The organism is Enterococcus sp. DIV1208, assembly GCF_050530455.1.
GTDB classification, from domain to species: domain Bacteria; phylum Bacillota; class Bacilli; order Lactobacillales; family Enterococcaceae; genus Enterococcus_B; species Enterococcus_B hirae.
Genome location: NZ_CP172887.1, coordinates 2,708,528 through 2,760,000, shown reverse-complemented (window position 1 = coordinate 2,760,000; position 51,473 = coordinate 2,708,528). Strand labels below are relative to the sequence as shown.

The following is a 51,473-nucleotide window of genomic DNA, read 5'->3' as shown; positions in this document are numbered from 1 at the left end:
GAAGTGAAGATGAATGGAAGAACTTTTTACGCAAAGAGCACAATTAGTATTAGAAATTGCACAAGATGAAGCAAAAAAGTTTAAGCATCAGTCTGTTAGTTCTGAGCATATTTTGTTGTCATTGGTTATTGAACCGAATGGAATTGCTGGGAAAGTACTACGTGAAGTTGGATTAACTGAAACAGACATCTACGAAGAGATTGAGCATTTGATTGGCTACGGTACAATGACTTCATATCCTCAAGGAACCTTTTTACCTTATTCGCCACGCATGAAACAAATTTTTGCATTGGCAAATAGTGAAGTAAGAAAAATGGGTGCTCAAAAAGTGGGAACGGAACATATCTTGTTGAGTATGCTAAGAGATGAAAGTATCATGGCTACTCGGATGATGATCAATTTGGGAATCAGTTTAACGAAAGTCCGACAATCTTTGAAACAAAAAATGGGCATAAAAAATGATAGCCGTAATAATAGTATCCGTCGTAAAAACCCACAAGAAAAGCGTCAAATGGTAAAAGGTACTCCAACGTTAGATTCTTTAGCAAGAGATTTGACGAAGTTAGCGAGAGACGGAAAACTTGACCCAGTTGTTGGGCGTTCAAGAGAAGTAAAACGCTTGATTCAAATACTTAGTCGCCGAACTAAAAACAATCCTGTATTAGTAGGGGAACCTGGTGTTGGTAAGACAGCGATTGCTGAAGGTTTAGCCCAAAAAATCGTGATGGGTGAAGTTCCTGAAGAGATGCAAGAAAAACGCTTGATGATGTTAGACATGGGGTCTTTAGTAGCGGGAACAAAATACCGTGGAGAATTTGAAGACCGTATGAAAAAGGTGATTGACGAAATCTATAACGACGGTCAAGTCATTTTATTTATTGATGAGTTGCATACCTTGATTGGTGCCGGTGGTGCAGAAGGGGCAATTGATGCATCTAATATTTTGAAACCTGCTTTAGCTCGTGGAGAATTACAGACGATTGGTGCTACAACGTTAGATGAATATCAAAAGTACATTGAAAAAGATTCTGCCCTTGAACGACGCTTTGCTCGAATTCAAGTAGATGAACCGACACCTGAAGAAGCAGAAGAGATTTTACGTGGTCTTCGTTCAAGATATGAAGAGCATCATGGTGTAGAAATCACTGATGATGCGATAAGAGCTGCGGTTCATCTTTCTGTACGCTATATCACTTCTCGTCAATTACCTGACAAAGCAATCGATTTGATTGATGAGTCAGCTGCTAAGGTACGCTTAGATAAAACAGATGATCTTTCGGAATCTACAGTAATTAAGTTGGAAATCGAACAATTAGTCAAAGAAAAAGAACGAGCAATCCAAAAACAAGACTTTGAAATAGCAGCACAATTGCGAAGACAAGAAAAAGCATTACACAAAAAATTAGTAAAACTATTGATACTAGAAGAAAAGCAGGAAAATGGTTATGCTGATCGTGTGACTGAAGAAGATGTAGCCACAGTCGTTTCTGAATGGACAGGTGTTCCATTACAACAACTGGAAAAGAAAGAAAGTCAGCGTTTATTGGAATTAGAAGCACTTTTACATGAACGTGTTGTTGGACAAGATGAAGCAGTCAAAGCAGTATCAAGAGCAATTCGTCGGGCTCGTAGTGGGTTAAAAGATCCAAATCGACCAATTGGCTCCTTTATGTTCTTAGGACCTACAGGAGTTGGTAAAACGGAACTTGCCAAAGCTTTATCGGAAGTGATGTTTGGGGACGAGAATTCCTTGATTCGGGTTGATATGTCTGAATTTATGGAAAAATACAGCACGAGTCGGTTGATTGGGTCACCTCCGGGCTATGTTGGGTATGATGAAGGTGGACAATTAACAGAAAAAATTCGACAAAAGCCCTACTCTGTCATCTTATTAGATGAAGTAGAAAAAGCCCATCCAGATGTATTTAATCTGTTATTACAAGTACTAGACGATGGCCATTTAACAGACTCTAAAGGTCGGAAAGTTGATTTTAGAAATACGATTATGATTATGACTTCCAATATTGGTGCAACCCAAATTCGAGAAGAAAAAAACGTTGGCTTCAATGTCCAAGACATTACCAAAGATCATAAAGCCATGCAAAAGCGTATTTTAGAAGAATTAAAGAAAACATTCCGTCCAGAGTTCTTGAACCGGATAGATGAAACAGTTGTCTTCCATTCATTAAGCAAGGATGAAATCCATTCCATTGTTCAAATTATGAGTCGAGCAATCGTCAAACGTTTGAAAGAACAGGATATCCAAGTGAAGATCACTCCGGCAGCAATAGATGTGATCGGAAAAGCTGGTTTTGATCCTGAATATGGCGCTCGTCCAATACGAAGAGCGTTGCAAAAAGAAATAGAAGATCGTTTAAGTGAAGCATTATTAGGTGGAGAAATCCATTTAGGCGATCAAGTGACAGTGGGAGCCTCCAAAGGAAAAATCACTTTGAATGTACGTCTTCCAAAAAAGTATGTAGTTGAATCATAGGAGTTAAAAAAGAAGTGAGAGAATTTTGTTCCACATAACGATTGAAGGTTATGGGCAAAAGGCTCTCACTTTTTTATTTTTTTTACTTTTTTTCTTGTGAATTTAAATTCAAAAATCCACCAATAAATGTAAGAAGTGTTGGCAACTTTTTTAAGCTATGCTACTATTATGGAGTTGTAGGAGGAGGAAATGATGATCGAAATCATAACTACGGTAGAAACTTTTGAACAAGCAAAAGAATTACTTGAAGCAGGAACAGATACTTTGTATTTTGGCGAGGAACTATTTGGTTTGCGATTACCTGCGTCGTTTACAAGAGAAGAACAACGTCAATTAGTTGAATTGGCGCACACATATGGTAAAAAAGTAAATATTGCGATGAATGGGATTATTCATCCTGAAAAAATGAAAAAAGTACCTGAATATCTACAATTCCTGAAAGAAATTGGGGTAGATCAACTGATAGTAGGTGATACAGGTATCATATATACCATGAAGAAACATCCAGAATGGCGTATTCCCTACATTTTTGATGCAGAAACGTTAGTTACTAGTGCTAGACAAATCAATTTTTGGGCGAAAAGAGGAGCTGTTGGAGCTGTTTTAGCTAGAGAAGTTCCTTTTGAAGAAATGAAAGCCATGGAAGAAAAACTAAATGTTCCGGTAGAAATTCTAGTGTATGGTGCTACTTGCATTCATCAATCAAAACGTCCTTTATTGCAAAATTATTATCATTTTACCAAACAAGAAGAGCGAGTAGATCGTGATCGGGGATTGTTTATTTCAGAACCTAAGAAAGACGACACACATTATTCCATCTATGAAGACACTCATGGGACCCATATTTTTGCCAGCAATGACATCAACCTGTCAAAAGAATTAGGGTTATTGTATCAACATCAGTTCCGTACATGGAAACTTGATGGTTTATTTACCCCAGGAGAAAATTTTGTAAAAATTACCAAAGCATTTGTGGAAGCGAAAGAACAAATCCTTGCAGGTACTTGGAATGAGGAAAGTGCTGAAATATTAAGCAAAAAGATAAGTGAATTACATCCTCAAAATCGTGAATTAGATACTGGCTTCTTCTATATTGATCCTGAAGCCATCAAGTAAGGAGTATGACGAGAAAAAATGACAACAAAAAGAAAATTGAAACGACCCGAAGTCTTAGCTCCAGCTGGGACACTTGAAAAATTAAAGACAGCGATTCATTATGGCGCAGATGCAGTCTATATTGGCGGAAATGCTTATGGACTAAGAAGTCGCGCAGGTAACTTTACCTATGAAGAGATGGCTGAAGGCGTAGCTTTTGCAAAAGCACATAACGCAAAAGTATATGTTGCTGCAAATATGGTGACACATGAAGGAAATGAAGAAGGTGCTGGAGAATTTTTCCGTCAATTACGTGATGTCGGAATTTCTGCCGTAATTGTTTCAGATCCAGCGCTGATTGAAATATGTGCGACAGAAGCACCGGGCTTACCGATCCATTTATCGACACAAGCATCTGCCACTAACTTTGAAACTCTTGAATTTTGGAAAGAAGAAGGATTAGAGCGTGTCGTTTTAGCTCGTGAAGTTTCTATGGAAGAAGTGGCTGAGATTCGTAAAAATACGGATGTGGAAATTGAAGCCTTTATCCATGGTGCGATGTGTATTTCTTATTCTGGCCGTTGTACCTTATCTAATCACATGTCAATGCGTGATGCTAATCGTGGGGGCTGTTCACAATCTTGTCGTTGGAAATATGGATTATTTGATATGCCTTTTGGCCAAGAAAGAAATCATCTGACAGAAAACGGCGAAATAGAAGAAGAATTTTCAATGAGTGCAGTAGATATGTCGATGATCGAGCATATCCCGGAATTGATTGAAAATGGGGTAGATAGCTTTAAGATTGAAGGAAGAATGAAATCAATCCACTATGTCTCTACAGTTTCTAATGTTTATAAAGCTGCGGTCGACAGTTATATGGAAGACCCTGAAAATTATGTCTGCAAGCAAGAGTGGATTGATGAGTTATGGAAAGTGGCACAACGGGAACTTGCTACAGGATTTTATTACAATACACCAACAGAAAATGAACAATTATTTGGGGAACGTCGTAAGATCCCTGTTTATAAATTTGTAGGTGAAGTAATGTCTTATGATGAAAAAACCAAAATTGCAACGATCCGTCAACGAAATCTATTTTCTGTGGGAGATGAGATCGAATTTTATGGTCCAGGATTCACTCATTTTAGCCAAACGGTTGAGGTAATGTACAATGAAGAAGATGAATCCATTGACCGGGCACCAAATCCGATGATGATTTTAACTATGCCAGTGACACAACCTGTAAAACCAGGAGATATGATTCGGAAAAGAAAATAAAAGCATACGCTAATCAATCCAATAAAAATAAAGCATCAAAGTTATATTATCTGTTTAAACGTGTTAAACTTATTTTTTGTAAGGATAAAAACAGTAGAGAAGAAATTTTTCTTGAAAATTTATCCAAAGTAAGAAGAAAAGCAAGCATCTTCTTAAATTAGGAGGCATAGCATGAAAACGTATGATTATATAGTTATCGGTGGTGGTTCTGGAGGGATCGCCTCTGCGAATCGTGCCGGAATGCACGGTGCAAAAGTTTTATTAATTGAAGGAAATGAACTTGGTGGGACTTGTGTGAATGTTGGTTGTGTACCCAAAAAGGTAATGTGGCAAGCCAGCACGATCCTAGAAACAATGGAACGAGATGCTTCAAGTTATGGGATCCAAGCAGATGTAAAAAAAGTAGATTTTAGAGAGTTAGTTGAAAAGCGTGAGAAATATATTGACTTTTTACATGGTGCGTATCAACGTGGCTTGGATAGTAATCAAGTGGATGCAATTAAAGGATATGCTACCTTTATAGACAGTCAAACCGTGGAAGTAAATGGGGAAACCTATCAAGCAACAAAAATTCTGATTGCAACTGGTGGTAAGCCTAGCAAAATGACGATCCCTGGTGGCGAATATGCAATTGATTCAAATGGCTTCTTTGAGATGACAGAATTGCCAAAACGGACAATTGTTTTAGGAGCAGGTTATATTGCCGCAGAACTTTCTGGTGTTTTACACGGGCTAGGTAGTGAGGTAATGTGGGCGTATCGAAAAGAACGTCCATTACGAACTTTTGATAAAATGCTATCTGATAACTTAGTTGAGATGTATCAAGAAGCTGGGATCAAAACTTACGCTGGACATATAGCTAAAGAAATCATCAAAAACGACAATGAGTATACAGTTGTATTTGAAAATGGTGAACGACTCTCTGGTGATTGTGTATTGTTCGCAGGTGGTCGAGTGCCTAATACCGATCAATTAGGATTAGAAAATACCCAAGTAAAATTAGATGAACGTGGTTTTATAAAAGTTGATAAATATCAAAATACCACAGATCCACATATTTTTGCGGTGGGAGATGTGATCGGTAAAATTGATTTGACACCAGTGGCAATTGCTGCAGGTCGACGTTTATCTGAACGGCTATTCAATGGGAAAGAAAATTCTTATCTAGACTATCACTTAGTACCAACAGTTGTATTTACCCATCCACCGATTGCAACGATCGGTGTAACAGAAGATGAAGCATTGGCTACCTATGGAAGTGATCAGATCAAAGTTTATCGTTCACGATTTACACCTATGTATTTTGCATTGAATGACTATCGACAAAAATGTGAGATGAAATTGATTTGCGTAGGAGAAGAAGAAAAAATCATTGGCTTACATGCAATTGGTATTGGTGTCGATGAAATGTTACAAGGCTTTGCTGTTGCAATTAAAATGGGCGCGACAAAAGCAGATTTTGATGATACGGTCGCTATCCATCCAACTGGTGCAGAAGAGTTTGTTACTATGCGATAGAAAGTATAACTATAGTGCGAGTCCAAAGTTAGTTTTTAGACTAACTTTGGACTCGCACTATATTTTTATGCTGTGATACCGATGTTAAACGAGCAATGATGTAACTCCCTTATGCATAAAGAAGTTCTTTTAGGTTGCTCCAAAAAGCAGAAGTGGGAATTTTTGATATTTTTAACATATTAGTCGAGATCTTTGTTTGATTTAGCTCGATATCAGTTAAAATTAGGTCATATTGATTGATTTTCACATAATCAACAGAGAAAATATTTTCTTGATACATATCAATTTTATATAACGACGGAAATTTTTTTAACAGCAGTTGTTTATAGAAAGACAAAATCCGTTCTTCCTGATAAGAAACAATGACGATGGATAAATGTTTTTTATAAGGAAGGAGTGTTGATAATAATTGTGGAGATAATGTAATCAGTTCTAAAAATAATTCTTCATAAAGTAATTGGTTTTCTTTGATTTCAGTCAAACCGGCTTGTTCGATTGAATTTTCATAAGCTGATAATAGTTTTTCTGATTCTTTGATAAATGTTTGTGATAAAAGATCTATGTATGTCGTCTTAAAGGATTGCAATCGTTCATTAAAATGGATAAAGTCATTTAGTCTTTGTATGTCGTTAGGAGATAAGGTAATATCTATGCCCATATAACGATAAAAACTATGAACTAAATTTTGTAATTTCTTTTGCTCCATTAATTCATCATTTTTTGAATTAAAAAAATATAAATGACTATATGAACTTAATAGGTTATGGACATTTGACTTTGTAATACTAAAATTATATTTCTTTTCAATGATCGAACAAAGAACGGTACTTTTTGTCAATAAGTCAAAAAATAATCGTTCACTTTCGGTTTCTTTTTTTAAAGGGTAATCAATTATGTGTCGTTGTCCGATACGAATAATGGACGTATAAAAATAGTAACTATTTAAAATTAACTTATATGTACTTACTGAAGAAAACGTATGGTTTTTATTATGATAACGTTGTAACAAGTCAAATATATAGTCAAAATGTGGTAGTTGCTGCGGGGTATAAATTTCACGAAACATGCTACAAAAAAAATGCCGTATAAAACTTTCGTCACCTGTAATTTGTAACTGAGAAGCAACTTTGATCATGATTGGCCAGTTTCTTTCAGAAAAATATTCATTGATTTTAAAAATAATTCGCCGAATACTGGTTTCACTTAAAAATAATGTTTCAGCGAGTTTTGACAAAACAGGTTCATTAATAAAAATCGTTTTTAAGATTTGAACGTTCGTAGAATGATTTAGTATTTTTTTGATTAAGTCTTCCAGATTCATATCATTAGGCATTTTTAATGTTATGATTTGATACTGATCAATTTTAACGACAACAGGTGAATAGGTGTGGTTAAAAAAAACAATGTCACTTAATAATGTTTTTTTTGTCACATTTAATTGCTTTGTTAGCGTGTTGCACTCAATTGATGACATACCCAGAAGTAATGCTAACTTGACTTGTCTTTCTGAAGTTTTTTCCAGTATATTAAGTTCTTTCATCATCATTTTGGATTTCAAAATCTTAGAAATCGCTTCCTCCCACCTTTCTCTTATGGTATATAAATTATTTTATCATATATTTTTGTTATGTTAGTGTTTTTTTTATAAATTTCTATACTTGTTTTTTATTAACTTTATAGTAAATCGTTAATGGTTATTTGTTACATTGGTTATTATTGTATTTAGTTATTGTTATTTAAAAAATGGAATAGATATATTCTATATGATTGGATTTTTAAATTTTATATTTTAACACAATTCAAATATTTTTGAGAACTTAAATTTCTAAAACTAGAAAAAAACATACGGGAAATTAAAGGAATTGACTGTACGATACTCTTACATGATGTTTAATAGAAGGGAGTTTTGTACTTATGGGGTTACTTGAAAAGCAATTAGAAAGGCAAGTTACCTTACTTTATTTGTTAAATACTAGGTCTTCCAATCTTAACAAACTAGCAAGGAAGCTGACAATTACCGATAAAACACTAATTGCTGATATTGAACACTTCAATGATTCCTATTTTCCTGTTCATATTGAGGTAAATAATCACAAAGAAGTGAGTTTGACGATACCGAACAATGTCAATTTAGATGATATTTTTGTAAAAATACTGAATAATTCAATTAATGTCAAAATACTAAAATACATAGTCATATACGAACCAACACTAACTGAAATTTCTCAATCTTTATTTTTGAGTAAAACAAGTATTCGCAGGATTGTGTCAAAAATAAACAATTATTTTTATACAGAGACCATAAATATTCAGATCGATTTACAAGCAAAATTAATGGTAGTTGGCAATGAAACGGAAATTAGACGTTTATTTGCATGCATGTTTAAAGAGATGTATCGAATACAAGAGTTTGCTTATTTTGATTCTATCTATCAATTAATACGTAGGTGTCTCAAAGCACAAAATAAAACGGCTAGTGCTCCTAAAATTATTTATTCGGTGTATTACATTTTTCTTTCGATCATTCGTATAGGTCACAAACACTTTGTACCGGAAGATGAGTTGGAGAATAAAGAAATGGTTGTCACTGAGCTTTTAACAGTAATTCAAAAAGATACGGTCTTTACAACGTTGATGAGTCAAAAATATAAGTTTAATGTAACTAGAAATAATGTAGCAAATGTCTTAAGTTCCTATTTCGGCTTGCTCTTTACAACAGATACTAATCGCCAGACAATCATGCCTAAGAAAATTGAAACTTTTCTTACTCATTTTTATTATTTACTTAATATTGAAGGATCGGTCAGTAAAAGAACCATCGACTACTTATCTGATTTTATCAATTTTTATAAAGAATTAATGATCTTTAAAGTCAGTTATGCGGATATATTTTATCAAAAAGTGATGCAAAACAATCCTAAGATTTGGCAAGCGTATCATCATTCCGTAAAGTTTTAGGCCTAAAACGCAAAAATGATCAAAAAAAAGTGCGACAGGAATTACGATCTGATTCAAAAAGTCAGAATAACATCCAGGGAACAAAACAGTCGACAGATCAACCAAAAGTGAATATGCAAAAGAAACAGCTAAAAAAAGAACAGTTAAAAAAAGTAGCAGAAGAAACAAAAAAAGGCAATTTGGTTGCTCGTTCTTCTAAGGATAGTACCCCTTACAGCTACACTGCTTACAAAGATCAAAAAGGATTTGCACCTCAAGATTCAGTGAAATCCACCAAAAAAAAATGGTACAATATTTTTGGTAAGGGTAAAAAGACGAAAGTTGTCTATGTAAATCCTACAAAAGGCGTCGGCAAAAAGGGTGGGTTCTTCAAGAAATTTCTAGGTAAAAAAAAATCAGCGTCAAAATTTTTAGATATGGCTCAAAAGCTGTCACCAAAAGGGCAAGCAAAAGAAGCGGCTATGAAAATGCTTGGTGGGCGAGATGAAAAGGGAGATTTAACGATTATCGGGATCCTCATTACGCTGATTTTTTTAGTGATTACAATCAAGGCGCTATTGATCATCGCGATAGTTATCGTTATACTGGCGATCATTCTCGTGGTAATCTCGGTTGTTTTAGCGATTTGGACTTTTATTGTCGCCTTGTTCACATTGAAAACAGAAGATATGGCGATCGCTGAAGCATTTGAGTATATTTCCTATTTGGATGCCTCTAAAAATAGAGATGTTTATAATCGTTACAATCAATTAGTTGAAGAACATGATGAAGTTTATTTTGAAGTGAATGGAATGGTTGCCGATCCGGAACAATTTTCGTTTGCTTCAAATGGGGATAACTATATCTATTACTTAAATGCCAAATATGAAAATTATAATATTAAAAATAGTGCGCTTCCTAATTATCTGAAACGACTAAAAGACCAAACATCCATGAGTCCTCCATTATATATGTCTTTTTATGCCCAGTTTAAAGATAAGTATTCACCAATGGAGGAAGAGCCAGTTAAGATTGCAAAAGTAGAAGATGAACTTCGCGCAATCCATGATGGCACTTTTACATACAAAGTCGAATTTGAAGAAGATAAAGATACAGAAGAAAAAGTTAAAGACAAAGAAGAAGACAAAGAAGAAAAAGACAAAGACAGCGTCACGCTGAATGTCAAAGTACAAACGATTGCTGAATTTCTTGATTTAGATCCTCAAATCGAACTCTATTCAAACAATAAAGTGATAGGAACGATCTCAGCATTCTCACAAGATGAAATCGATAAATATTATCCTGTGTTAGAAATCGATCGTTTTCAGGATAAGATTTTTATGGATAATCCTTTAGGGAAAGTTTCGTATGCTTCTGTTATTGGTAATTATGGTTATCGCGGTCGGGACGATGCCAATATGAATGATGAAATAATCATTGATGCGAAACCACAAACGCCTGTCTATGCCACATCAAACGAGAAGGTAACAGAGATCAGTACGCGTACGGCTCGAGATCTAAATGGGAAAAAGCAAACGACAACAAGTATCAAAACGGAAACAGGGAAATACCAAGCTTATTATATTAATGTGACGCCGATCATACGTGAAGGAGCTTCTTTAGAAAGCGGAGATTTGATTGGTTACACAAGTGACAAATTTGACGGTAATTTATTGATGATCATGAAAGAAAAACGAATCTTCCTCTACCGCAATCCAGAAATCAATCCGACAATTTTTATTGAAAATTTGGTTTATGGAAATCGTACGAAATTAAGTCAGTATGATCGAGAACAATCGCAAGGTGAGCTTATTTATCCACCTGAAAAAGTGGTTCAATGGCGAGAAAAAGTAGTAACAGAAGCAAAAAAACAGAACATTGAATCATTTACCAATGTCATACTATCTATAATCTGGGTAGAAAGTGGTGGGGATGGTGAAACCGTTCCGGATATTATGGGAATTGCTAAAGCACAAAATTTGAATCAAACGATCAACCCAGAAAAGTCAATTGAATTAGGTGTAGCTTATTTTGCAAATTTAATAAGAAAAGCACAAATGTATCAATTAGGTAACTTAGCAGCGATCCAAGCTTACAATTATGGGGAAGACTATTTGGACGAGTTGATCCGTACAGATAGTAAATATACATTTGAGCATAGCAAAGCTTATGCGCAAGAAAGAAGTAATGGGGAAGTTGTTTCTTATAATAAGGGCGTGGCTTTAGATCTTGGCTATAACTGGCGTTACGCATTTGGTGATATGTTCTATGCACGCTTAATTTCTTACAACCTCTCAAACTCTACTGGCAAGTTGGTAGAGGTGGCAACTAAAGAAATCGGTACGTTAAATGACAATAAATATTGGGAGTGGGCTGGCTATGAGAGCCGAATGGAGTGGTCTGCGATCTTTGTTACTTGGGTAGCAGAACAAGCAGGATATCTCAGTCAAGGTCGTGTACCGAATACTGTAAGACCGTTAGATATGTTCAATTGGTACAAAAAGAATAATAAATTCAAAGCCACTGATATAGGCTATATCCCGCAACCAGGGGATTTGATTTTCTTTGATTGGAAAGGTAATAAAACGGGGAAAGACCAAGTGGGGATCGTCGAATTTACAGGTGGAAATACGATTCAAGTAATTGAAGGTAATTCAGAAAATATGGTTCGAAGAAGAACCTATACACTCGATCATTCAGCAATCTCTGGATATGGGGTGCCTTAATCTTTCGACTAGCTAGTTAATGATTCATTAGTCAATTCGTGAAAAGTAAAGGTGGTGAGTAATTCCTAAAAATAACGAAAAGCTTTATTTTTAGGAAAAAATATGATCAAAAATTTTTTAGAAACCAAAACAGGTAGAAATTTTTTAATAGGGGTAACAGTTTTTTTCGTTGTGGTCTTGGGTTTGACAAGCTATTCATTGTTCTCAAACACAGCCAATCGGGAAGAGACGACTAAAAAAGGTCAGACAGAAGAAACAGCGGAAAGTAAGGAACGATTAGGAGAATACAGTGCCACTACTTATAGTGGTAAATGGTACTCCAATCGAAGTGACGAAATGGTACTAGAATTAAAAACCGACGGGACCTATCGTGCTTCTTCTTGGCTAGCAGCTGGTAAATATTACTTAGTCGATAACGGGTATTTAGTGCTAGAAGATAAAGAAGGAACCATGAAAAAACTCAAATTACAATCACGTATGGGAAGTACAATCTTTTATTTAAAAGAAGATAAAGAAGAAATCTACTTCTATCCAAATGAAGAAGTTAAAGTCAAAATGGAAGAAGAAATCACCGAACAAGCAGAAGCAGCACAACAAGTGATTTCACAAGCTTGGTTAGACGTCTTACAACAAGGCGCATGGGAAAATACGAATACCGATCGAACATTTACATTAGAATTTAAAGACGGTAAGTTAATCCAGAAAAAAATCGAAGAAGACAAAACGGTTAATGAGCTCACTTATGATTATCGTGTTGTCACCGTCAACCCAGATCAAGACGGTGCAGTATTTGTCATCACGAAAATCGACGATAACGGTAGAAAAGAAGAAGTTTCTTTCTCTATTGGAGAAAAAGGCTCGAAATATGCCCTAAGAGGCGACCCTGGTTCATTTAATTGGATTACGATATACGAGAAAGAATACGAAGCGGTATCTCCCACTCAAGATGGGACCACACGTGAAGAAGCAACGAAAAAGAATGTCTGATTCAGATGAAAAATAAGAAGGAGGTGAAAATATATGATGGAACCGGGAACGGAAAGAGAACTAGATTATACCGAAAGACTCTTTAAAAAGATGCCAGGATGGGCTGTTACTGCGACACTTTTTATTGGAAGAATGCTAATACGCGTAGGTCGAGCTGGGAAAAAATTATGGAATAAACGGAAAGAGAATCAACAACGAGCTTTTCTTACTCAACTATGTGAAGGAAAAAACGGTAGTGAAATAGAAAAAATAATAAAAGCAGATCCTAAACTAGCTAAATTAATCGAACCGAAAAAGAGAGGGTTGATTGGGCGAATAATTGATAAAGTGAGAGGTATTACGCCAGAAGCTAGGCAAGATAAATGGAAAGATAAACTACTTCAACAACCACTTCATAAATTTGATAAGAACCTATTAAAACCACTCATGAATGAGAATGAGGTCATTCGCGATAAAGTCCTAAGTGAGAACAGATTCTTGGGTTCGATTGATCCAAATGCAAGAAAAGTTTATCAAGCCACTCTAAAAGATACAACTAATCAGAGAGCTTTCGTTACGCAACTATGTGCAGGGAATCCAGAGGTAGTAAAGGCACTAGAAAAACAAAACTCTCCATTACTTAAATTAAACGGTCCGAAAAAAAGAGGCTGGCTTGGGCGAAAGATTGATGAAGTGAGAGGTATTACGCCAGAAGCTAGGCAAAGAGAATTGCTCCAACAACCACTAAAAAAATTTAATAAGTTAGCATTAGAAGACCTCATAACTAGAGATGATACTAAGGTAATTGAAGATCGAGTCAATAGTCATATCAAATTCAAGAGTTCGATTGATCCAGTTGCAAGAGCAGAGTATAAAACTCATTTAATAGATGCAAAGATACAGGCTCAAAATGCTAAAAAGGGAGTGAGCGCACTTGACGTCGGTAATACCATGTCTCGTAAAGGAGAACTAAGTAAGCTTACTGATCTTACGAAACATGCAATACCACAGGCTAAAAGACTAACTGCACAAAACCAACGAATAATCGGCGGCAATACACTAACGAAAGGTTTACAGGGACAGCTTTTGCAAGCACCTGTAAGGTAAAAGATTAGCATTCTAAGATAACTTAAAATTAACCCATGAAGTCACAGCTTTTCATTGACTTCATGGGTCTTATTTTTATTTGAAAAATCAATGGATCTCTAAACATAAGACAACAGAATACTGCAAAGTAAGCCCAATGCATAACTACTGTTGAACAAGATCATATTTTTGATGGCATAGCTAAAACTGATGGGGTGAGGCAAGGATTGTTTGAATTGTTGCAAGTTACGATAGATCGTTGGTAATGTGAGAAAAGTCAACAAGATTGGCCACTGGTAGACATGGCTCAATAGTCCAATCAAGACGACCAGATAACAAGCATACATCAATAACTGGAACAACAATTGTCCAATGGGACGCCCAATATAAAAAACTAAAGTATAGCGATGATTTTCGATATCTCTTTCTAAGTCCCGTAGGTTATTAGCTAACATGATATTGGCAATCGTAAAAACCAAGGGGAGTGAAGCTAGGATGATCGTTAGGATACTCCAAATGTTTCCTTCTAAACGGAAGGTTCCTGTCTGAAAAGAAAGAATCAGATCAAATACTTTCGTACTGTAAGTATTGATGTAAATGACCATGGCAAAAATTCCCAACCCCATTGTTACACCGCTGAAAATTTCCCCTAAAGGCATTCGTGATAAGGGAATGGGCCCAAAGGTATAAAAAATGCCAATGAAGCAACAAGTAGCGCCCATCAATAATAATAAAATCCCAGTTCTAGCGGTTAGGATTACACCAATCAGTAAGACAAAGAAAATCATTCCTAGGATCATTTTTTGGATCAGTTTTGGTGAGATGCCAGTTCGTCCAATTACGTTTTCTTGGTATTTATAAGTTTTCGAATGGGCTTTTTGGTAGTCCATATAGTTGTTGATTGCTGTAGTTGCTAAATCAAAAACCAACATACCAATAAAAAACAACCCTGTATTAAGCCAATGTATTTCATGAAAAAAAGCGATAGAGAATAAAACCCCTATCGCAAAAGGAAATACACTAGCCACCTTTGTTCGTAGTTCTACTACTTCTAAAAAGATCTTTAGTGTCATAGTTCATACTCCTTATTTCAATTCAGAACGATTGCCCATCGTATATTTAGAATCTTTGTCCAAAACGAAAGTATCTTTGATCGGATCGGTCACGTATACTTTGTTTTCTTTGGTAACAAAAATGGCTTCCGTTCCATCATTCAGTTCACTTTCGACGTATTCCAATCCTTTTTTCACACCCATTGAAAAGACAGCTGTCGACAAGCCATCACCATCAATTGATTTATCTGTGATGATTGTAACACTAGCAATATCATTATCAAAAGGATAACCAGTATCTGGATCAAATAGATGATGATATTTTTTACCATCTACTTCTAAATAACGCTCATAGATGCCAGAAGTCACTAATGTTTTGTTCCGTTCTTTGATCGTCCCTAAAACAGAACCACGTGCTAGATTCGGATCTTGGATACCAACTGTCCAGTCTTGATCTTCACCACGTGGGCTATGACCTAAAACATAGACATTTCCACCTAAGTCAACGATAGCAGTCGTTACACCTTGCTGTTTTAACACTTTGACAACTTCATCTGTGATATAGCCTTTAGCAATGGCTCCAAGATCGATGATCATGCCTTTTTCTTTCAGATAAACAGTTTTGTCTTTATCGTTCAGCTCAATTTTATGGTAATCAACCAGCTTTAATGCTTGATCGATTTCTTCTTGGGCCGGTTTTCTCGCATCGTCAAACCCAATACGCCATAATTGAGTAACAGCACCGATTGCCATGTCAAAACCACCTTGTGAATCTTGACTATATTCATAAGCACGTTTTAGTAACGTGTAGATATCATCAGAAACCTTTACTGGCTTGATACCCGCTTGTTGGTTCACTGCGTCGATTTCGGAACCCTCCTGATTGATCGTGATTTTATCACCTAGTTCTTTGACCCGAGCAAAGGCAGGTTTTAATGCTGCTTCTTTGCCTTCATCATAGATTCGAATCCGAACATAAGTCCCTAATAAGAACTGTTCATCAGAATAAGGTTCTTGTAAAATTTTGGTGGTCGTTTTGCTCTCAGAGGTCGTTTGTTTCGTCGCTGTGCTGCAAGCTGCTAACGTGAACAAACTTAAAAAGGCTACGAGAGAGAGTAATCGTTTCTTTAACATGTGTTTCCTCATTTCATTAGTGGAAGGGACGGTTGCTGAGAAATCAAAAAGTGTACTTTGAGAAATAAGCCGAAACATCACAAAAATTTTTCAAAGAAAAATTTTGGACATCTCGGCTTGGATCTCAAAGAAACAACTTGTGCAATCGTCTCTTCCACGGATAATTATAGAAAATTTATTTTGTTACGATATTGTCAACTTGAATTGTTTGAGTGTCGCCTTTTTCAGCAGCATTCACTAATTGTTGTGCATACATTACAAATGAATGTGAGCTGTGAGTCGCACCAGTAACAACTTCAACATCTGCAGGTGAGCCATCTTCTTCGCCCATTGCTTTGACAAGTTCATCGTTCAATTCAGGGATGTAAGTCTCTGGAGACGTACCACTTTTTGCTTTCATATTTTTGTTGTAGTCAGCATCGTCTTGTTTTGAGTTGCCGTCTTTGTCGACATAGTCAAATTTAGATTCAGATACTTTACCATCAGCGACTGTCATTTCAAATTGTACACGGTAACCATTAGAATAGTTTTTCTCTTCTAATTTGTATGTGCCATCTTGAAGATCTGCACCGTTATTGATTTCAATTGTATCAGTATTACCAGCTTGAGCAGCTTGGATCAATTGTTGTGCATAGTTTTGGAAGCTTTCTGAAGAATGAGTTGCACCAGTAACAACTTCAACTCCACTTGCGCTTTGTGCTTCGACTAATTGTTCATTCAATTGTGGAATGAATTTTTCTGGGCTAGTACCAGCTTTTGCTTCCATGTTTTTGTTGTATTCTGTATCTTTGGTTTTAGACTCGCCATTTTCGTTGATGTTGTCATATTTAGATTCAGTGATTTTGCCGTCTTTGACAACCATTTCGAAGACTGCACGATAACCGTTAGAGTAATTTTTTTCTTCTAATTTATAAGTACCATCTTGTAACTCGCCGCCAGCAACGATTTGTGCTGAGCTTTCAGTTGTTTTTGTTTCTGATGTCTTAGCAGTTGAAGCTTCTGTTGAGCTGTTAGAGCTTCCGTTATCATCCGCACCACAAGCACCTAACATTAAAGCTGAAAAAGCTAATACAGCAAATCCAGTAATAAAACGTTTTTTCTTCATTTTACTCCCACCGTTTCCTTTTTTAGTACACAATATTCTTTGTGATTCATTATACATTCTAATGAAAATCAGCCATAAGTCAACCGTTTTCGTCAAATAACTAGTGTAATCTTTAAACCGTTTTCTTTCTGTAAATTTCGTGAAAAAGAGCTTAACCACAAATTTTTAAAAATAATGAAAATGAGTTAGACAAAAGGGAATAACATCTATATAATGTATAAAGATTGTGTAATAGGTAGCAAACTAATACAAATGTTAATCATTTCAAATAAAGGATTACCAATAAGGAGCGGATGAACAATGACAAAGCAAAATATTGTCGTTGTGGGTGCAGGTTATGCCGGGGTATCAGCAACAAAATACTTGGCAAAAAAACTTAAAAAAGAAGATGTGACAATCACTTTGATTGATCGTCATTCGTACCACACGATGATGACAGAATTACACGAAGTTGCAGGTGGACGGGTTGAACCAGAAGCAATCCAATATGATCTACAGCACTTGTTTGCTCGACAAAAAAATGTTCAATTAGTGACAGATACGGTCACTGGTATCGATAAAGAACAAAAAGTTGTGAAAACAAAATTAGGCACTTACCCATTCGATCAGTTGATCTTGGGAATGGGGGGAGAACCAAATGACTTTGGGACTCCTGGAGTAAAAGAAAACGGCTTTACCTTATGGTCATTTGAAGATTCAGTTAAAATACGTGAACACATTGAACGTACCGTGGCAAAAGCAGCTTTAGAACCTAACGATGCGTTACGTAAAGCAATGCTGACGTTTGTGGTCTGTGGTTCAGGATTCACCGGAATCGAAATGATTGGTGAATTGATTGATTGGAAAAAACGTTTGGCTAAAGACTACAAATTAGACCCAAGTGAAATTACATTGATGGTTGTAGAAGCAATGCCGACGATTTTAAATATGCTGGATCGTAATGATGCAGCCAAAGCAGAGCGCTATTTAAAGAAACATCAAGTAGAACTACTATTGAATGCACCAATCGTGGAAGTAGCGAAAGACCATATCAAGTTAAAAGATGGTCGTCAGATTCCTACCCACACATTGATCTGGACAGCTGGTGTCAAAGGAACTTCTGATGCTGCTGATTTTGGCTTAGAGTCCGCTCGTGGTCAACGTTTGGTAGCGAATGAATATATGCAGGCAAAAGGATATGAAGATAAAAACATCTATATTATCGGAGACTTGGTTTTCTATGAAGAATTTCCTGGAACACCAACGCCACAAATCGTTCAAGCGGCTGAACAAACAGGTCATACAGCAGCAGCCAATATCGTAGCTGCCATCAAAGGCGGCGAAAAGCATAAGTTTAAAGGAAACTATCAAGGTTTCATGGTATCGATCGGTGCCAAATGGGGCGTTGCCAATTTATTTGATAAGATCCATTTAAGTGGTTTCTTAGCGATTGTGATGAAACACATCGTCAATTTGAAATATTTCTTTGATATTCGTTCTGGCTATTATATGTTCCAATACATGATGCACGAATTCTTCCATATCAAAGACGATCGTAATGTGACACGTGGCCATTCTTCCCGTTATGGAAATGTCTTATGGAGTGTGCCTTTACGAGTGTTCTATGGTCTGGTTTGGTTTATCGAAGCCTTCAAAAAAATTGTTGGTGATGGTCAAGTGTTGAAACCAAGTACTTGGTTTGGTGAAGGTTCATGGTTTACAGGTAACAGCGTGTTCCCTTGGACTTGGGAATACAATGTGACCGATGTAGCAAGTGGGGCTTCCGCTGCTGGCGATGCAACAACAGCAGCTACTGGTGCAGCAACCAGTGGTGCAGGAGAAGCTGCGACACAAGCTACTCACTTTGGTCTAAGTTATGCTTATGGTGAACAGCCTATGGCCGTGATTGAAAAATCACCAGACTGGTTCACGAAAATGATGCAAGTGATCATGCCAAATAATGATGTAGCAATGTTTTTCCAAAAATTCATGGTATTCTTTGAAATTGCTTTAGCACTCGCTTTGATTGCTGGTTTATTTACCTGGTTATGTAGTGCAACGACCATTGTTTTAGTGATTACTTTCTGTCTATCTGGAATGTTCTACTGGGTAAACATCTGGTTTATCTTTGTTGCTTTTGCATTGATGAACGGTTCAGGTCGTGCAATTGGTCTTGATCGCTGGGTGATTCCATGGTTACAAAAAACACTAGGCAATTGGTGGTATGGGAGACCTAAATCCCGATATGGATCAAAATAAAAAATTAGCCTAGAGCTTAAACTGAACAATTTGAGAATAATGGCTGATTGAAGAAAGTTCTGGGGAAACCTAGGACTTTCTTTTGTTTCATGCTAAAATTGGAGAACAGTTCAGCAAGAGGAGGCGTGCGAAAAGATGAAAGAATTTATCAAGAAAAGTTTGCTTAAACCTTGGGATATTTTCATTATCGTTCTTTTGATTGCTCTTTCTTTTTTACCCATCATCGTATTTAGTTATCAACAAGACAATGTAGCTCCTGATAAAGAAGCTGTACTACGCGTTGATGGTGATGAAATCAAAACCTTCCCATTAGTAGCTGGGAGTAAAAAATATACGTATACTTATGAAGATCCACATGGTGATTATAATTTAATCGAAGTTGATGGCGACAAGATACGCATAAAAGAAGCAGATTGTGGCGATCAGATTTGTGTGAGACGAGGGTGGGCTTCTAAGAATGGCGAAACGATTGTTTGCTTGCCTCATAAATTAGTGATCGAGGTTCGGTCAACAGATGGGAGTGACAAAGATGGTCTGATCTATTAGGCTATCCACACCATGACAAAATTACAAAAAATGATTTATATATCTTTACTAGTGGCGCAAGGAGTCATCATTGGATTAATTGAGAACATGATCCCATATCCTTTTTCATTTGCTCCTGGAGCAAAGTTAGGACTTGCTAATTTGATTACCATTGTAGCGATTTTTACGATGAAAAAACGGGATAGTTTTTTATTGTTATGGCTTCGCCTATTTTTAACAACTTTGTTAGGTGGGACGATCTCTACCTTTCTTTATAGTATGAGTGGCGCGTTACTCAGCTATGTAGGAATGCTGTTAGTGAAACAGTTAGGTCCTAAGCGAGTCAGCATTATTGGAATCAGTGCAACAGGTGGCTTTATGCATAATGTCGGACAACTAGTGATGGCTTCGTTCATTGCTCAATCATGGACAGTCATGTTATATCTGCCGATTCTATCTTTCTTAGGTATTCTGTCTGGAATTGCGATCGGGATTGCAGCCAATTATTTGTTGCAACATGTACGTACATTACAACTTTTTCAAAGAGACTATGAGAAAGAACAAAAAGAGAAATGGCAACCGCTTTTTTTGAAAAAATAATGGTTATACAAGGAGTTTTTTTATGAAGCTACATCCAATGTGGAGTGAGTATCCAACTTTGAAAAACGAATTAAACGAGACGTTGAAAAAGATGGAAGATGTTGTCCGCTTAAAGAACAAGCCAGTCGAACAAGCAATCAAAGAGACGATTCATGCGGGAGGTAAACTGCTAAGACCTGCCTATCAATTGCTCTTTTCTCAATTTGGTCCAGAACAAGATCGTGAAAAGGCGATTGCGCTAGCTGCTTCGATCGAAATGCTTCATACCGCTACATTGATCCATGATGATATCGTTGATGAGGCAGATGTTCGACGTGGTCAGCCTAATTTACGTGGTCGATTTGGGAATACGGTAGCCGTTTATGCAGGAGACTATTTATTTGTTTGCTGTTTCAAATTACTTTCAAATTATTCTAATTCGCTAAAGAGCTTACAATCTAATTCTCGGAGTATGGAAAAAGTATTAGATGGTGAGCTTGGACAAATGGACGACCGTTACAATTATCATTTAACTGTGCCGGAGTATTTAGAAAACATCTCAGGGAAAACGGCCGAACTCTTTCAATTAAGTTGTTCAGTCGGAGCTTATGAAAGTGGAATGAATGAACGGTTTGCTCGAAAAGCAGGTTCAATCGGTTTAGCTGTCGGGATGGCGTTTCAGATCATTGACGATATCCTGGATTACACGAAAGATGCGGTCGATATCGGTAAACCAGTATTAGAAGATATGCGTCAAGGCGTGTATTCTCTACCATTGATTTACGCATTACAAACAGATAAAAAAGCAGAATTGATTGCATACTTGGATAAAAAAACTGAGTTGACACAAGAGGAAGCAGAAAGTGTTCGTCAGATTGTCAGGGAAGTCAATGGTGTGACAAAAGCCAAAAAATTAGCGGAAGATTACACAAAAAAAGCCTTAAAGGAAATTAGTAAGCTCCCTGATACAGCCTTTGATACACGTGAGATTCTTTTGTCAGTTACTGAGTTGATTTTAGATAGGGAAAATTAAAGAAAAATACCATAAATCAGCCGCTACAATGGCATATTCTATTTCAAGAATCAAGAAGTAAAAAGAGTAGGCATGTGATGGTTGAACTTGAGAACCTTATTGTTGAGGAATTGCTTCTTGAACGCCGTTTATTCGTTTTTAGATATACCAGAAGAGATTGAGGAAAGTTTTGGCTCAGTCTCTTTTTTATTTTAGAAAAATATTGGATCTATTTCAATCACGTTACTTCTTTATTTGGAAGATCGGTCTAAAGTTTATTCTTTAATTTTACCAATTTTTTTTATTTTTAGAAAAAATAGTTGTCAAAGAGTATTGAGAAGAAAGTATGCTAATAATAGATGCCAGTGAAATCAGAGGACTTTGCTGTTGCAGTCTGAAATTTACTTAACTTTAGGCATGTACTTATAAGTGAGACTTTGTATACACAGAAAGTCGCTATCTGTATAAAAGGAGGGATCAGACTATAGGTTACAATCTTTAACTGACTATTCGTAGTTTTGGGGGAAACGACGAATAGAATTTTGAATAACATTCAGCCGGTTTTCTATTTGGGAAATCGGTTTTTTTATAACTGGATGACAAATCCAAAAGATAAGAGTGAAAAAAAGAAATTTTAACGTGTATTATTCATTAAAACAACTATTTTGCGAAACAATCTTTCCTAATTTTGAAAATAATTGTTCTGGACCAAGACTAAAAATATGTTATATTCACTAGTGAAGAAATACAATTAGAAAGGAAGATGTTGAGTGAAAAAACGATTAACAACGGATTTAACCAGAGTAGATGTAAATAAGATTTTAACCCGAATGATCAGTAAAAAAAATCATTTCTCATTTGAAGATATTGAAAAAGAATGTCAAAAACCGTTAACCACGGCGGATAAATTTCTAATTAGGACACTTGTTGTCAAAAAATTTAAGCTGAATGTAGAATATCTTTCATCTAATCAGTTAAAATTTTATCGTGTAAACAAAGAAGCGTGTTTGTAAGTCCTTTTTGTACATAATAAAATTAAAAATGTTGCAATACCATACAAAATAACACAGACCTTAAAGAATAAGGTAAGATAGAACCAGAAAGAGAAAAGGAGGAGAGCTAGGAAAGAAAAAGTGTTGTTGTGTATGGATCAAGAAGCAGCATGTTTGATTGAACAAGATTTTGGGGAAATCCGTTTAATGAAACATTATATATTGGGGAAGCGACAAATAGTAAGTAGAAGTCATACTTATATGACAGAATAGCATCAGAAAAACAAACCTTTTATAGGTGGAAGTTTGTCTGTGGCTTTTGATTGAAACATTCGATACATCAGATCAATGATATTGCAGTTGTATAAAAAAGCACATAGAGGTTTAAAAATTGTGTAGCATTTTTGTTATGAACAGCAATAGCACATAGAATAACAACTTCATTTTACAACTCGCTAAATGAAGGGGCTATGAAGTATTCTGCGAGATCACATAAAAAAGGAACCACCATTGATGAAGAAAGGGATGGGCATTTTTGCCCATCCCTTTCTTTTTGACTTACTCAATGGAGGTTAAACTAATTTCGCCAGAAAAAAGAGTGAGAAATTGGTCTTCTATTTGTACGATCAACTCTCCATGTTCTCCGATTTCTTTAGCAATCCCAGTATAATGCTGCCCTTTTTGGGTAAATTGTACTTTTTTTCCAAGAACGAAAGACTTTTCACGATAAAGTGTTAAGTATTCGTCTGTGGGTTCTGAAAGATAGTGAAAGAAATTTTTCCAAATTTGACTAATCAATTGATTCCGTGTGATGGATTTCTGACCATCAGGGAAAAGAGACGTTGCTTTCTTTTGAATTGCTTCAGGAAACTGTTTTTGCGGGATGGAAAAATTTAGACCAATGCCAATAATGATCGAACTGATCCCGCCAGTTTCCATGTCACTGATTGCTTCAGATAAAATCCCGCTAATTTTTTTTCCATTTAAATAAAGATCATTGACCCATTTGATCGAAGGGTCTTTTTTAGTCAATTCTTGAATGGCTTTCACGCATGCACTTGCTGCAATAACTGTATACTGGGGCAATTCATCAAATCGTTGATTGGGATGGATCAATAAGCTCATATAAATACCTTGTCCAGGGGCTGCAAAAAAAGGACGTCCAAATCGGCCGTGTGCCTGTTCTTGGGTATCGGCGATAAAAAGAGCGGGTCCGATTTCTTTGGTTGCCGCAAGTTTAGCATCTTTCATCGTAGATTCTGATCGTTCTTGTACCGACACCGTCAAATCTGGTATCCAAGGTTCTAATGCTTGGCGAATTTCTTGGGCATCTAACACATCAGAAGGAAGATAACGGTACCCCTTAGCTTGATGCTCAAAATGATAACCTGTTTTTTCTAATTCTTTGATTGCTTTCCAAATACTGGTACGTGACACTTGTAATTGCTGTGCCATTTTTTCACCTGATAAAAAATCAGGAGATTCTTTTAATAGTTGGAGTACTTTATCTTTTGTCGTCATCCATTGCAACTCCTTTCATGTAGTATTGTATCAATAAGAAAGCAGAAAACAAATGAGAAATTTGTCAGTTGTTATGGAAGCGACAGCAGATGATTGCTAACTTAAAAGTACTTGGTCGTCTTTCAATGCAGCGCCACTATTTTGTTTGAACATTTCTAGTAGCTGAGGGACAGTCAAATGTTGTTTTTCTGCCTGTTGAATATCCACGACGATTTGCCCTTGGTGTAGCATGATCAATCGATTTCCGTAGCGGATGGCATCTTCCATATCATGGGTGACCATGAAAGCCGTCAAGTGCTGTTCGCTAATTAATTTGTCCGTTAGTTCCATCACTGTTTTTGAAGTTGCCGGGTCGAGGGCTGCAGTATGTTCATCTAATAAAATCAATTCAGGACGTTGTAAAGTAGCCATTAATAACGTGATCGCTTGACGCTGTCCTCCAGAAAGCAAGCCGATTTCAGTGGTCAAACGATTTTCTAACCCAAGATTCAAGCGTGCGAGATGTTCCTTGAAGAAGGAACGATCTTGCGGCTTGACTCCTCGGAAAAAGCCTCGTTTTTTGCCACGTTTCATTGCTAGTGCTAAATTTTCTTCCACCGTCAATCGGACAGCAGTGCCTAATTTAGGGTCTTGAAAGACACGACTGATTTCTTTGGAGCGAGCAACCACTGACTTTTTGGTGATATCTTTGCCATTCAATAAAATCTTCCCTTGATCCACTGGAAAAGAACCAGCAATACTGTTCAATAGTGTCGATTTACCTGCACCATTTCCGCCAATAATTGTTACGAAATCACCTTGTTTCAATGAGAGATTAACTCCTTTTAGCACATGGTTTTCATTGATGGTTCCTTTTTCAAACGTATGGTGGATAGATTGAAGTGTTAAAACATCAGTCATTGATAGATCCTCCTTTTGCTTTCGTACGCTTAGGTAACTTTAATTTTTGTTGGATTTGTGGAAAAGATAAACAGATAACCAGAACAAGTGCAGAAGCTAATTTTGAATCGCTTGGTTGAACGTTCAACTCAAAAACTAACGCTAAGATAAAACGATAGATCACGGCGCCTAAAATAATTGTCAATAATCGAAGAAGCAATGGTTGGTTTCGAAAGAGGACTTCAGCGATGATGATTGAAGCCAAGCCAATCACGATCGTACCGATCCCAGAGTTTAAATCAGCAAAGCCATTGTTTTGTGTAAGCAACGAACCAGATAGAGCAATACAGCCATTTGAAATCATATACCCAATGATTTTCATCGTATCGGTGTTGATGCCATTTGCTTCACTCATTGCTAAATTATCGCCAGTCGCTCGAATCGCCAACCCCGTTTCTGTCCGTAAAAATAAAACAAGCAACGTGACAACAATCAATGCGACAAGTAAGCCAGCAATCAATACAGCATTTTCTTTTGAAACACCGAGTGATTCTGCCCATGTAAAGACGTTTTTTTGTCCTAACAAAGAAAGATTAGGTGCGCCCATGATCCGTGAGGTAACGGAATATAAGCCAGTCATCGTGATGATTCCAGCTAGAAGTGCCGGAATTTTAAGTTTGGTATGGAGCAGTCCTGAAACTAAGCCAGCTGCTGCGCCTCCTAAAAATCCTAAGAGGCAAGCAACGATTGGGGAAAGTCCATTAGTGATACTGACAGCAGCAATCCCAGCACCTAAAGGGAAACTGCCTTCAGCTGTTAAATCAGCAATATCCAGAATACGAAAAGTAAGGAAGACACCGATTGCCAGTAGTGCCCAAAGCACGCCTTGTGAAGCAGAAGATAAAAAGATACTTATTAAATTAGTCATGATTGTCCTCCTGTAAAATTATTCAGTCTCTTTGATTGTTGTTGGATCGATCCCAAGGGCTTTTGCCATGTCTTTATTGACATATAAGGAAAGATCATCTGCTGATTCAACCGGTAATTCACTCGGTTTTTTGCCAGCTAAGATCTTGGCAGCCATTTCACCTGTTTGTCGTCCTAATTCTTCATAATCAATCCCAACAGTCGCTAAGCCACCTTCTTTGACTTGATCCACGGAACCAGCAACGATCGGTGTTTTTGTTTCTTTGGCTACTTCACCGATAACGCTAGCAGCACTGGCGAATGTATTATCCGTTGGGATGTAGATACCGTCGACATCTTTGGCTAAACTTTTTGTCACTTGTTGAACATCATTGGTGGAGTTTGCCGTCAATACTTTGACTTTCACTCCGGCTTTTTTCAATGTTTTCTCGGCTAAGTCTCCTTGGATTTTGGAATTTGCTTCCCCGTTGTTGTACATGATCCCGATCGTTTTTGCTTTTGGCACGATCTGTAATAATAGTTCGATTTGTTTTTCGATCGGTACCATATCCGTTGTACCAGTCACATTTCCACCAGGTTTGTCATTAGAAGAAACTAAGTGTGCTTTTTCTAAGTCGGTAACTGCTGTCACTGTAATAGGAATCGTAGTTGTTTCATTAAGGAGTGATTGCGCAGCTGGAGTTGCAATCCCTAATAATAAGTCGGGTTGGTCTTTCACTAATTTTTCACTCATACTTTTTAGATTGTCTTGATTGTTTTGCGCATTTTGATAGTTGATTGTTAAATTGTCGCCTTCTTTATAGCCATTTTCTGCTAGCCCTTCTTTGAACCCTTTATATGTAGCATCTAATGAATTGTGTTGAACCAGTTGTAAAACACCGATTGTTTTCGAGTCATCCGATTTTGCTGAGGAACTATTTGCAGTTCCACATCCACCAAGTGCTAGTAATAATGTTGCGCCTAATCCGATCAATAAATTTTTTTTCATTTCTTTTTCCTCCTTCAATTTTGAAAACAAAAAATCCATTTAGACAAAACGTCTAAATGGATTGAGTATCGAAAGAGTATGTAAGTAAGAAATCGTGATTACTTTGTACTTTTCGCTTAGCCACTTAACGTAATGTCTACGTGGCTTTTGCGTAATACAAAGTTCTTTAGCCATCATAGATACAAACCAGTTGTTTGGTGTTTGTATCCATAATTCATGAATACAAACCTATCTAAAGTAGCTAAAGTAAAAGTTATTCAATTGTGTCGGGATAAGTTGTATATTCGGTTTTTGCATAAATAAATCCTCCACAAATAATAAATTTTCCTAAGTATAGCGGAGATGTAAGGGGGTTGTCAAGACGAACATTCAGAAAATTCTCAAAATCCATGAATGTTTATTCGATATATTATAGTAAGAAAAGTTTAAGAAAAAATGATGAAAAGAGGAGGGAAACGCCAGGAAGTGTTGACTTTTATGAAAAAAGAGTGTAATATATGAAGTTGCAAAAACTATCTGATGAAGTAAAGGCAGAAACGAAATATTGTCCGTTTCGGCTTTATAATAAGGAAACAAAAATAGAAGCGCATGAAGAAATGGTTTCAAAAGAATGCTCTATTTTTGGTTTTTTTTTGCCTAAAAGCCGCAAAAAATGTCTATTGTTATCTAAATATAATATTTTTAATATTATTGTAACAATTGATCGGGTAGTCTTTTTGAATGACATTTTAGAGGGGTGAAGAGCTTGGCTGGACACGTAGTAAAGTACGGAAAACATCGCGAACGTAGAAGTTTCGCACGAATCAGTGAAGTGTTGGAATTACCAAATTTGATCGAAATTCAAACAGACTCTTACCAATGGTTCCTAGATGAAGGACTAAGAGAAATGTTTGAAGACATTTTGCCAATTGATGACTTCAATGGCAATCTATCTTTGGAATTTGTGGATTATGAATTGAAAGAACCTAAGTATACGGTAGCAGAAGCACGCGCACATGATGCAAATTACTCTGCACCATTACATGTAACGTTACGTCTAACAAACCGTGAGACAGGTGAAATCAAAGCGCAAGAAGTCTTCTTCGGTGATTTCCCATTAATGACTGAACAAGGAACATTCATTATCAACGGAGCAGAACGAGTAATCGTTTCTCAGTTAGTGCGTTCACCTGGTGTGTACTTCCATGGAAAAGTAGACAAAAACGGAAAAGAAGGTTTCGGTTCAACTGTGATCCCGAACCGTGGTGCATGGTTAGAAATGGAAACTGATGCAAAAGATATTTCTTACGTACGTATTGATCGTACCCGTAAGATTCCTTTGACTGTGTTAGTTCGTGCCCTAGGGTTTGGATCGGATGATACGATCTTTGAAATCTTTGGTGACAGTGAAACGTTACGTAATACAGTTGAAAAAGACTTGCACAAAAATGCAAGTGATTCAAGAACAGAAGAAGGATTAAAAGACGTTTACGAACGTCTACGTCCAGGCGAGCCTAAGACAGCCGATAGTTCTCGGAACTTATTGAATGCTCGTTTCTTCGATCCAAAACGCTACGACTTAGCCAACGTTGGTCGTTATAAAGTAAATAAAAAATTAGACTTGAAAACACGTCTATTGAACTTAACATTAGCAGAAACATTGGTTGATCCAGAAACTGGTGAAATCATCGTTGAAAAAGGAACTGTGTTGACTCACCAAGTGATGGAAACATTAGCACCTTTCATTGATAATGGATTGAATTCAGTGACTTACTATCCATCAGAAGATGGTGTTGTGACTGATCCAATGACTGTTCAAGTAATCAAAGTCTTTTCACCAAAAGACCCAGAACGTGAAGTGAATGTGATTGGTAATGGTTATCCAGAATCAGCTGTGAAAACTGTTCGTCCGGCAGACATCATCGCATCAATGAGTTATTTCTTAAACTTGATGGAAGGGATCGGCAACGTGGACGATATCGACCACTTAGGAAACCGTCGTATCCGTTCAGTCGGTGAATTACTGCAAAACCAATTCCGTATCGGTTTAGCTCGGATGGAACGTGTTGTACGTGAAAGAATGTCGATCCAAGATACAGAAACATTGACACCACAACAATTGATCAACATCCGTCCAGTGGTTGCAAGTATCAAAGAATTCTTCGGTTCTTCTCAGTTGTCTCAGTTCATGGATCAAACGAACCCACTTGGGGAATTGACACACAAACGTCGTCTTTCAGCCTTAGGACCTGGTGGTTTGACTCGTGACCGAGCTGGTTATGAAGTTCGTGACGTTCACTATTCTCACTATGGCCGTATGTGTCCGATTGAAACGCCTGAAGGACCAAATATCGGGTTGATCAATAGTTTATCTAGCTATGCGAAAGTTAATAAATTTGGATTTATCGAAACTCCTTACCGTCGTGTTGATCGTGAAACTGGTCGTGTAACGGATCAAATCGACTATCTAACAGCTGACATCGAAGACCACTACATCGTTGCCCAAGCAAATAGCCCATTAAATGAAGATGGTACTTTTGCACAAGACGTTGTTATGGCTCGTGCGCAAAGTGAAAACTTAGAAGTTTCAATCGATAAAGTCGATTATATGGACGTATCACCTAAACAAGTAGTTGCGGTAGCGACAGCATGTATTCCTTTCTTGGAAAACGATGACTCCAACCGTGCCTTGATGGGTGCCAACATGCAGCGTCAAGCAGTGCCATTGATCAATCCACAAGCACCATGGGTTGGTACTGGTATGGAATATAAATCAGCTCATGACTCAGGAGCTGCTTTGCTATGTAAACATGATGGTGTCGTTGAATTTGTGGATGCCTCTGAGATTCGTGTTCGTCGTGACAACGGTGCATTAGATAAATACGCTGTAACAAAATTCCGTCGTTCAAACTCAGGAACAAGCTACAACCAACGCCCAATCGTTCATTTAGGCGAAAAAGTTGAAAAAGGCGATACTTTAGCAGATGGACCTTCAATGGAACAAGGTGAAATGGCGCTAGGACAAAACGTTTTAGTTGGTTTCATGACTTGGGAAGGTTACAACTATGAAGATGCGATCATCATGAGCCGTCGTCTTGTAAAAGATGATGTCTATACTTCGATCCACATCGAAGAATATGAATCAGAAGCTCGTGATACAAAATTAGGACCTGAAGAAATTACTCGTGAAATCCCTAACGTTGGGGAAGATGCTTTGAAAGATCTAGACGAGATGGGTATTATCCGTATCGGTGCGGAAGTCCAAGATGGTGACTTGCTAGTTGGTAAAGTAACACCAAAAGGGGTAACCGAATTATCCGCTGAAGAACGTCTTTTACATGCGATCTTTGGTGAAAAAGCTCGTGAAGTCCGTGATACTTCATTACGTGTACCACATGGTGGTGGCGGGATCGTCCACGACGTAAAAATCTTTACTCGTGAAGCCGGCGATGAATTATCACCAGGCGTAAACATGCTTGTACGTGTGTATATCGTTCAAAAACGTAAAATCCATGAAGGAGATAAGATGGCCGGACGTCATGGTAATAAAGGGGTTGTATCCCGTATCATGCCGGAAGAAGATATGCCATTCTTACCAGATGGAACACCAATCGATATCATGTTGAATCCTTTAGGGGTGCCATCACGGATGAATATCGGACAAGTATTGGAATTGCATTTAGGGATGGCTGCTCGTCAGTTAGGTATCCATGTTGCAACACCAGTATTTGATGGTGCAAGTGATGAGGATGTTTGGGAAACGGTTCGTGAAGCTGGTATGGCTAGCGATGCGAAAACCATCCTTTATGACGGACGTACAGGTGAACCATTTGACGGCCGAGTGTCTGTCGGTGTCATGTACATGATCAAACTTGCTCACATGGTCGATGATAAATTGCATGCTCGTTCAATCGGACCTTACTCATTGGTTACACAACAACCATTGGGTGGTAAAGCACAATTTGGTGGACAACGTTTTGGTGAAATGGAAGTTTGGGCTTTGGAAGCTTACGGTGCCGCTTATACCTTACAAGAAATCTTGACATACAAATCAGATGATGTAGTTGGTCGTGTGAAAACTTATGAAGCGATCGTCAAAGGCGAACCAATTCCAAAACCAGGTGTACCAGAATCATTCCGAGTATTAGTAAAAGAATTACAATCACTAGGATTAGACATGCGTGTCTTGGATATCAAAGATTCTGAAATCGAACTCCGTGATATGGATGACGAAGATGATGATTTGATCACTGTAGATGCTTTGACAAAATTTGCTGAACAGCAAACAGCCAAAGAATTAGAAAAGAAAGCTGCTGAACAAGTGGAAGATGAAAGACAAGATATCATCCAAAACTTTGAAACCGCAGAAGATAACTTAGACTAATCCGGTCTATGAGCTGTAAGGCGGTCGATGATCAGCCGCCTTGCGGTTTTGCCATTAAACGAAATGGAGGGAACCCCTTTTGATCGATGTAAATAAATTCGAAAGTATGCAAATAGGTTTGGCTTCTCCCGAAAAAATCAGAAGCTGGTCTTATGGTGAAGTAAAAAAACCTGAGACGATTAACTATCGTACCTTAAAACCTGAACGCGAAGGGTTGTTCTGTGAGCGGATTTTTGGTCCTACGAAAGACTGGGAATGTGCCTGCGGAAAATACAAACGTATCCGTTATAAAGGAATCGTTTGTGACCGATGCGGTGTTGAAGTGACACGTTCAAAAGTTCGTCGTGAACGTATGGGTCACATTGAATTAGCAGCACCTGTTTCACATATCTGGTACTTTAAAGGAATTCCTTCTCGTATGGGACTTGTTTTAGACATGAGTCCTCGTGCCTTAGAAGAAATCATTTATTTTGCTTCATATGTGGTTATCGAACCAGGAAACACCAACTTAGAGAAAAAACAATTGTTGACAGAACGTGAATACCGCGAAAAACGTGAACAATATGGACAAGAATTCCAAGCAGCAATGGGTGCAGAAGCAATCAAACAATTACTAGACAGTGTTGATTTAGATGCTGAAGCAGCTGAATTGAAAGAAGAATTGAAATCTGCCCAAGGGCAAAAACGGACTCGTGCGATCCGCCGTTTGGACATTTTAGAAGCTTTCCGTGCTTCAGGAAATGAACCAAGTTGGATGGTTATGGACGTTATTCCAGTTATTCCACCAGATTTACGACCAATGGTGCAATTAGAAGGTGGACGTTTTGCAACAAGTGATTTGAATGATCTTTACCGTCGAGTAATCAACCGTAATAACCGTTTGAAACGCTTGTTAGATTTGAATGCTCCAGGAATCATCGTCCAAAACGAAAAACGGATGTTACAAGAAGCTGTTGATGCGTTGATCGATAATGGTCGTCGTGGCCGTCCAGTTACTGGACCAGGTAACCGTCCATTGAAATCTCTTTCTCACATGTTGAAAGGGAAACAAGGTCGTTTCCGTCAAAACTTACTTGGTAAACGTGTTGACTATTCAGGACGTTCCGTTATCGTTGTAGGACCTTTCTTGAAAATGTATCAATGTGGATTGCCAAAAGAAATGGCGATCGAACTATTTAAACCATTCGTGATGCGTGAATTGGTTCAACGTGAACTAGCTTCTAACATCAAAAATGCGAAACGTAAAATCGAACGTCAAGAAGACGAAGTTTGGGATGTCTTGGAAGACGTAATCAAAGAACACCCAGTATTACTTAACCGGGCACCTACGCTACACAGACTTGGTATCCAAGCATTTGAACCTGTTTTAGTGCAAGGCCGTGCGATTCGTTTGCACCCACTTGTATGTGAAGCTTATAATGCCGACTTTGATGGAGACCAAATGGCCGTTCACGTACCATTGAACGAAGAAGCACAAGCGGAAGCACGTATGTTGATGCTAGCTGCTCAAAACATCTTGAATCCAAAAGACGGTAAACCAGTTGTAACACCTTCCCAAGATATGGTTTTAGGTAACTACTACCTAACAATGGAAGAAGAAGGTCGTGAAGGCGAAGGAATGGTCTTCCGTGACCAAAACGAAGCTGTGATCGCATGGCGTAACGGCTACGTTCATTTACACTCACGTATCGGTGTGAACCCTAATTCATTAGGTGAAAAACCATTTACTGACTGGCAAAAAGAACGTACGATGATTACAACTGTTGGTAAGATCATCTTTAATGAGATCATGCCTCCAGAGTTCCCTTACTTGAATGAACCAACAGACTTCAACTTAACGGTACAAACACCGGATAAATATTTTGTTGAAGCAGGTACAGATATTCCTGCGCATATCAAAGAGCAAGAATTAGTCTTACCATTCAAGAAGAAAAATCTAGGAAATATCATTGCGGAAGTCTTCAAACGTTTCAAAGTAACTGAAACTTCTAAGATGCTTGACCGAATGAAAGACTTAGGGTATAAACATTCTACACATGCTGGTATCACAGTAGGTATCGCAGATATCAGTGTACTGAATGAAAAACAAGGAATCATTGAAAATGCCCATAAACAAGTTGAAACAATTACAAAACAATTCCGTCGTGGATTGATTACTGATGACGAACGTTATGAACGAGTAATCGCTGTTTGGAATGCTGCTAAAGATAGCATCCAACAAAAACTGATGGAAGGGTTAGAAGCGAAAAACCCAATCTTCATGATGTCTGACTCTGGGGCCCGTGGTAACATCTCCAACTTTACTCAGCTTGCTGGTATGCGTGGACTGATGGCTGCTCCGAATGGTCGAATCATGGAATTACCGATCATCTCAAACTTCCGTGAAGGACTTTCTGTCTTAGAAATGTTTATCTCTACTCACGGGGCTCGTAAAGGGATGACCGATACTGCCTTGAAGACAGCCGATTCAGGTTACTTGACTCGTCGTTTAGTTGACGTTGCCCAAGACGTTATTATTCGTGAAGAAGATTGCGGAACAGACCGCGGTCTTGAAATCCAAGCGATTCGTGAAGGAAACGAAATCATTGAATCATTAGAAGATCGTTTGATCGGTCGTTACACGCGTAAAGAAGTACGTGATCCAGAAACGAACGAATTGATCATCGCTGGTAACCAATTGATTTCAGAAGATATTGCAAAACAAATCGTGGATGCAGGTGTGGAAACTGTCACAATCCGTTCTGTCTTCACATGTAACACAAAACATGGTGTCTGCAAACACTGTTATGGACGTAACTTGGCAACTGGATCTGACGTTGAAGTTGGTGAAGCAGTTGGTACGATCGCCGCTCAATCAATCGGAGAACCAGGTACTCAGTTGACAATGCGTACCTTCCATACCGGTGGGGTAGCCGGAGACGATATCACTCAAGGTCTTCCTCGTGTCCAAGAAATTTTTGAAGCACGTAATCCTAAAGGGCAAGCAGTGATCACCGAAGTAACTGGTGACGTCATCGATATCTCAGAAGATGCTTCAACTCGTACAAAAGAAGTAACAATCAAAGGGAAAACCGACACACGTACGTATACTGTTCCTTATACAGCACGTATGAAAGTCGCTGAAGGCGATATGATCCACCGTGGTGCACCATTAACGGAAGGTTCAATCGATCCTAAACAATTGTTACAAGTTCGTGATGTATTATCAGTTGAAAACTACTTGCTGCGCGAAGTACAACGTGTATACCGTATGCAAGGGGTAGAAATCGGCGATAAACATATCGAAGTAATGGTTCGACAAATGTTACGTAAAGTCCGTGTAATGGATCCAGGGGATACTGATATCTTACCAGGTACATTGATGGATATTGCTGACTTCAAAGACCAAAACTACAATACATTGGTAGCTGGAGGCGTACCTGCAACATCTCGCCCAGTCCTACTAGGTATTACAAAAGCATCATTAGAAACAAACAGCTTCTTATCTGCTGCATCCTTCCAAGAAACAACTCGTGTCTTGACTGATGCTGCGATCCGAGGTAAAAAAGATCCACTTCTTGGTTTGAAAGAAAATGTTATCATCGGTAAAATCATCCCAGCTGGTACTGGTATGGCTCGTTACCGTAACATGGAACCAAAAGAAGTCGGTGTTGCAAGTGAAAATGTTTATAGTATTTCAGACATCGAAGCACAAATGGCTGCAGAAGATGCAATGAATGAACAAACAAAATAATGTGACACCAAACAGAGCTAAGATGAACATCTTAGCTCTGTTTTTTTTGTCGTGCTAAAGTTGATAGAAACAAACGAAATTGAGAATTTGTTCATTACGGACGAGCATTTTTTCTTATTTTTGTACTTATATAAAAAATTAGTTCCGTGAATCATTGAATTGCTTAGTGAAACTTGCTAAAGGTTGCTGTGCTAGATCACTTTTGTTCATCGTTCAGGTAAAACTGCTATGTAGGGGCGGATGGGTTGAGATTTTTTCAGATAATAAGCGATACATGATCGAATGTGAACCAAATGTTTCAGTAAGTGATGTGAGTGCTTGTTGGGACGAAGGATGTGTGGTATTGAGAATCAATTTTTCAAGTAGATTTTTTGGGTTGTCTTGATCTACTAGCGTACCAGAATTCTTTACTGACTTACTTGGTAAAATTTGTTGAATTTTATCAGTGAAATTATTTTTTTTGGCATAACGTGCCATCCTGCAGTTAAAAATTTTAGCGGTTGTTAATTCAAAATCTGTGGAAAAGTATAATATAAAAGAACTATCCACAAGGAAAAAGAAAAACCGTTTATTCTCTATTGTGGAAAAAACAGTTGAGAGGGAAAAGAAAGTTATCCACAAAAGAGAAAGGAAATAGGAAAAATTGATAAAAATACCGGGAGGGGGTAAAATGATTATTTCTTTCAATAAATGTAAAAAATGTGAGAACAATAAATGGCGTTTAGGTTTAAGTCCTAGGAGTATTGTATATACTTTTAAATAGATGGATAAAAAAATCAAATCAATGAAAAGATTAGTAAAAAAGAAAATACTGCAATACTCTATCTTAATAAAGCAAGCAGGTAAGTATAGGAGTATCGATTCTTTGTTTATTCGTTTCGAAGGTAAGCAAAACAGTATCACCCTTTTATAAATCAAGGTATGATGAAAGACAAAGGGGGATTTTATATGACGAAAAAAGCAGTTTTTGCAGGTGGTTGTTTTTGGTGCATGGTCAAACCTTTTGAAACACAGCCAGGAATCATAGCAGTAACCTCTGGCTATACGGGAGGACATGTCCCAAATCCTACCTATGAACAAGTAACCACAGGAACGACAGGTCATACGGAAGCGGTAGAAATCGAGTATGATCCGTCTCTGGTTTCTTATGAACAGTTAGTCGAAATCTACTGGCAACAAACAGACCCAACGGATGCTTTCGGTCAATTTGCTGATCGCGGAGACTCTTATCGACCGGTCATTTATTATAGCGATGAAGAAGAACGTGAAATCGCTGAAGCATCAAAGAAACAACTACAAGAAAGTGGTCGATTCGATCGTCCGATTGTCACAAAAATCGAACCCCGAAGTGAGTTTTATCCCGCTGAGGAGTATCATCAAGACTATTATAAGAAGAACAAAGTCCACTATAATCTTTACCGAGAAGGGTCTGGACGAGGGAGTTTTTTACGAAAACATTGGTCTGGAAAATAAGACACATTGCATTTTGAAGAATTTCAGTTAGGGATAAAAACTGGCTATGCTTTGGCTTGCTGTGAATTTAGTGGTTTTTATAATTTTTAGGTAAAGTTATCTAAGTGTCAATGGATCGGCCATCTGGTTGATCCATTTTTTTATAAATCAAGGTTCATTATCGTTTGTTGAATGACAGCAAGCAGAAAAGATACTAAGCTATCAAAAGCGTACGTAATGAGGCAAATAAGCGAAGTCCGTCAAATCATCATCAGTTAAAAGGATCGCATCGTTGATAACCAATAAATAGACAACTAAATTACCACACATGAAGGAGAAAAAGTGCGACACTCAAAAAAGGCACAAAAGGTACTCTTTTAGATTTTTTATCGTGAGAGAGAAAAATAAAGAAAAAAAGTAATCCCAATAAACTAGCAAGAAAGAGGAGTTGCATCAGTTGATTGAGAGTTAGACCGCCACTCCAGCTTAAAAGTAATAAAACATCACCTAAACCTAAACATTCACTCCCGTAACGAGTAAGGAAAAAACTGATCAAGAATAAAACAGCAAAACTAAGCCATTGAAATTCTCCTTTGATCAACCAAGTCATCCATAAGATAAACCAGATAAAATAAAGCGTTCTTCCCTCGATCATCAAATAAAAACTATTCATTAAAGAGAGTAAAAAGGCTGACAAAAACCAAAAAACAAGTAACCCGTCTGGGCGCTGTGAAAAATAAAATAGCCAAACAGATAAACAACCACCGATACATTCTGCTATAAAATAAATCGGTGAAAGCTTGCTGCGACAGTTTCGACAACGAAAACGTTGGTAACAGATGGAAAGCAATGGGACCAGTTCATACCAAGCCAATACATGCTGACAGTTGACACAATGAGACCGTGGGTAAATAATAGAGTGTCCTTGTGGCAGGCGTTGTGCCACTAAGCATAAGAACGAACCAATGCAACAACCAATGATAAAATAGAGAAACATAGCGAGGGCCTCCTTTTAAAGAAAGATACGCCAATAACAACCATTTTATTTATTTTTAGTAGAGGTGACAAAATGAAGATTTCGATCGGAGTCGATATCGGTACGACACAAACAAAAGCAGTGGCATTCAACGAGCAAGCTGAAGTCATCGCTTCAGCTTATTTTCTAAATCCGATGATCCAAGAAGCACCAGGAATGGCAGAACAAGACCCAGAATTGATCTTCCACGGTGTATGTACAGTAATCAAAGAAGTCGTCAAACAGTTACCGAAGTCGACAACTATAGAAGTGATTGCCTTTTCAACAGCGATGCACAGTTTGATTCTGTTAGATGATAATAAACACCCTTTGACCCGTATGATCACTTGGGCAGATAATCGTGCGAAAACACAAGCTGAAAAACTAAAAAACAGCCAACTAGGGTTTCACTTTTATCAACAAACAGGCACCCCAATCCATCCAATGACGCCACTAGTTAAAATCCATTGGTTGAACGAAACCCAACCAGAACTAACGAAGCAAGTGGCGTATTATGTGAGTATAAAAGAATATATCTTTTTCCGTTTGTTTGGACAATTAGTCTGCGACTACAGTACAGCCTCAGGCACAGGTTATTTTGATATCCATCAATTCAAATGGGCAGAAGAAGCGTTAAATTACTTATCAATCACTCAAGAACAACTACCTGAAGTGATGCCGTCAACCACGATACTCAATGGATTATCAAAAGAAAAACAAGAAATTTTAGGATTAGAAAATGATATATCATTTGTTTTAGGTGGTGCTGATGGTCCTTTATCTAATTTAGGACTGGGAGCATTTGGCGAAAAGATAGCTGCGTTAACAGTCGGTACCAGTGGGGCATTAAGATTTATTACAGGCAAACCACAACTACATCCCGAGATGGAAACCTTCTGTTATGTACTGGATCGTACACACTGGGTGGTCGGTGGCGCAACAAGTAATGGTGCGGGAATTTTTGATTGGGCAAGTCAAACTTTGATGCAAGAAGTAACTCAAGCGGCTATTGATCAAGGCGAAAATCCTTACGATGCCCTTTTCTCAGCAATTACGTTTGTCCCACCAGGAGCGAACGGATTACTCTTTCAGCCCTATTTATTAGGAGAACGAGCTCCTCTATGGGAGGCAGAAGCTTCTGGGAGTTTTTTAGGTTTGCAAAGAGACCACACGGAAAAAGAAATGATGCGAGCTATTCTAGAAGGAATTTGTTTCAATTTAAAAAGGATTTTGACAGGAGTTTGTTCAGAAGATCAATTAACAGAAATCAGAGCTACAGGCGGATTCTCACAATCGCCTGTCTTTCGCCAATTAATGGCTGACGTTTTGGGGTATCCGCTCATTTTCCCGGCGGTGTCTGAAGCCTCCGCTTTAGGAGCCGTTTTCTTAGGGTGGCAAAGTATCGGGAAGATCACTGATTTAAGCGAAGCTATAGAAAAAGTACAGCTTGCTTCACAAGTACCAGTTCAACAAACGGTCAAAGAGACATATCAAAAAATCTTTCCGATTTTTGTTGAAACACAAAAACAAGTAGCGGCAACTTATCAGCCTTTAGCACATTTACGTCAAACTTTAAGTACTATGGATGAAAAATAGGATGAAAAAGTAGAATGACGGAATAAGAGAGGAATAGTGTAAGAACTAGAAAAAACGACTAAAGCAATAGAAAGTCTTTTCTAAGAAATGATAGGATGAAAATCGTTCTCAACTAATTGGTTTTATTGTACTTTTGTCTCAAAGTTTACTATGCTTTTATTGTAGACAAAAGTTAGGAGGAGAAAAGAAAATGAAATTTCCACAAACAAAAGAAGTATTAAATCAATTAGTTGCAGACTTGAGTCAAATGTCTGTTGTTGTTCACCAAACACATTGGTATATGCGTGGACCAGGTTTCTTGACATTGCACCCAATGATGGATGAATTTATGGATGACTTGAATGAACAATTAGATGAAATCTCAGAGCGTTTGATCACACTAGATGGTTCTCCTTATTCAACCTTACGTGAATTTGCAGACAACACCAATATTCCTGACGAAGTAGGCAATTGGGATCGGACTATTCCAGAACGCTTGGAAATTCTTGTGAAAGGCTACCGCTATTTGGCAGACCTTTACCAAAAAGGAATTGAAGTAGCTGGTGAGGAAGGCGACGACCCAACACAAGATATTTTTATCGAATTTAAAACAGCGACTGAAAAACGAATCTGGATGATCCAAGCACATTTAGGAAAAGCACCAGAAATCGATGCGTAAAATGATCATCAACTGATGATATTATATAATAGTAAAAAAACTGCGAGGGAAGTTATTTTCCTTGCAGTTTTTATTTTAGAAGAGAAAGAAACGTTCTTCGTTCTAAAAAAGAATGAGTGCATCACAAGGATACGTGCAATAAAAACGAAAGTTTTGGATTGCTAAGAAAAAACGTTGACATTAAGGGGATTAGCAGGTAATATGTTAAATGGTATTGTTTGCCCCACAAAGAGCCCCGGAAACTCGAAGTGTATGTCAAACATCAGAACTTAAATTGGAGGAAACTAACGTGCGTACAACATATATGGCCAAACCAGGCGAAGTAGAACGTAAATGGTATGTAGTAGACGCAACTGATGTTCCATTGGGACGTCTTTCAACAGTTGTTGCATCTGTACTACGTGGTAAAAATAAACCAACTTTCACACCTCATTTGGACACTGGCGATTTCGTCATCGTAATCAATGCAGATAAAGTGAAATTAACAGGTAAAAAAGCGACTGATAAAATTTATTACCGTCACAGCAACTACCCAGGAGGATTGAAATCAATCACTGCTGGTGAATTGCGTGCTAAAAATTCTCGTCGTTTGATCGAAACTTCTGTAAAAGGAATGCTTCCTAAAAATACTTTAGGCCGCAAACAATTTACAAAATTGAATGTATACGCTGGAGCTGAGCATCCACATGCAGCACAACAACCAGAAGTTTTAGACATTACAAACTTAATCTAATAGGAGGGAATTTCATTGGCACAAGTTCAATATATCGGCACAGGCCGTCGTAAAAATGCAGTTGCTCGTGTACGTTTAGTACCAGGAACTGGTAAAATTACTGTAAACAAAAAAGATGTTGAAGAATACATTCCACATGCTGACTTGCGTGAAGTAATCAATCAACCTTTCGCTGTTACTGAAACAAAAGGCGCTTATGACGTATTTGTTAACGTAAACGGCGGAGGCTACGCTGGACAATCAGGAGCTATCCGTCATGGTATCGCTCGTGCATTGCTAGAAGTTGATCCTGACTTCCGTCTAGCTCTTAAACGTGCTGGCTTACTTACTCGTGACGCACGTATGGTTGAACGTAAAAAACCAGGTCTTAAGAAAGCTCGTAAAGCTTCTCAATTTTCAAAACGTTAAAAACAGCTTCATATCAGTACTTTCAGGCGTTTCGCAATTCACTTTGCGAAGCGTCTTTTTTTGAGTTGACACCATTGTTGACACCATTCCGGTCTGACTCTTTTTGAGATAATTTACGATAGGCAATTTCACCAATAGGCATTTGAATCACATTTGGTGTATTTACATAAGTTCTTGTGATGTTGGTATCGCTGTGAGTCAATGCTTCAGAAATCTGTTCTAGAGCAACACCAGCTTGTTTGGCTAAAGTTGCCCCAGTATGCCGTAACTTGTGTGGAGTCGCATGGGTAAGGTGCTTATGTCGTCGCTCAATGGATTTCATACGGTAGTTCAAATAATCTGTATGAAGTCTTTGATTGATATTCCCTTTATCATCAAAGAAGGTAAAGAGTAGCTGCTCTTCGGTTTGTTCGATTTCAAATTGAGCTAGTTCTTCTTTTTGTTGGACTTTCCACTGTTGAAGTAATTGCTTTAGTTCATTTGGAATATGGAAAATTGTCGTTTTATTCCCTTTGGTACTTTTTTCATTGCCGAACTTATCTAAGGCTTTACCAATCGTAATCTGGGAAGCAGTGAAATTCACATTCTTCCATTTGATGGCGTAAGTTTCTGATTTGCGATCAGATAAAAAGAAGGTAGTCAGAAATAATACATAGTCCTGTAAAGTTAGTTGTCCACTTTCATAATCGCTTTGGACGGCAGTTAGCCATTCTTGAAGTTGTTCAAAGGAGAGGTATAAATCTTCTTCTTTTTTAGCTTCTTGCAATTGGTTTTTCTTAGTAGCATTGATTCGTTTAAGCGATTTTTCTAGTTTATTCCGTTCGATGTATTCAAGTTCTTCCGCCCAATCGAAAATAGAATTAACGTAGCTACGTAGTATTTTGAAGTTTGCGTATTCGGCAGCCTTTTGTGTCATGATTTTTAGAACGAAAGCTTTATTTTGATTCAAATAGTTCAATGTGTATTTCCCAAACATTGGTAAGATGTGAAGTCGAAAAATATCTTTTGTATTCGCAATTGTCACAGGAGTAGGAGACTTCGTGTTTCGAGAAGTTAAACCAGCTGTATAAGCATCAATCCAGATATCTTCATAGAAAGCTTTGAACAGTGCTTCACCACCTAGTTCAAAAGCATTCTTTTCTTTGTTTTCCCGTAGCTCTTTAATCTTGGCATAAAAATCAATTTCTGCTGCTTTTGCCTCCTTTCTAGTTTTGAAAGTTTTGGAATAAAGTTTGTTTCCGCCTATCATCTCTTGGATATCTTGTGGATAGTAAAGCCGTAAACGGTAAGTCTCATTTTCTGTTTTGCTAATTGCCATAGTATTTCCCTCCGAATTTGCGAGCCGAAATCAAATACTATATATGGAGTATAACGATGTCGGAATTATTTTGCTAGGCTTGCTAGCCATTGATCAATGGCAATCCGGTCAAATCTATTTGAACCGTGGATTTGAATGAAGGGTAAGCCATCTTTAATCCAGCCATCTAACGTATTATTGGAAACTTGTAGATAGTTACAAGTCTGCTTCTTATTCATATAGCGGTGTTGCAGGTTTTCCTGTGTCTTAATTTTTTCGATTTCAGTTGTGATTAAATCAGATAGTTGAGTAGAAATGATGCCCATCTGGTCATCACTGAGTAAAATTTTCATTTCGGTCATATTCTCACTTCCTTTGAATTTTGTGTAGGGAATAATGAATTATTTTTTTATCTTGGTATAACGAACAATGCTTTCTTGAAAATCCATCACTTGTTCTGGATTCCCATCTTCATTAACAGCACTGTAAAATATTGGACGTCTTACAAGATACTCATTGGTATAAAGCACGTCTTGATTTGTGGTATCAAAAGGTTGATCCACGAGTTGTTTTGTGACACTAGGTATTTTGAGATTCTGAGATTTGAAGAACGCTTTTTTCTTATGCTCTTTCATATCCAAGTCCTTATCAAAATATTTACTGATATAGCGTCCACGATTTTCGATACTATCCACATCAATCTTGTTGATTTTGACAAATCCATGTCCCCAGATGGTAGTAAGGCGATTGAAGGAGATAAAAGGAAAGTCAAACAGGATAATGTGATAATGGATGGCGCCTCGTTCTTGTTTTTCCCACGTGGCAAGGTATTTTAGCTTAGATTTTTTTGTGTGATAGAGTTCGTAGTTTAGTCGTTTGATAAATTTATTAAATTCATTATTCGCATAGGCAATATCTTGAATGTTTTCTCTGAAAGTGAGGGTTAAAAATTTTGTCTGATTGTCAAAGTTCATATACACGAGTCGAGCAATTTCAAATCGCATATTTTGATAGTGTTTTTGTTTTCGTTTTAAGCCGTCGTATTGTCCTTGAGCAGATAATTCATCATAGTTTTTTCTCTTATCAGTGATGGTGTTTTCTTCTTCATAAAGCCAAGCTAATTCTTTCTTTCGTTTTGGATTGGTTTCATCTTTGTCTGCTTTTTGTTTCGGAGTAATGATTGCTTCATAATCATAAATTTCAAGGTACGTGGGAGTTTCAATGATTTTCTGATTATAAGCCTTCAAAAATCATCACTCCTTGTTGTTTATTCAATTGTCAATGAGCCGTTTATTTTCTCTAGATGTTGTTCTATAAATCAAGTTAAGGGGAAGTCCTGCAAAGCAGTCCTTCCAGCCTATGTGTTTATTGGGCGGTCTTAACGGACTGAAGCGGCTCTATGGCGCTGCCTCGCCGTTTGTCCTAACCACCCAACAAACCCATAGGAAAATTAGTTTTGCGTAGTGGGGCCCTGTTTTTTCGGAATCAAAGTTGCCGCATCTGCCGTGGCTGATAAACCATAGCTGACAAATTGACCGTTAGAGCGACCCCAAGGTGCAATCACTAAATTGGCAAATGTAACCATGGCTAAACCTTGTTGGGTAAGTTCTTCCGGAGTAATCACAGGAGTTTCAGATTTGACTTTGACACTGATTTTCTCGTAGCGGAGTTTTGGTAGGATACATTCGTAACTCCAACCTAGAATTTCTCCGTCTTTTTGCCAGCGAGTAACATTGACAACTTGATATTCTTTTTCGAGTTTTTCTTTTGGTAAAGTGAAATCGTTGATTTTAATTGGCATAATAGCCCTCCTTAGTTATATGTTGAAGGTTTTCATAGAATGTTGGTAGCTACCTTTCTTTTCTTCCTTCGTTAATAACAACAATTCAAATTTTCTTTTTGATACTAATTGATTTATTTTTCATCAAAAATTTAGATAGCTATCTGACTACCCTTCATTATTACTACAATTTGAGAGGGGGTATTTTTCGAAAAAAGAGGGGTAGACATTTTGGTTGTAAGAGTTTCTTAAGCTTTTATATCCTCAATAGGGTGAAGGACATGGTATTCTCTTTTTTTGTAAAACTCAAAAAAGACGTGTAGATGAACCGGACTTTGCATTGCTAGCCGGTCTGTTTACACGTCTTCGGAATTTATTTTAGTGATTTTTAGAAATTACGATGACAGCGGGAGAAAATTATCTAATTTACAGATAAGAGAAAATAGTTAAATCAGATATTACCAATACAATTATTACTAGGTTAATAGCCGAGAGGAAAATTCCGAATTTTGAATAGAATCTATATTGTTTCTCGCTCAATCCAAATTTATATTCATTTACCAGATATAATAACCCGAATGCGGCAAGTGGAGTTAAACAGGATGCTAACGTCAATAATTTGAGAAGTGAAAGCTTTTGATTGTCCAAAGATACTGTTTGTGGTTGCTTAGCTTCATAGATAGGAGACTCATCTGTGATAGTATCTCCATCAATTAAATAACTAACCGTAACCTTAAAAAAACTTGCTAGTAGATGTAAATTTTCCATATCTGGTTGAGAATATCCTCGCTCCCAATTTGAGATTGTCTGCCTAGAAACTTTTAGTTGTAGCGAAAGTTCTTCTTGAGTCAAATTATTTTTTTTTCGTAAATTACGTAATCTATTTTCCATTTTTTATCCTCCAAAATGCAATTCCAAATAAATGTCAAAGGATTTTGACAGTAAATTATAGTGATATCATCGATAATTTCATTGTAACTTCAAAACCAATTTTATCATATTAGGAGGATGTACAATGAAAAAAAATTTTGCAACTAAAGGAGGGGTAGTATTAGTTTTATCATTAATCTTAGGATCTACTTTGACACCACTAACTACCTTCGCAGCAGAAATAACGGATAATCAAAAAATTTACTATTCAGAATCTCAAAAAGAAAAAAGTGATATAAAAGAACAATTTAATTTATCTGAACGTTATCTAGATTCAATTGATAAAACTCAATCTTTTGAATTGAATCCTGAGCAACAGGATAAATTAGATAAACTGATTTTTCAACATGATAAGGTACGTTTCTTTGGTGTTGATGATGTATTAGCATTAATCGCAATAGCTGGAGTAGGATATGCTGCGGGACATTGGGCAGCGAAAGAGGCTCATAACAGGTTCGGTTTGACAGCGGCCAGCTATAAAAAAGACAGATGGTGGTGGAGAGCCGGAATTCCAGCTGCGGTTGGATTCGACGACTATTTTTATGGAATTTAAACGAAATATAAAACTAAGGCTTCGATTGTTTCAGGTGTTTTTTCTGTTACTGATGATTATTTCATTGCTAGAAAAGAGCTATATTCTTGCAGTTAGTTTTGGAGTTACATCTACAATTTTTTATCTTTTTCAAAAGATGCACAATAAGTAAAAAAATTAAAAATTAAAAATGGTAAGAGGAAAGGGTGGATTATGAAAATAACTAAAAAACTAAAGTGGGTGATAATGAGCTGCGTCCTTGTGATAGTAGCTAGCTTAGGTATGTATAAAGTAATCACCATTCCGTCAGTAAACTATGAAATGAAGACTTTTCAAATGAAAAAAATTGATACAGATAGTCTCGAAAACCTTTCGAAAGATAAGGGAGCATATACTATATATATTGGACGTAAGACTTGTCCTGATTGTATAAGTTTAATCAACCAAACAACAAAGGTACTAAACGATGAAAAGCAAAGCAAAATTTACTATTTTGATACCGATCAACACCGAAATGATAAGAATTTTGATGAAGTAACTGACAGCTTAAATATAGGTTTTGTTCCAGTAATATTAAAAATTAAAGATGGTAACATTACCCAATTAACTGCGGAAGATATTAACAATTATGGTCAAAATTGAAGGAGGATTTCAGATGAATAAGGTAAAAAATGTATTGTTAGTTGTAATGACAGTGTTGGTAACAATTGTTTCATCAGCAAATTTAGGTTTGATTAATGTGGATGCATCCGTGGTATCATCAACCACATCAATGCAAGAACTGGCTACAAAAATGAAGAAAATTGATAATCAGGAACTTTCAAAACAGCTTGAAAATGTCATCCATAAAGAAGTAGCCTCAAAGGATTTAACCTTGTTAGAAACTGAGAACGTTTTAGAATTTGAAAAACTAACTTTGTCTAAAGTAGATGATTATACTATTGCTACTATCCCATATAAGAACAGTGAAGCATATAATATTATGAGTAATCTTTCGGTTGTATTTGATGCGAGTGGAAATATCATAAATTATTCAGAGCAACAGTTAACACAGTCAGATCACAATACTTTTTGGGTTAAGCAGTCTGCTGATGGACACGTAGTATTGGATAAAGATTTAGGGACAGAATATTTATCTAATACTGAAACTTTGTCAGGTATTAATGAGTTGAAAAAAGTTAGCCAAACAAGGGGATTAGACCTCAAATGTTTTGGTATTGTTGCAGGTGCGGGTGCAGCAGTCTGTGCGACAATTGCTAAATTATGCGGCACACCTTGCGCATTGACTGCTGTGATTTGCGGTGTATGTGTTGGAGGAATTATTGTTATAGGCGGGGGTAGTATAGTTGGAGCAATTGTTGCATGTTGGAAATAGTTTCTGATGTTGTAATTGTAATATTTCCCTTCTTAGTTTATATGTTTATAGGTATTAACAGAAAAAAATGGTTATCTTGGACTCAAAATAAACAAGTTTTTTTTCTTCTTAGTTGGCTAGCTGTATCTGCTGTACTAGTATATTCTGATCTCTATATCTTAGTTTTAGTATCAATAGTGCTTTTTTTAATCGAGCTTTACTTGTAGCTAATAAATTTTTTGAATTGTAATTTTGAAAAAGTTCCTGAAGTAGTAAGAAACGAAAAAATAGAACCTTGTCAGATTTACATATGACAAGGTTTTTTATGGAGAGTCATTTTATTTTTATATATGTGAGAAGAGTAATGAATCAATCCGCAACTAATTGATAGTATTACTAAAATCATTTTTTGCTAAATATTATTGATTGAAGTTCAAACGGGAATAACAAGATTTTTCAATTTGGTTTAGTTCTGAACCAACACGATTTGATGAAGAGCCTTTAAGGTAGTTCAAGGTTCTATGATATTTGTGGTACTATAGTATCAGTGTTAGATAAATTGGGGGGGATTAAGTGAGTAAGGCTGATTTAATTAATTATGAAGAAATGGAGACAATGGTCAATAGTAATTTTGAAAACTACTTAATGTCTTTAGGACTTCCTTCAGAAAACATTTTGGCAACAAAATCAGAAAAAAATCAAATATCAGGTAATATACCAATAATAATTGAGAGTATTAATCCAGATATACGACGGAATGCAACATATTTATCTAAATTTATTTCAAGTGTTGCGATTGGGAGATTTGACTCTGCATTAAATGACTTATGGAATGAAGTTGTTACTAACTTGCATAATAAAATAATAGTTTATGGCATAGATATTTTTTATGATTCAGCCGTTGGTGGCAGTTTAAGAGAAGACTATGTTGACGAGAATGATCTAGTGGATATTAAAGATAGAGTTTTATTAGATACTTGTTTGAAGTTAGAGATAATAACAGATATTGTCCATCAAAAATTAGTACACATTTTAAATATGAGAAATAATATAAGTAGTGCGCACCCGAACGATGGACAGATCCAGCCATTTGAATTATTAGGATGGCTTCAAACATGTACTGTAGAAGTAATATCTGTTGAACCATCTAGAGGTGCTATAGAGGTTAGAAAGTTTATAAAAAATCTTAAAATGAAAGAATCTCGATTCACTTCTCCAGAGATTAGTGCAATCCAAGAATCAATCAATGATTTATCATCAACATTATGCGGGAATATACTAAATACGATTTTTGGTATGTATACAGATGTAAGATTAGATCGATTAGTGAAAGAAAATATTATCGATATTGCACCAATTATTTGGAGTGCAACAAAAGATGAAATTAAATACGATTTAGGGGTGAAAATTGAAGGATTTACTGTAAATTTAGAGGAAGAAAAAAAAGCATTAGGGGAAAGATTCTTTGATGTATGTAATGGATTTAGGTATAAACCAGAGTCAACTAAGAGTTTAGAGCTAACAAGTCTTTCTGATTCATTGCTAAGTGCTCATAATGGATGGGATAATTTTAAATATGAAACCCCAATTATTAGAAATATAATGAAATATATTGAAGCCCCCGAAGATATACCAATTGGCAGAAGAGAAATTCTAATCAGAAATATTTTACTTTGTAGAATCGGAAGAAGTGGCGTTAATTATAATAATGGTGTCTCTCCAAGTGCAAAAGAATACTATGATAGATTTTTCAGACTTTTAGATAATTCACAAGTTATGACATTATTCGATATATTGAGGGATCCAGTAGTAATTAATGAACTTTATAGTACAAATACTAATTATAACTTTATGCAGGTGTTATCATCGTTAAATAGTACGATGTTAAGTGATAGGTCAATGGAAATTTTAAATTATTTACAACATAATAATAATGTAGTATTTGCAAAAAAAATAAAAGCTGCTGAATATCAGAGACTAATTAGTAGAAGTTAATTGTTAATTTTTATCTGGCTAATCTTTCCATAAGTCTATAATTTTGAATTACCTTTAGTGTTTAAGGAAGGCTTACCGACCAGTAATTATTTTTTTTATACGCAGAACTAGTTTTAAAAAGTGGTGAACAAAAGAAAAAAACTTATCAGTCGTTAATTTGACAAGATCTTTTGATAAGGAACCATCTTATTTTTAATGAAAATCAAGCATTTTAGCTATTGAAGAATGTTGATTTATAGGGATTCCCCTTCCATATTATGTGGCTCTTTATTTCCACTCAATGCTTTATGCCTATGTATTCAATAGTATCGGTTCGACTCGCAAGTAATTGACACCATTGCCTTCAAATAAATTGAAAGTCAATAAAATATTTTATGTTTCAATCTCTTTAAATCGTTGCTATTAAAGTATTGTGAAGCTATTTGAAAAAATGGTTGGGCTAACCAGGTCTTAAGAAAGCTCGTAAAGCTTCACAGTTCTCAAAACGTTAATATATCTTATATATCAACGATTCTGGCACTTTCCAAATTTTGGAGAGTGTCTTTTTTTGTACTTTTGGGAACGACAATGATTTGCATTTATTGGATAAAACAATGTCTTCATTAGATCGTGTTTCCAAAGAGAGTATTCCTAATTTAGCGCCAGGACAAGTTATATTGACTGGTGTATTATTTGATCTTCCAATAATTATACAAGTTGATCCCTGTAAAAAAATTATCTATCTTTTGAGGCGTTAACAGGTTACTACTTATGGGTACTGAATCCTTTAATATAGGCAATTTGATTTTTTACATTCTTTTTGATATGATAATTATGCGAAGCGATACTATTTTTATCAATAAAGCACAAAAACCACTCTACTGCGAATAGAGTGGTTTTCTTTTTCATCCGTTGCGACTACGAATGAGTGGGCTAGAAGCAACTTGCTTTTAGTCATTGTCTGTCTCATCTAACCAGTGAGAAAAAAGTTTGATAACGATACCTACAAAAATAGGCGCAATGACCAAGGATACTATTTTTTCCAATAAAGCACACCCCCTTTGAGGGCAAGTTGCCAAAGTGAGTATAGCATATTGTGTATTAGGAAGTGAATTTAAATTTTATGGGTGAGGAATTGTTATTAAAGGGTTATCCATCCCTTTCCAAATTTTGGAGAGTGTCTTTTTTGTATATTTAGGTATAGAAATGGGTATGATTTTTTTAAACCTGCCATTCATTTTCCGTTTTTTACTTCTGCTAATCGTTGTTCAAATTTTTTATAAGTGGATAGATCGATAATTTAGTAGTTATCTTAGGAATGTTTGGAGTATATAAGTAATGATAGATGTAATTACTTGTTTCTATAATTGTATACGCGGATCGTATTTTTAAAGTATCTATTTAATAAAATGAATATTATCATTGCAATAAATAGTGTTTAATTATTTTACAAATTATCTAACCACTGAAGAAAATCAGAAGAGTATATAAAATAAATAAGTTAGTAAGGACAATTTGATTTTTTGGATTATTCTTGATATGATGATGGTGCGAAGCGATATTAATTTTTACCAATGGAACACAAAAACCACTCTACGGCGAATAGAGTGGTTTTCTTTTACAATCGTTGCGACTTCGAATGTGTGGGTTAGAAGCAACTTGCTATTAGTCATTGTCTTTCTCATCTAACCAGTGAGAAATTAGTTGAATAACTAAACCTACAAAGATAGGTGCAATAACTAGCGATATTAATTTTTCCAATGGAATCACCCCCTTGGGGGCAAGTTGCCAAAATGAGTATAGCATATTGTGCATTAGGAAGTGAACTTAAATTTTATGGGTGAGAAATTGTTATAAAATAGTCTTTTTGATTCACGCATATTTTTTGGGTACGTCTTTAGGTACGAAGGTCTTAAAATGTGGTGAAATCCATTAAAACCGTACTTGTTGAAGAGTTGCTCAATCTATTGCTATCCATCCCCTTCAAAATCTCTGCCACAGAACTAGCTCTTAAGAAAGCTCGTAAAGCTTCACAGTTCTCAAAACATTAAGAATACTATTATATCAATGTTTTAGACACTTTCTATTTTTGGAGAGTGTCTTTTTTTTGTACTTTTGGGTACGGAAATGGGTATGAGATTTTTAAACCTGCTATTAATTTTACATTCTTTGCTTCTTCCAATCGTTGTTCAAATTTTTCATAGGTGGATAGATCGATAATTTAGTAGTTATCTTAGGAATGTTTGGGGTATATAAATAATGATATTGGATATTTTTTGACTTTTCTTGCCTAAAAAATGTTGTTTTTTTTACAGTGTAGAGAAAATATAATAAATGAAATACTTTCTCCGCCATTATTTGTTTTTCTCCGCCAAATAATATAAAATGGCGGAGAAAATAAGTGGATGGCGGTGAAAGAATTTAATTATTCTACACGCCTTTTGTTCGTTATCTTGTCGGAATCATTTTGCGAACTTACGGAAACTTCTCAGACAGATCGGGCGAGTTACGAGAATCACACTGTGCGAAGCTATGCTGAGTGCAGTTACCTTGAGTATGACTTTCAAGGCACTTTCCAAACTTTGGAGAGTGT

General features: G+C 36.8%; 43 protein-coding genes (1 of these 43 cut by a window edge). 26 read left to right on the top strand and 17 right to left on the bottom strand.

What is annotated here, in order from left to right:
- From IGK91_RS12780 to gor, 5 genes are all read left to right on the top strand, one after another.
- Nucleotides 1-7, top strand: the end of a protein-coding gene (locus IGK91_RS12780; RefSeq protein ID WP_010737205.1) for a CtsR family transcriptional regulator. 464 nt of this gene lie to the left of the window's left edge; the window shows 7 of its 471 coding nt (coding positions 465-471); its start codon lies off the left edge, out of view; the stop codon is at nucleotides 5-7.
- Between the two features lie 6 nt (nucleotides 8-13).
- Complete coding sequence (locus IGK91_RS12775; protein WP_010737206.1) at nucleotides 14-2,494, top strand: ATP-dependent Clp protease ATP-binding subunit; 2,481 nt, start codon at nucleotides 14-16, stop codon at nucleotides 2,492-2,494.
- Nucleotides 2,495-2,686: 192 nt separating this feature from the next.
- Nucleotides 2,687-3,610, top strand: coding sequence for a peptidase U32 family protein (locus tag IGK91_RS12770; RefSeq protein WP_104325190.1), 924 nt, complete (start codon nucleotides 2,687-2,689; stop codon nucleotides 3,608-3,610).
- A gap of 18 nt (nucleotides 3,611-3,628) precedes the next feature.
- Nucleotides 3,629-4,870: a peptidase U32 family protein gene (locus IGK91_RS12765; RefSeq protein WP_010720714.1), complete on the top strand. Its 1,242-nt coding sequence runs from the start codon at nucleotides 3,629-3,631 to the stop codon at nucleotides 4,868-4,870.
- 171 nt (nucleotides 4,871-5,041) lie between these two features.
- On the top strand, nucleotides 5,042-6,388 hold the full coding sequence (gor, locus tag IGK91_RS12760) for a glutathione-disulfide reductase (protein WP_010737208.1): 1,347 nt from the start codon (nucleotides 5,042-5,044) through the stop codon (nucleotides 6,386-6,388).
- A gap of 109 nt (nucleotides 6,389-6,497) precedes the next feature.
- Here gor and IGK91_RS12755 read toward each other — a convergent pair whose 3' ends face one another.
- Nucleotides 6,498-7,931 (bottom strand): helix-turn-helix domain-containing protein, encoded by a 1,434-nt coding sequence (locus IGK91_RS12755; protein WP_202605304.1) that lies wholly within the window; start codon nucleotides 7,929-7,931, stop codon nucleotides 6,498-6,500.
- Between the two features lie 371 nt (nucleotides 7,932-8,302).
- Between IGK91_RS12755 and IGK91_RS12750 the strand changes: the two genes are divergently transcribed.
- The 4 genes from IGK91_RS12750 to IGK91_RS12735 all read left to right on the top strand — a co-directional run bounded on the left by IGK91_RS12750 (nucleotide 8,303) and on the right by IGK91_RS12735 (nucleotide 14,124).
- Complete coding sequence (locus IGK91_RS12750) at nucleotides 8,303-9,346, top strand: helix-turn-helix domain-containing protein (RefSeq protein ID WP_228012175.1); 1,044 nt, start codon at nucleotides 8,303-8,305, stop codon at nucleotides 9,344-9,346.
- Nucleotides 9,347-9,375: 29 nt separating this feature from the next.
- The gene (locus IGK91_RS12745) at nucleotides 9,376-12,051 is read left to right on the top strand and encodes a lysozyme family protein (RefSeq protein ID WP_430605308.1); all 2,676 of its coding nucleotides are present in this window, start codon (nucleotides 9,376-9,378) and stop codon (nucleotides 12,049-12,051) included.
- Nucleotides 12,052-12,153: 102 nt separating this feature from the next.
- A complete protein-coding gene (locus IGK91_RS12740) occupies nucleotides 12,154-13,038 on the top strand; it encodes a hypothetical protein (protein WP_010737219.1) in 885 nt (294 codons plus the stop codon).
- A gap of 33 nt (nucleotides 13,039-13,071) precedes the next feature.
- On the top strand, nucleotides 13,072-14,124 hold the full coding sequence (locus IGK91_RS12735; RefSeq protein WP_223603385.1) for a hypothetical protein: 1,053 nt from the start codon (nucleotides 13,072-13,074) through the stop codon (nucleotides 14,122-14,124).
- A gap of 98 nt (nucleotides 14,125-14,222) precedes the next feature.
- Here IGK91_RS12735 and menA read toward each other — a convergent pair whose 3' ends face one another.
- The 3 genes from menA to pplA all read right to left on the bottom strand — a co-directional run bounded on the left by menA (nucleotide 14,223) and on the right by pplA (nucleotide 17,394).
- Nucleotides 14,223-15,176 carry a 1,4-dihydroxy-2-naphthoate polyprenyltransferase gene (gene menA / locus IGK91_RS12730; RefSeq protein ID WP_010737221.1) on the bottom strand — a complete coding sequence of 318 codons (954 nt, stop codon included), beginning with the start codon at nucleotides 15,174-15,176 and terminating at the stop codon, nucleotides 14,223-14,225.
- A 12-nt stretch (nucleotides 15,177-15,188) separates the two neighbouring features.
- Nucleotides 15,189-16,289, bottom strand: a complete 1,101-nt coding sequence (locus IGK91_RS12725) for an FAD:protein FMN transferase (RefSeq protein ID WP_081123408.1) — start codon at nucleotides 16,287-16,289, stop codon at nucleotides 15,189-15,191.
- Between the two features lie 175 nt (nucleotides 16,290-16,464).
- Nucleotides 16,465-17,394 (bottom strand): extracellular electron transfer flavoprotein PplA, encoded by a 930-nt coding sequence (gene pplA / locus IGK91_RS12720; RefSeq protein ID WP_010720695.1) that lies wholly within the window; start codon nucleotides 17,392-17,394, stop codon nucleotides 16,465-16,467.
- 300 nt (nucleotides 17,395-17,694) lie between these two features.
- Here pplA and IGK91_RS12715 point away from each other — a divergent pair, with 300 nt between their 5' ends.
- From IGK91_RS12715 to IGK91_RS12695, 5 genes are all read left to right on the top strand, one after another.
- Complete coding sequence (locus IGK91_RS12715; protein WP_034866462.1) at nucleotides 17,695-19,632, top strand: NAD(P)/FAD-dependent oxidoreductase; 1,938 nt, start codon at nucleotides 17,695-17,697, stop codon at nucleotides 19,630-19,632.
- A gap of 135 nt (nucleotides 19,633-19,767) precedes the next feature.
- Entirely contained in the window at nucleotides 19,768-20,178 is a 411-nt protein-coding gene (locus tag IGK91_RS12710) for a NusG domain II-containing protein (protein WP_010737224.1), read from the top strand.
- Nucleotides 20,179-20,190: 12 nt separating this feature from the next.
- Nucleotides 20,191-20,757, top strand: coding sequence for a Gx transporter family protein (locus IGK91_RS12705; protein ID WP_010720692.1), 567 nt, complete (start codon nucleotides 20,191-20,193; stop codon nucleotides 20,755-20,757).
- 22 nt (nucleotides 20,758-20,779) lie between these two features.
- Nucleotides 20,780-21,769 carry a polyprenyl synthetase family protein gene (locus IGK91_RS12700; protein WP_010737225.1) on the top strand — a complete coding sequence of 330 codons (990 nt, stop codon included), beginning with the start codon at nucleotides 20,780-20,782 and terminating at the stop codon, nucleotides 21,767-21,769.
- 749 nt (nucleotides 21,770-22,518) lie between these two features.
- Complete coding sequence (locus IGK91_RS12695) at nucleotides 22,519-22,761, top strand: hypothetical protein (protein WP_010737226.1); 243 nt, start codon at nucleotides 22,519-22,521, stop codon at nucleotides 22,759-22,761.
- A 537-nt stretch (nucleotides 22,762-23,298) separates the two neighbouring features.
- Here IGK91_RS12695 and birA read toward each other — a convergent pair.
- The 4 genes from birA to IGK91_RS12675 all read right to left on the bottom strand — a co-directional run bounded on the left by birA (nucleotide 23,299) and on the right by IGK91_RS12675 (nucleotide 27,055).
- Complete coding sequence (gene birA, locus IGK91_RS12690) at nucleotides 23,299-24,261, bottom strand: bifunctional biotin--[acetyl-CoA-carboxylase] ligase/biotin operon repressor BirA (protein ID WP_010737228.1); 963 nt, start codon at nucleotides 24,259-24,261, stop codon at nucleotides 23,299-23,301.
- Nucleotides 24,262-24,357: 96 nt separating this feature from the next.
- Nucleotides 24,358-25,161, bottom strand: a complete 804-nt coding sequence (locus IGK91_RS12685) for an ABC transporter ATP-binding protein (protein WP_010720688.1) — start codon at nucleotides 25,159-25,161, stop codon at nucleotides 24,358-24,360.
- Nucleotides 25,154-26,068: an ABC transporter permease gene (locus IGK91_RS12680; protein ID WP_081123407.1), complete on the bottom strand. Its 915-nt coding sequence runs from the start codon at nucleotides 26,066-26,068 to the stop codon at nucleotides 25,154-25,156. Before IGK91_RS12680 ends, IGK91_RS12685 begins: the two co-directional genes overlap by 8 nt.
- 18 nt (nucleotides 26,069-26,086) lie before the next feature.
- On the bottom strand, nucleotides 26,087-27,055 hold the full coding sequence (locus IGK91_RS12675) for an ABC transporter substrate-binding protein (RefSeq protein WP_010737230.1): 969 nt from the start codon (nucleotides 27,053-27,055) through the stop codon (nucleotides 26,087-26,089).
- Between the two features lie 497 nt (nucleotides 27,056-27,552).
- Between IGK91_RS12675 and IGK91_RS12670 the strand changes: the two genes are divergently transcribed.
- The 3 genes from IGK91_RS12670 to rpoC all read left to right on the top strand — a co-directional run bounded on the left by IGK91_RS12670 (nucleotide 27,553) and on the right by rpoC (nucleotide 35,151).
- Nucleotides 27,553-27,795 (top strand): hypothetical protein, encoded by a 243-nt coding sequence (locus IGK91_RS12670; protein WP_010720685.1) that lies wholly within the window; start codon nucleotides 27,553-27,555, stop codon nucleotides 27,793-27,795.
- Between the two features lie 5 nt (nucleotides 27,796-27,800).
- Entirely contained in the window at nucleotides 27,801-31,418 is a 3,618-nt protein-coding gene (rpoB, locus tag IGK91_RS12665; RefSeq protein ID WP_010720684.1) for a DNA-directed RNA polymerase subunit beta, read from the top strand.
- A gap of 79 nt (nucleotides 31,419-31,497) precedes the next feature.
- Complete coding sequence (gene rpoC / locus IGK91_RS12660; RefSeq protein ID WP_010720683.1) at nucleotides 31,498-35,151, top strand: DNA-directed RNA polymerase subunit beta'; 3,654 nt, start codon at nucleotides 31,498-31,500, stop codon at nucleotides 35,149-35,151.
- A gap of 213 nt (nucleotides 35,152-35,364) precedes the next feature.
- On the opposite strand, the gene IGK91_RS12655 is transcribed toward rpoC, so the two are convergent.
- Nucleotides 35,365-35,628: a hypothetical protein gene (locus IGK91_RS12655; protein ID WP_014834392.1), complete on the bottom strand. Its 264-nt coding sequence runs from the start codon at nucleotides 35,626-35,628 to the stop codon at nucleotides 35,365-35,367.
- A 471-nt stretch (nucleotides 35,629-36,099) separates the two neighbouring features.
- Here IGK91_RS12655 and msrA point away from each other — a divergent pair, with 471 nt between their 5' ends.
- Entirely contained in the window at nucleotides 36,100-36,624 is a 525-nt protein-coding gene (gene msrA / locus IGK91_RS12650) for a peptide-methionine (S)-S-oxide reductase MsrA (RefSeq protein WP_010737231.1), read from the top strand.
- Between the two features lie 298 nt (nucleotides 36,625-36,922).
- Here msrA and IGK91_RS12645 read toward each other — a convergent pair whose 3' ends face one another.
- On the bottom strand, nucleotides 36,923-37,600 hold the full coding sequence (locus tag IGK91_RS12645; protein WP_181934154.1) for a prepilin peptidase: 678 nt from the start codon (nucleotides 37,598-37,600) through the stop codon (nucleotides 36,923-36,925).
- 72 nt (nucleotides 37,601-37,672) lie between these two features.
- Between IGK91_RS12645 and IGK91_RS12640 the strand changes: the two genes are divergently transcribed.
- The 4 genes from IGK91_RS12640 to rpsI all read left to right on the top strand — a co-directional run bounded on the left by IGK91_RS12640 (nucleotide 37,673) and on the right by rpsI (nucleotide 41,013).
- A complete protein-coding gene (locus IGK91_RS12640) occupies nucleotides 37,673-39,214 on the top strand; it encodes a gluconokinase (RefSeq protein WP_181934153.1) in 1,542 nt (513 codons plus the stop codon).
- Between the two features lie 190 nt (nucleotides 39,215-39,404).
- Complete coding sequence (locus IGK91_RS12635; protein ID WP_010720679.1) at nucleotides 39,405-39,872, top strand: Dps family protein; 468 nt, start codon at nucleotides 39,405-39,407, stop codon at nucleotides 39,870-39,872.
- Between the two features lie 304 nt (nucleotides 39,873-40,176).
- Nucleotides 40,177-40,605, top strand: a complete 429-nt coding sequence (gene rplM, locus IGK91_RS12630) for a 50S ribosomal protein L13 (protein WP_034686358.1) — start codon at nucleotides 40,177-40,179, stop codon at nucleotides 40,603-40,605.
- Between the two features lie 15 nt (nucleotides 40,606-40,620).
- Nucleotides 40,621-41,013 carry a 30S ribosomal protein S9 gene (rpsI, locus tag IGK91_RS12625; protein WP_002287505.1) on the top strand — a complete coding sequence of 131 codons (393 nt, stop codon included), beginning with the start codon at nucleotides 40,621-40,623 and terminating at the stop codon, nucleotides 41,011-41,013.
- A gap of 22 nt (nucleotides 41,014-41,035) precedes the next feature.
- Here the strand turns inward: rpsI and IGK91_RS12620 are convergent, their stop codons facing one another.
- The 5 genes from IGK91_RS12620 to IGK91_RS12600 form a co-directional block, all read right to left on the bottom strand.
- Nucleotides 41,036-42,331 (bottom strand): site-specific integrase, encoded by a 1,296-nt coding sequence (locus tag IGK91_RS12620; RefSeq protein WP_181934152.1) that lies wholly within the window; start codon nucleotides 42,329-42,331, stop codon nucleotides 41,036-41,038.
- Between the two features lie 65 nt (nucleotides 42,332-42,396).
- Nucleotides 42,397-42,672 (bottom strand): helix-turn-helix transcriptional regulator, encoded by a 276-nt coding sequence (locus IGK91_RS12615; protein WP_060815436.1) that lies wholly within the window; start codon nucleotides 42,670-42,672, stop codon nucleotides 42,397-42,399.
- A 39-nt stretch (nucleotides 42,673-42,711) separates the two neighbouring features.
- The gene (locus IGK91_RS12610) at nucleotides 42,712-43,557 is read right to left on the bottom strand and encodes a rolling circle replication-associated protein (RefSeq protein WP_181934151.1); all 846 of its coding nucleotides are present in this window, start codon (nucleotides 43,555-43,557) and stop codon (nucleotides 42,712-42,714) included.
- Nucleotides 43,558-43,760: 203 nt separating this feature from the next.
- Nucleotides 43,761-44,111, bottom strand: a complete 351-nt coding sequence (locus tag IGK91_RS12605) for a hypothetical protein (protein ID WP_181934150.1) — start codon at nucleotides 44,109-44,111, stop codon at nucleotides 43,761-43,763.
- A 405-nt stretch (nucleotides 44,112-44,516) separates the two neighbouring features.
- Nucleotides 44,517-44,981: a helix-turn-helix domain-containing protein gene (locus tag IGK91_RS12600; RefSeq protein WP_181934149.1), complete on the bottom strand. Its 465-nt coding sequence runs from the start codon at nucleotides 44,979-44,981 to the stop codon at nucleotides 44,517-44,519.
- A 124-nt stretch (nucleotides 44,982-45,105) separates the two neighbouring features.
- Between IGK91_RS12600 and IGK91_RS12595 the strand changes: the two genes are divergently transcribed.
- The 4 genes from IGK91_RS12595 (at nucleotide 45,106) to IGK91_RS12580 (ending at nucleotide 48,901) form a co-directional block, all read left to right on the top strand.
- The gene (locus tag IGK91_RS12595; protein ID WP_181934148.1) at nucleotides 45,106-45,573 is read left to right on the top strand and encodes a hypothetical protein; all 468 of its coding nucleotides are present in this window, start codon (nucleotides 45,106-45,108) and stop codon (nucleotides 45,571-45,573) included.
- A 192-nt stretch (nucleotides 45,574-45,765) separates the two neighbouring features.
- Entirely contained in the window at nucleotides 45,766-46,194 is a 429-nt protein-coding gene (locus tag IGK91_RS12590; protein WP_181934147.1) for a thioredoxin family protein, read from the top strand.
- Nucleotides 46,195-46,207: 13 nt separating this feature from the next.
- Entirely contained in the window at nucleotides 46,208-46,927 is a 720-nt protein-coding gene (locus IGK91_RS12585; protein ID WP_181934146.1) for a hypothetical protein, read from the top strand.
- A 552-nt stretch (nucleotides 46,928-47,479) separates the two neighbouring features.
- Nucleotides 47,480-48,901: a hypothetical protein gene (locus IGK91_RS12580; protein WP_002295986.1), complete on the top strand. Its 1,422-nt coding sequence runs from the start codon at nucleotides 47,480-47,482 to the stop codon at nucleotides 48,899-48,901.
- A gap of 929 nt (nucleotides 48,902-49,830) precedes the next feature.
- Here the strand turns inward: IGK91_RS12580 and IGK91_RS12575 are convergent.
- Together IGK91_RS12575 and IGK91_RS12570 are read right to left on the bottom strand one after the other, a co-directional pair.
- Nucleotides 49,831-49,926, bottom strand: coding sequence for a type I toxin-antitoxin system Fst family toxin (locus IGK91_RS12575; RefSeq protein ID WP_113803832.1), 96 nt, complete (start codon nucleotides 49,924-49,926; stop codon nucleotides 49,831-49,833).
- A gap of 619 nt (nucleotides 49,927-50,545) precedes the next feature.
- A complete protein-coding gene (locus IGK91_RS12570; RefSeq protein WP_113803838.1) occupies nucleotides 50,546-50,686 on the bottom strand; it encodes a type I toxin-antitoxin system Fst family toxin in 141 nt (46 codons plus the stop codon).
- Nucleotides 50,687-51,473 lie beyond the last annotated feature (787 nt).

What these genes read in the sequence shown, in the direction of transcription:
- IGK91_RS12775 (WP_010737206.1), top strand. Translation starts at nt 14, where the DNA reads ATGGAAGAACTTTTTACGCAAAGAGCACAATTAGTATTAGAAATTGCA.
- IGK91_RS12705 (WP_010720692.1), top strand. Translation starts at nt 20,191, where the DNA reads ATGACAAAATTACAAAAAATGATTTATATATCTTTACTAGTGGCGCAA.
- IGK91_RS12600 (WP_181934149.1), bottom strand. Translation starts at nt 44,981, where the DNA reads ATGGAAAATAGATTACGTAATTTACGAAAAAAAAATAATTTGACTCAA.
- IGK91_RS12640 (WP_181934153.1), top strand. Translation starts at nt 37,673, where the DNA reads ATGAAGATTTCGATCGGAGTCGATATCGGTACGACACAAACAAAAGCA.
- IGK91_RS12700 (WP_010737225.1), top strand. Translation starts at nt 20,780, where the DNA reads ATGAAGCTACATCCAATGTGGAGTGAGTATCCAACTTTGAAAAACGAA.
- IGK91_RS12595 (WP_181934148.1), top strand. Translation starts at nt 45,106, where the DNA reads ATGAAAAAAAATTTTGCAACTAAAGGAGGGGTAGTATTAGTTTTATCA.
- IGK91_RS12740 (WP_010737219.1), top strand. Translation starts at nt 12,154, where the DNA reads ATGATCAAAAATTTTTTAGAAACCAAAACAGGTAGAAATTTTTTAATA.
- IGK91_RS12570 (WP_113803838.1), bottom strand. Translation starts at nt 50,686, where the DNA reads ATGCTATACTCATTTTGGCAACTTGCCCCCAAGGGGGTGATTCCATTG.
- pplA (WP_010720695.1), bottom strand. Translation starts at nt 17,394, where the DNA reads ATGAAGAAAAAACGTTTTATTACTGGATTTGCTGTATTAGCTTTTTCA.
- gor (WP_010737208.1), top strand. Translation starts at nt 5,042, where the DNA reads ATGAAAACGTATGATTATATAGTTATCGGTGGTGGTTCTGGAGGGATC.
- IGK91_RS12585 (WP_181934146.1), top strand. Translation starts at nt 46,208, where the DNA reads ATGAATAAGGTAAAAAATGTATTGTTAGTTGTAATGACAGTGTTGGTA.
- menA (WP_010737221.1), bottom strand. Translation starts at nt 15,176, where the DNA reads ATGACACTAAAGATCTTTTTAGAAGTAGTAGAACTACGAACAAAGGTG.
- IGK91_RS12605 (WP_181934150.1), bottom strand. Translation starts at nt 44,111, where the DNA reads ATGCCAATTAAAATCAACGATTTCACTTTACCAAAAGAAAAACTCGAA.
- IGK91_RS12590 (WP_181934147.1), top strand. Translation starts at nt 45,766, where the DNA reads ATGAAAATAACTAAAAAACTAAAGTGGGTGATAATGAGCTGCGTCCTT.
- IGK91_RS12620 (WP_181934152.1), bottom strand. Translation starts at nt 42,331, where the DNA reads ATGGCAATTAGCAAAACAGAAAATGAGACTTACCGTTTACGGCTTTAC.
- IGK91_RS12750 (WP_228012175.1), top strand. Translation starts at nt 8,303, where the DNA reads ATGGGGTTACTTGAAAAGCAATTAGAAAGGCAAGTTACCTTACTTTAT.
- IGK91_RS12670 (WP_010720685.1), top strand. Translation starts at nt 27,553, where the DNA reads ATGAAGTTGCAAAAACTATCTGATGAAGTAAAGGCAGAAACGAAATAT.
- rplM (WP_034686358.1), top strand. Translation starts at nt 40,177, where the DNA reads ATGGCCAAACCAGGCGAAGTAGAACGTAAATGGTATGTAGTAGACGCA.
- IGK91_RS12765 (WP_010720714.1), top strand. Translation starts at nt 3,629, where the DNA reads ATGACAACAAAAAGAAAATTGAAACGACCCGAAGTCTTAGCTCCAGCT.
- IGK91_RS12725 (WP_081123408.1), bottom strand. Translation starts at nt 16,289, where the DNA reads ATGTTAAAGAAACGATTACTCTCTCTCGTAGCCTTTTTAAGTTTGTTC.
- IGK91_RS12715 (WP_034866462.1), top strand. Translation starts at nt 17,695, where the DNA reads ATGACAAAGCAAAATATTGTCGTTGTGGGTGCAGGTTATGCCGGGGTA.
- IGK91_RS12755 (WP_202605304.1), bottom strand. Translation starts at nt 7,931, where the DNA reads ATGATGAAAGAACTTAATATACTGGAAAAAACTTCAGAAAGACAAGTC.
- IGK91_RS12615 (WP_060815436.1), bottom strand. Translation starts at nt 42,672, where the DNA reads ATGACCGAAATGAAAATTTTACTCAGTGATGACCAGATGGGCATCATT.
- IGK91_RS12710 (WP_010737224.1), top strand. Translation starts at nt 19,768, where the DNA reads ATGAAAGAATTTATCAAGAAAAGTTTGCTTAAACCTTGGGATATTTTC.
- birA (WP_010737228.1), bottom strand. Translation starts at nt 24,261, where the DNA reads ATGACGACAAAAGATAAAGTACTCCAACTATTAAAAGAATCTCCTGAT.
- IGK91_RS12635 (WP_010720679.1), top strand. Translation starts at nt 39,405, where the DNA reads ATGAAATTTCCACAAACAAAAGAAGTATTAAATCAATTAGTTGCAGAC.
- IGK91_RS12680 (WP_081123407.1), bottom strand. Translation starts at nt 26,068, where the DNA reads ATGACTAATTTAATAAGTATCTTTTTATCTTCTGCTTCACAAGGCGTG.
- msrA (WP_010737231.1), top strand. Translation starts at nt 36,100, where the DNA reads ATGACGAAAAAAGCAGTTTTTGCAGGTGGTTGTTTTTGGTGCATGGTC.
- IGK91_RS12735 (WP_223603385.1), top strand. Translation starts at nt 13,072, where the DNA reads ATGATGGAACCGGGAACGGAAAGAGAACTAGATTATACCGAAAGACTC.
- IGK91_RS12675 (WP_010737230.1), bottom strand. Translation starts at nt 27,055, where the DNA reads ATGAAAAAAAATTTATTGATCGGATTAGGCGCAACATTATTACTAGCA.
- IGK91_RS12685 (WP_010720688.1), bottom strand. Translation starts at nt 25,161, where the DNA reads ATGACTGATGTTTTAACACTTCAATCTATCCACCATACGTTTGAAAAA.
- IGK91_RS12770 (WP_104325190.1), top strand. Translation starts at nt 2,687, where the DNA reads ATGATCGAAATCATAACTACGGTAGAAACTTTTGAACAAGCAAAAGAA.
- IGK91_RS12655 (WP_014834392.1), bottom strand. Translation starts at nt 35,628, where the DNA reads ATGGCACGTTATGCCAAAAAAAATAATTTCACTGATAAAATTCAACAA.
- IGK91_RS12645 (WP_181934154.1), bottom strand. Translation starts at nt 37,600, where the DNA reads ATGTTTCTCTATTTTATCATTGGTTGTTGCATTGGTTCGTTCTTATGC.